43 protein-coding genes (1 of these 43 only partly in view) are annotated in these 57,671 nt (G+C 51.3%); 5 read left to right on the top strand and 38 right to left on the bottom strand.

Annotation, left to right across the window (positions count from 1 at the left end; genetic code table 11):
* Nucleotides 1-134: 134 nt before the first annotated feature.
* The 24 genes from ACQ4MZ_RS05655 to ACQ4MZ_RS05540 all read right to left on the bottom strand — a co-directional run bounded on the left by ACQ4MZ_RS05655 (nt 135) and on the right by ACQ4MZ_RS05540 (nt 33,012).
* Nucleotides 135-665: a hypothetical protein gene (locus tag ACQ4MZ_RS05655; RefSeq protein ID WP_430843605.1), complete on the bottom strand. Its 531-nt coding sequence runs from the start codon at nt 663-665 to the stop codon at nt 135-137.
* Between the two features lie 200 nt (nt 666-865).
* Entirely contained in the window at nt 866-1,465 is a 600-nt protein-coding gene (locus ACQ4MZ_RS05650) for a hypothetical protein (protein WP_430843604.1), read from the bottom strand.
* A 134-nt stretch (nt 1,466-1,599) separates the two neighbouring features.
* On the bottom strand, nt 1,600-2,130 hold the full coding sequence (locus ACQ4MZ_RS05645; protein ID WP_430843603.1) for a hypothetical protein: 531 nt from the start codon (nt 2,128-2,130) through the stop codon (nt 1,600-1,602).
* A gap of 65 nt (nt 2,131-2,195) precedes the next feature.
* Nucleotides 2,196-4,064, bottom strand: coding sequence for a T9SS type A sorting domain-containing protein (locus ACQ4MZ_RS05640; RefSeq protein WP_430843602.1), 1,869 nt, complete (start codon nt 4,062-4,064; stop codon nt 2,196-2,198).
* A gap of 286 nt (nt 4,065-4,350) precedes the next feature.
* Nucleotides 4,351-5,610 (bottom strand): ankyrin repeat domain-containing protein, encoded by a 1,260-nt coding sequence (locus ACQ4MZ_RS05635; RefSeq protein ID WP_430843601.1) that lies wholly within the window; start codon nt 5,608-5,610, stop codon nt 4,351-4,353.
* A 204-nt stretch (nt 5,611-5,814) separates the two neighbouring features.
* Nucleotides 5,815-7,743, bottom strand: coding sequence for a CotH kinase family protein (locus ACQ4MZ_RS05630; protein ID WP_430843600.1), 1,929 nt, complete (start codon nt 7,741-7,743; stop codon nt 5,815-5,817).
* Nucleotides 7,744-7,919: 176 nt separating this feature from the next.
* Entirely contained in the window at nt 7,920-10,886 is a 2,967-nt protein-coding gene (locus tag ACQ4MZ_RS05625) for a glycosyltransferase family 117 protein (protein ID WP_430843599.1), read from the bottom strand.
* A 463-nt stretch (nt 10,887-11,349) separates the two neighbouring features.
* Nucleotides 11,350-12,000 (bottom strand): response regulator, encoded by a 651-nt coding sequence (locus tag ACQ4MZ_RS05620; protein WP_223404999.1) that lies wholly within the window; start codon nt 11,998-12,000, stop codon nt 11,350-11,352.
* An 82-nt stretch (nt 12,001-12,082) separates the two neighbouring features.
* The gene (locus tag ACQ4MZ_RS05615; RefSeq protein ID WP_430843598.1) at nt 12,083-13,396 is read right to left on the bottom strand and encodes a sensor histidine kinase; all 1,314 of its coding nucleotides are present in this window, start codon (nt 13,394-13,396) and stop codon (nt 12,083-12,085) included.
* Nucleotides 13,397-13,776: 380 nt separating this feature from the next.
* The gene (locus tag ACQ4MZ_RS05610) at nt 13,777-13,983 is read right to left on the bottom strand and encodes a hypothetical protein (protein ID WP_430843597.1); all 207 of its coding nucleotides are present in this window, start codon (nt 13,981-13,983) and stop codon (nt 13,777-13,779) included.
* Between the two features lie 381 nt (nt 13,984-14,364).
* Complete coding sequence (locus ACQ4MZ_RS05605) at nt 14,365-16,902, bottom strand: zinc-dependent metalloprotease (protein WP_430843596.1); 2,538 nt, start codon at nt 16,900-16,902, stop codon at nt 14,365-14,367.
* 32 nt (nt 16,903-16,934) lie between these two features.
* Nucleotides 16,935-17,381: a hypothetical protein gene (locus ACQ4MZ_RS05600; protein WP_430843595.1), complete on the bottom strand. Its 447-nt coding sequence runs from the start codon at nt 17,379-17,381 to the stop codon at nt 16,935-16,937.
* Between the two features lies 1 nt (nt 17,382).
* Entirely contained in the window at nt 17,383-18,546 is a 1,164-nt protein-coding gene (locus ACQ4MZ_RS05595; protein WP_430843594.1) for an ABC transporter permease, read from the bottom strand.
* A complete protein-coding gene (locus ACQ4MZ_RS05590) occupies nt 18,512-19,180 on the bottom strand; it encodes an ABC transporter ATP-binding protein (protein WP_430843593.1) in 669 nt (222 codons plus the stop codon). Before ACQ4MZ_RS05590 ends, ACQ4MZ_RS05595 begins: the two co-directional genes overlap by 35 nt.
* 99 nt (nt 19,181-19,279) lie before the next feature.
* Nucleotides 19,280-20,872: an amidohydrolase gene (locus ACQ4MZ_RS05585; RefSeq protein WP_430843808.1), complete on the bottom strand. Its 1,593-nt coding sequence runs from the start codon at nt 20,870-20,872 to the stop codon at nt 19,280-19,282.
* Between the two features lie 93 nt (nt 20,873-20,965).
* Nucleotides 20,966-22,627: an amidohydrolase gene (locus ACQ4MZ_RS05580; protein WP_430843592.1), complete on the bottom strand. Its 1,662-nt coding sequence runs from the start codon at nt 22,625-22,627 to the stop codon at nt 20,966-20,968.
* 85 nt (nt 22,628-22,712) lie between these two features.
* Nucleotides 22,713-24,191 (bottom strand): RagB/SusD family nutrient uptake outer membrane protein, encoded by a 1,479-nt coding sequence (locus ACQ4MZ_RS05575; protein WP_430843591.1) that lies wholly within the window; start codon nt 24,189-24,191, stop codon nt 22,713-22,715.
* Nucleotides 24,192-24,193: 2 nt separating this feature from the next.
* The gene (locus tag ACQ4MZ_RS05570) at nt 24,194-27,721 is read right to left on the bottom strand and encodes a SusC/RagA family TonB-linked outer membrane protein (protein WP_430843590.1); all 3,528 of its coding nucleotides are present in this window, start codon (nt 27,719-27,721) and stop codon (nt 24,194-24,196) included.
* A 172-nt stretch (nt 27,722-27,893) separates the two neighbouring features.
* A complete protein-coding gene (locus ACQ4MZ_RS05565) occupies nt 27,894-28,850 on the bottom strand; it encodes a FecR family protein (protein WP_430843589.1) in 957 nt (318 codons plus the stop codon).
* Between the two features lie 302 nt (nt 28,851-29,152).
* Nucleotides 29,153-29,743, bottom strand: coding sequence for an RNA polymerase sigma factor (locus ACQ4MZ_RS05560; RefSeq protein ID WP_430843588.1), 591 nt, complete (start codon nt 29,741-29,743; stop codon nt 29,153-29,155).
* Between the two features lie 345 nt (nt 29,744-30,088).
* Nucleotides 30,089-30,787: a hypothetical protein gene (locus tag ACQ4MZ_RS05555; RefSeq protein WP_430843587.1), complete on the bottom strand. Its 699-nt coding sequence runs from the start codon at nt 30,785-30,787 to the stop codon at nt 30,089-30,091.
* Nucleotides 30,788-30,810: 23 nt separating this feature from the next.
* A complete protein-coding gene (locus ACQ4MZ_RS05550; RefSeq protein ID WP_430843586.1) occupies nt 30,811-31,599 on the bottom strand; it encodes a DUF4097 family beta strand repeat-containing protein in 789 nt (262 codons plus the stop codon).
* Nucleotides 31,600-31,736: 137 nt separating this feature from the next.
* A complete protein-coding gene (locus tag ACQ4MZ_RS05545) occupies nt 31,737-32,510 on the bottom strand; it encodes a HEAT repeat domain-containing protein (RefSeq protein WP_430843585.1) in 774 nt (257 codons plus the stop codon).
* The gene (locus tag ACQ4MZ_RS05540) at nt 32,494-33,012 is read right to left on the bottom strand and encodes an RNA polymerase sigma factor (RefSeq protein ID WP_309990810.1); all 519 of its coding nucleotides are present in this window, start codon (nt 33,010-33,012) and stop codon (nt 32,494-32,496) included. The genes ACQ4MZ_RS05545 and ACQ4MZ_RS05540 overlap by 17 nt, the downstream gene beginning before the upstream one ends.
* A gap of 193 nt (nt 33,013-33,205) precedes the next feature.
* Between ACQ4MZ_RS05540 and ACQ4MZ_RS05535 the strand changes: the two genes are divergently transcribed.
* Both ACQ4MZ_RS05535 and ACQ4MZ_RS05530 read left to right on the top strand, forming a co-directional pair.
* On the top strand, nt 33,206-33,550 hold the full coding sequence (locus ACQ4MZ_RS05535; protein ID WP_430843584.1) for a PadR family transcriptional regulator: 345 nt from the start codon (nt 33,206-33,208) through the stop codon (nt 33,548-33,550).
* A gap of 1 nt (nt 33,551) precedes the next feature.
* The gene (locus ACQ4MZ_RS05530; RefSeq protein ID WP_430843583.1) at nt 33,552-36,185 is read left to right on the top strand and encodes an ABC transporter permease; all 2,634 of its coding nucleotides are present in this window, start codon (nt 33,552-33,554) and stop codon (nt 36,183-36,185) included.
* Between the two features lie 78 nt (nt 36,186-36,263).
* On the opposite strand, the gene ACQ4MZ_RS05525 is transcribed toward ACQ4MZ_RS05530, so the two are convergent.
* The 13 genes from ACQ4MZ_RS05525 to ACQ4MZ_RS05465 all read right to left on the bottom strand — a co-directional run bounded on the left by ACQ4MZ_RS05525 (nt 36,264) and on the right by ACQ4MZ_RS05465 (nt 53,232).
* The gene (locus tag ACQ4MZ_RS05525) at nt 36,264-37,898 is read right to left on the bottom strand and encodes a hypothetical protein (protein ID WP_430843582.1); all 1,635 of its coding nucleotides are present in this window, start codon (nt 37,896-37,898) and stop codon (nt 36,264-36,266) included.
* Nucleotides 37,899-37,924: 26 nt separating this feature from the next.
* On the bottom strand, nt 37,925-40,153 hold the full coding sequence (locus ACQ4MZ_RS05520; protein ID WP_430843581.1) for a hypothetical protein: 2,229 nt from the start codon (nt 40,151-40,153) through the stop codon (nt 37,925-37,927).
* Nucleotides 40,146-41,264 carry a BatA domain-containing protein gene (locus tag ACQ4MZ_RS05515; protein ID WP_430843580.1) on the bottom strand — a complete coding sequence of 373 codons (1,119 nt, stop codon included), beginning with the start codon at nt 41,262-41,264 and terminating at the stop codon, nt 40,146-40,148. Before ACQ4MZ_RS05515 ends, ACQ4MZ_RS05520 begins: the two co-directional genes overlap by 8 nt.
* A complete protein-coding gene (locus ACQ4MZ_RS05510; RefSeq protein WP_430843579.1) occupies nt 41,264-42,157 on the bottom strand; it encodes a DUF58 domain-containing protein in 894 nt (297 codons plus the stop codon). The genes ACQ4MZ_RS05515 and ACQ4MZ_RS05510 overlap by 1 nt, the downstream gene beginning before the upstream one ends.
* 285 nt (nt 42,158-42,442) lie before the next feature.
* Nucleotides 42,443-43,426, bottom strand: a complete 984-nt coding sequence (locus ACQ4MZ_RS05505; protein WP_430843578.1) for an AAA family ATPase — start codon at nt 43,424-43,426, stop codon at nt 42,443-42,445.
* 272 nt (nt 43,427-43,698) lie between these two features.
* Nucleotides 43,699-44,316: a DUF4159 domain-containing protein gene (locus tag ACQ4MZ_RS05500; RefSeq protein WP_430843577.1), complete on the bottom strand. Its 618-nt coding sequence runs from the start codon at nt 44,314-44,316 to the stop codon at nt 43,699-43,701.
* A gap of 2 nt (nt 44,317-44,318) precedes the next feature.
* Nucleotides 44,319-45,656, bottom strand: a complete 1,338-nt coding sequence (locus ACQ4MZ_RS05495) for a TldD/PmbA family protein (RefSeq protein WP_430843576.1) — start codon at nt 45,654-45,656, stop codon at nt 44,319-44,321.
* Between the two features lie 172 nt (nt 45,657-45,828).
* Complete coding sequence (locus ACQ4MZ_RS05490) at nt 45,829-47,466, bottom strand: TldD/PmbA family protein (RefSeq protein ID WP_430843575.1); 1,638 nt, start codon at nt 47,464-47,466, stop codon at nt 45,829-45,831.
* A 137-nt stretch (nt 47,467-47,603) separates the two neighbouring features.
* Complete coding sequence (locus ACQ4MZ_RS05485; protein WP_430843574.1) at nt 47,604-48,920, bottom strand: TldD/PmbA family protein; 1,317 nt, start codon at nt 48,918-48,920, stop codon at nt 47,604-47,606.
* Between the two features lie 191 nt (nt 48,921-49,111).
* Entirely contained in the window at nt 49,112-50,755 is a 1,644-nt protein-coding gene (locus ACQ4MZ_RS05480) for a TldD/PmbA family protein (protein WP_430843573.1), read from the bottom strand.
* Nucleotides 50,756-50,955: 200 nt separating this feature from the next.
* Entirely contained in the window at nt 50,956-51,309 is a 354-nt protein-coding gene (locus ACQ4MZ_RS05475; RefSeq protein WP_291193868.1) for a response regulator, read from the bottom strand.
* A 234-nt stretch (nt 51,310-51,543) separates the two neighbouring features.
* Nucleotides 51,544-52,356 (bottom strand): sugar phosphate isomerase/epimerase family protein, encoded by an 813-nt coding sequence (locus tag ACQ4MZ_RS05470; RefSeq protein ID WP_430843572.1) that lies wholly within the window; start codon nt 52,354-52,356, stop codon nt 51,544-51,546.
* Between the two features lie 24 nt (nt 52,357-52,380).
* Nucleotides 52,381-53,232, bottom strand: a complete 852-nt coding sequence (locus tag ACQ4MZ_RS05465) for a phytanoyl-CoA dioxygenase family protein (protein WP_430843571.1) — start codon at nt 53,230-53,232, stop codon at nt 52,381-52,383.
* 136 nt (nt 53,233-53,368) lie between these two features.
* Here ACQ4MZ_RS05465 and ACQ4MZ_RS05460 point away from each other — a divergent pair, with 136 nt between their 5' ends.
* Complete coding sequence (locus tag ACQ4MZ_RS05460; RefSeq protein WP_430843570.1) at nt 53,369-54,265, top strand: AraC family transcriptional regulator; 897 nt, start codon at nt 53,369-53,371, stop codon at nt 54,263-54,265.
* Between the two features lie 59 nt (nt 54,266-54,324).
* Nucleotides 54,325-54,837 (top strand): heme-binding domain-containing protein, encoded by a 513-nt coding sequence (locus ACQ4MZ_RS05455; RefSeq protein ID WP_430843569.1) that lies wholly within the window; start codon nt 54,325-54,327, stop codon nt 54,835-54,837.
* A 56-nt stretch (nt 54,838-54,893) separates the two neighbouring features.
* Here the strand turns inward: ACQ4MZ_RS05455 and ACQ4MZ_RS05450 are convergent, their stop codons facing one another.
* Complete coding sequence (locus ACQ4MZ_RS05450) at nt 54,894-57,305, bottom strand: glycoside hydrolase family 9 protein (RefSeq protein WP_430843568.1); 2,412 nt, start codon at nt 57,303-57,305, stop codon at nt 54,894-54,896.
* A 286-nt stretch (nt 57,306-57,591) separates the two neighbouring features.
* Between ACQ4MZ_RS05450 and ACQ4MZ_RS05445 the strand changes: the two genes are divergently transcribed.
* Nucleotides 57,592-57,671, top strand: partial view of a homogentisate 1,2-dioxygenase gene (locus ACQ4MZ_RS05445; protein ID WP_430843567.1) — the 5' end (the start) only. It continues 1,081 nt past the right edge of the window; 80 of the gene's 1,161 nt are visible here — the first part of the coding sequence; the start codon lies at nt 57,592-57,594; the stop codon falls past the right edge of the window.

The raw sequence follows: 57,671 nt of genomic DNA, 5'->3' as shown, positions 1-57,671 counted from the left end.
TAAAACCAAAGGCAGGTGCCGATTTTTTAAAGGCATAGCCGTTAAGCAAGTACGATTTGAATTATGATGTTGTGAGCGCATAAGTAACCGCCGCGCAGAAGCGCCCGCGCGGCGATTATTGTGGCGACTGGATGCTACCGGGGTTCCGTGAAAACTTCCTGCACGTACATGTTCGAGACGATGAACTTGCCATTGGTGTAGGCGATCGTGTCCACCGCTTCTTTCGCGCGCTGGTGTTTGTTGATCCGCACAAATTTTGCGGCAAATTGTCCCTGAATCTCGTTCTTCTTCGGGTCGTAGTACAAAATTCTGAAGTAATTCCACGGACCTTCGAGGAGCCGGTAATTGTCCGTCGTTATATCGTCTTGTGGAAACAACTTAAAGTATGAACTGATATTAATTGAATCCAACGAGCATACAGCATTTCTCTGATGGATGACAAGAGAATCGGTTGGCACATAGTTGCCCGGCTTGGCATGGAAATAATTCAAAATGATTGTCTGATATTCGTCTTCACTGATTTTCCGGACCAGGCTCATCGCTACCACGATTTTATCGCACCAATCTTTTTTCACAAACGCGCCCATTTCTACCGTGATTGCCGACTTAAAAGGTACGCCGTTTACTTCGCCAGTGATAAGCTGGTTTGTCTTTCTTGGATCCATAGATGGCTGCTTATCGCAAGACAACAAGCCGAAAAGCAATAGTATAAGTATATAGCTGTGTTGTTTCATGATTTCAGCGGCTGTTTCTATCCGGCTTGCCGTTTAAGGCTTTGCGGTCGGATTTGATTTATGATATTTCGAGAACATAAGTAACCGCCGCGCAGAAGCGCCCGCGCGGCGATTATTGTGGCGACTGGATGCTACCGGGGTTCCGTGAAAACTTCCTGCACGTACATGTTCGAGACGATGAACTTGCCATTGGTGTAGGCGATCGTGTCCATCGCTTCTTTCGCGCGCTGGTGTTTGTTGATCCGCACAAATTTTGCCGCAAATTGCCCCTGGATCTCGTTCCTTTCAGGGTCATAGTACAAAATTTTGAAGTAGTTCCACGGACCTTCGAGGAGCCGGTAACTATCCATGGAGTCATCATTTCCGGGGAAGGTAGTAAAACGCGAGTGAGCACTAATCGAATCCAAGGTGCATAAGGTATTTTTACGGTGGCTAACCGCACTATCAGTCAGCGTATAATCACCCGGCTCGGCGTGAAAAAAATTCAGATATACAATCTGATATTCATCTTCCTCAATTTTTCTGACCAAACCCATACCTATTACATCACTCTTGCAAAGAGTCTTGCTCACTATAGCTCCATTCCAAACCGTCATCCCGGATTTGAACGGTACGCCATTTACCTCACCCATAAGCACCTGATTTACCATATGTGGATTCACAGGTGGTTGTTTTTCACAGGACAGCAGGCCAGAAAGCAATAGTATAACTATATAGCTGTATCGTTTCATAGTTTAATAGGGTTACTTACGCGCAGCTGTCGATTTATGACCTTGCTGCCGAATTGGATTTACAATGTTTTGAAAAATGGAATTAACAGTCGCCCCAAACAAAACAGGCGACTGCTGACTTTCAAACAAATAGGTTACCGCGGCTCGGTGAAAACTTCCTGTACATAGACGTTCGAGACGATGAACTTGCCATTGGTATAAGTGATCGTATCCCCCGCTTCTTTCGCCAGCTGGTGTTTATTAATCCGCACAAATTTTGCCGCGAATTGCCCCTGGATCTCGTTCTTCTCAGGGTCGTAGTACAAAATCTTAAAGTGGTTCCACGGACCTTCTAATAAGCGATAACTGTCCATTTTCATATCGTTTCCTGGAAAGGACTTAAAATATGAACTGATATTGATTGAATCCTGAAAGCACATTGAATTTTGCCGATGTAAAACAACACTGTCGGTAGGTGCAAATTCCCCCTGTTTAGCATGGAAATAATTCAGTATTACCATCTGATATTCCTTCTCGCTGATCTTTCTAACCAGGCTCATTGCGACCACTATTTTGTCGCACCAATCCTTTTTTACAACGGCCCCCATTTCTACCGTGATGGCCGACTTAAAAGGCACGCCATTTATATCGCCAGTGATAAGCTGGTTTGTCATTCTTGGATCCATGGGCGGCTGCTTATTGCAGGACATCAGGCCCGAGAATAATAATATGAATATGTGGCTGTATCGTTTCATGGTTTTAATGCGGGCTGGTAGATGATTTTTTTCCGTATAACCTGATTCCCACCGCGTGCGATTAGGATGTACGTTCCCGGCGCCAGCCCCTTTCCTGCCAAATCAAACGCAATCACGTTTCGACCGGCGGAGCATTTAAAAACCTGCCTTTGAATGTGCACCCGTCCATTAAGGTCTATCAGGCCAATTCCGACCTCCATAGCCTTTTCAGCACTGAAAACGAGTTCCACACGACCGGAAGTCGGATTGGGCTGCAAAACGGCTTCCCCGCCTTCAATTTGAAGTGAATCGCCATCCTTCTGTCCCTTTCGATATCCACCATTAGGGTCGTCATCCACCCATATCTGCATCCAATACTCGATCATCTGCCCGTCCCCGGACGTGATCTTCAATTTCAGGTAAAACAGATGATTGCCGTTATGGTACAGTCCAACATTGTAAAACTCCCCGGTGCCGTTACCTGAATAGTTTATTCCGTCCGAAGACTCCTTCCACTGGTAAGTATAAGGCGGGCTCCCACATTTGGCGATGGCCTCATAAGTGTAAACCTGATATGCATATCCGCTGGTCGGTCCGGAAATCACGCCGCTCAAAACATTAGGTTCAGGGCGAAACGCCTTCACGATCGGCGATTTATCGGTCATCACTTTGGCATTGTTGTGCGTGGCGTCACCCATCGGCGATCCGGCAAAGGTTTTGTTCGGATTAGAATAATAGAAGATTTTACTGCCCGGCGCATTTCCATTCGCTACAAGTGTATTGAAACCCAGGAATATATATCCTTGTGCGTATGGTATTCCGAAGTTTTCATTCTCATGGTTACATCCGAACAAATGACTTAGCTCATGCGCACCAACAACCGGAACAATGGGGTAGTTTAAATCTACAATTGCGAAACTCCGGCTGCTATTAGGATGCTTATAAATTGGTGGGTCCGGAACTCCGCCCGCGGCATCATGACCGTCCCAGGAAAACAACAGTACAAGGTCTGCCTTATTCTGATTGCATAGATTTTGAACAGACGCTGTATTACTCAAAGCAAGTGCATCTTCTTTGATATAATGGCTCTTTTTTGTAAAAGTCGTCTGCACTACCCCCGCCATTTGTACATAGGCAGTATTTGCCACCCCGCTATTCGTTACCGTCTGATTGAAAATGTCCAGGGTATTATATGCATGGTTAGTCGCAGAAGCCGGGTTTACATTATTTCCGTACAAGAACAGCACTCTAATACTACTAGTACACGGCTCAATCTTCGCATTGTCCCCCGGCTTTCTTCCGGTTTTGTCAGTGTCCGGCTTGGGCTGGATTTTTTGCATCGCCGAACCAATCCCCGAGGCGCAGAAACGCTCTTTCCCGGCATCGTTCCCGTGCCCCAGCAAAAGCTGGCCATCTTCGCCCAGGTCGCAGATTTCGTATGATCGCTCCGGTCCCTGGATGATTCCGCCCTTCATGCCATTGCGGGAGGTGAGCAGCACCGACAGCAGACTTTCCCCTACCGTTCCATAGAGTTTGTAATTACGATCATCCGAGTACTCGATGGTTTTGATGTGTACGTCATACGCTTCGGCACGGCCCGGAATCGTGATTTGCAAGCGATTGTTGGTCAATACTTCGGCAATGGGCCGCATCCGCACAATGACCGTTTCGCCGTGGTACTGGCCGTTGTTGGTCAGGCCGTCAAATAAATGCTTACCGTTTTCAGAAAGACTCGCGTAATCCGGCGTATCCGGCAAAAGAAGATCTTCGCGTGCTCCTTGCGCGTGGGCGCGTGTGAATGAAGTGCCCGCAATGGCCAGGCAGGCCAGGCAAACCGCAAAAAAGCGGGAACGCAATACACTACCATTAATCCGAAAAAAGTCCATAGGCATACCTGTTTAAGTTCCTGAAAAAACTGATCGAAATGGACCCGCGGCAAGCCACGGAAGGAACGGAGTAGGTAGGTGCCCGGCCAGGGGTGCCCGGCCAGGGGTGCCCGGCTAGGGGCGACCGGCTAGGGGCGACCGGCTAGGGGCGACCGGCTAGGGGCGACCGGCTGTACGCCGGCCATGGTGTTTCGAATTAAATGGATATTTTTTTCAAATCAATTGGGAAGAGGCTACCGATGATCAAGTAACCGGGATGAATTACCAACCAACGGTTTTCCGCGTTTTATAACACTTTCTCCTGCAAAATCTTCACCACGCTTTCCTGTAACGGCGGGTGTAAATCGGCCAACAACCACCAGGTGTGTATTTTGGCTCCGGCGTCAACAAGCCTTCGGACTACTTCGAGATGGTGTTCTCGCACACCCTCGTGCGCAGTGGCCCAAAGCGTCTGATCAAGCACAGTGCCGCCGAATTCATTGCGAGCCTCGAGCGGGGCTTTACGCGAGAGCAGCAGGTCTACCACTTCGGGATAACCGAAATAGCCGGCCCAATGTAATGCAGTCCAGTCGCGGTGGTCTTTTGAAGCAGGGCTTATGCCCTTTTCGAGCAGGAAACGGACTGTTTCCACCCGGTTGAGCATAGCAGCCCATACAAATGCAAGTGCCAGATTGGCCTCGGGCGTCGGGGCAATTTTGAGCCACTCTATGCGCGCCAGCGGCGCGTCGGCTTTCAGTTTACCGTCGTCTCCGAGATAACCTGCGAGTTGGGCCGTTTTCCCCATCGCGGCCGCAGTCACCACGTTATCGACCCTGGCGCCTCTCTCTACCAGTACCTCTGCCGATTGGGGATAATGAAAATAGATGGCCGTGACCAGCGGCCCGCAGTCGTCGCGGACACCGTTGATCGCCGCACCATAGTCAAGCAGTTTTTCCGCCAGCGCCGTTTGCAGACCGGCCCGCGATGGATGCACGCTCGACACCAGCAATTCCAGTGTCGTACCCCATTTGGTATCATAAGTATCCGCCAGAGCGTCGGGCGCGGCGCCTGCTGCAAGTAGCGTTTCAGCAACTTCGAGCCCATTCTGCGGGGTTACCTGCCTGAAATTCTCGGTCCCGTTGGCGGCAATATAATGCAGTAATGTTGCCCTATGCCCGCGCGACGAGCGCTCATGCACGATGCCGGGATTTTCCTCCAAAAGGGATCTCAACGTCGGCAAATCGCCCTGCACAACAGCGTCCACCGCCTGTTCGAATTTCGCAACCTGCGATCCGGGCTCTTTCAGATCGGCCATGTGCTGCAGAAATGCCGGCCAATCCACAAAACCGTGCTCCCTGGCTATCACGACGCGGGCATCGTCCAGACTGAAATTGGTATCCGGGCGGTTCAGCTGCGTAAGGCGCCCGGGTTCAGGGTGGTATTTCCGAACGTATTTAACCGAATCCTTATGGACAGACCGGCAGGCGTCTGCCAGTGCGGCAGCTTGTTTTTCGTAATAGTCCGGGGCCGGATCGGTAGTGAGAGGGATGATATCGGTCGTGTTCATAGGTTCGGTTTGGTAGCGGCTGAAACATAAGACAATTAGTATGTTTTTGAATGAAATACAAAATCAGGTTATTGACCGTATCCGCATTTCTTCCAGGTATCCGAAATCAGAAAAGGCACCGGTCTCTTAAATTAACCAGTACCTTTTCGTATTGTCTTTGTCACTGCCTGATTCCCGAATCACCGACGACCATTTGGGTGCGGCTTACCGGTCCACAGTGAGGTGTTTTTGTATCTCAACTTTCCCGTCAGGACCAGTGACGGTGAGCACATAATTGCCGAGCGGCAACGCATTCGTCGCCACTTCCACCTGCTTCCCGGTTGCGGTGCTGCGCTTTATAGTTCGTCCGCTATTGTCCCGGATCAGGATAATCGCGCCGGGCTGAATGTTTTTAAGTACGACGCGCTCACGTGCCGGGTTAGGAAATACAATGGCAGCCTCGTTCCCCGCTCTCGTGATGGACTTCATGGACGAAAAACTGACCGTACCGTCGGTGTCTACCTGGCGGATCCGGTAATAGGAAATCCCCGGAAGCGGAGCAGTATCCAGGAAGTCGTAGTGCTGTTCGACAGATGTATCGCCTTTTCCTTTCACCTTGCCCAGCGCTCTGAAATGACGTGCGTCGGCGCTCCGTTCGATTTCAAAATAATCGTTCCGTACCTCCTCAGAAGTGGCCCAGCCCACGCGGACTGCGGATTGCTCCACCTCTTTCAATTCCAGTTCTTTGAACGTCACGGGAAGTACCGCACAATCTTCCGTTGAAATGGAGGTAATGTTGGCGTCCATCCAGGCCAAATGGTCGAGCAGCCAGGTTTTCAGGTATTGGACCTCCTTGGCGTAGGTGTTGCCGGGCAATGTGTAATGCTCGTTGAACATCACCGCCGTTTCGAGGATATTCCACTTCGAAAAATTGCGTTGCATGGCATTCTGCGCCGTCAATTCTGCCTGTTTCTGGTCGATGAAGGCTGAGATCGACGCATCACTCCACTGTGTCTGCCGAAGGTACTGATAACGCCCCATCAACTTACCCTTGAAATAACAATCGGTAAGCAGCCGCGCCGGCCAGAAAATAGTCATCGGCGGACGGTCCGGGCAATAGATATTGAACTCCCACGCCCATGAGCCGGTCGGAAGCACCGAAAGCTCGTAGCACCACTGTTGGTTCCCCATCGACTTGTCAAAATCCCAGGGAGCCCCCATGACGATCTGACCGCCCTCGTCGTCCCGTTGTTTGTACAGGAACGTACTCGCCCGCCAGTTGTCGGAATTCTTCGTAATTTCCTGCAACAGCAGGTAGTCGATGGCCGCATCTTCATCGAGTAGCGGACGGTAACCGGATACGGCATCCTTGTAATTCGGGCCTGCCAGGATCTGCTCGAAATTGTCAATATGGTTTTTGATGTAATTGAACTGCAAATCCCGGTTGGCAATATTGGTATAATTGTGCAGCTTGGGATATTCGACATGGAAAATAGGATGCGGCTGCGCAGGCGCGTTATTGCCCGCGAAACCGGACGTCCATTTCATATCCTCATCCTCTGCAACCTGCAAGAGGTAACCGCCATTGATTTTCGCAGGATCGGTGTCTGTTTCCGAAAGCTTTTTAATGCTGATACGGTTGGAATTCCGTTTGATCTTCTCCATCAGGATATACACTCCGTGGTAAGACATACCGCCGATTTCGTTCTTGAACACCTCCACATAACGCGTCCTTGGCGAATATCGGCCCGTACGCGTGTACATTTCATGTGCAAACACGTCCCGGATGAACGACTTGTCGCCATAGCAGGCATTCAACACCCAGTCCGACTCCGCCGGCATGCCCAGCAGCGAAGCGTCTACGCTGTTGCCGCCGATGTCCCTGATTTCGACGCTGTAAGATTTCTTATCCCAAAAAATAGACGTGTTCCCGCGGATCTCAATGCCGATATTACTTTCAAACTGGAACACATTCGAGCCGGAGTTAATGTCGTACGAATGAATTCCGCTGCCGTTCGGTGCGGTGATCTTGAATGACGCAGTAATCTTATTGTCGTTCTCGATAACCGCACCATTCGTATTGATCACCACAATGGGCAAGTTAGACGTGATAGAGGTTTGGGCAAGGCTGGTGACACCGTAAAGTATCAGCATTAAACAACCGGTGCAGCAAATCCGGAGGGAGTGTAGAATTGAGGCCATAAACGAACGTTGATTAACTTTATAATTTATTAATATATAAATATAAAAAGTTAATAACCGCTTCACATTGAGGCAGTAAAGTTTCTACTAAGCGGTCACTTCGAACACCAGGCCTTGCCCAAAGAAATTCATCCTCCGTAAATATTAAACGCGATCAGGTGCTTCTTGAAAATCGCCTCGAGGCGGTCGGCCTCCTTGTCCTGCTTTGCCCTCCTGCATTCGCGGACGATTGTTTGCAGGATAAAAAGATCGGTATTCACATCGCGGCCGCGGTTATCCTTCTCCTTGATCCACGAAAGGTTTTCGTCCGAACGAATCGCCATCGCGCGCGCGGAATCCAGTGCCTTTTCGTTCTCACCCACATCGAATAGCGCCCCGACGAAACCCGCTGAAATCTGATCGTACGGAATGGTATCGTCGGGCATGACGGCCATGCCCTTGTCCACGACTTTGCGCGCCTTGTCGATCCTGTTTTCCGCGATAAGCTGCTGCGCTAACCGCAGGAACGAAAGCCTCGCCGTAATCACCGGCGCCCCGCGGTAGGTATCGTCGTAATACACCTGGGGGTTGTTCGTTTCCCGCCATTGCATTTTGTTCATCATGTTGTCGTACATGATGTCGGAATTAACGTAACCGTCTGTCGCGCCGGGAACCCGCACCGGCAGCAGGCGGTAAGCATAACCTTCTAGTTGAAGGTATTCCTGCAAACCCAGATTGTGGGACGCCCCCATCGTGGACGAGAAATACACCGGCCGTTTCCAGTTATTGGTCGAAATTATGTCGAGCATTACCAGATCACCTTTCAGCAGGTCGGTTTCCCCGATTTTCCAGCTCATGGAATCACTAAGATAAGGCGTCAGGTCGCTTTTGATGATATTCATCTTCATGACTTCCTCCGTATCCACTGGCAGGAACAGCGTCGCCGATGGCAGGATCGAGGTCATATCGCCGCTGGTAAGCGGTACCTGGATCGCCTTGTTATCCTGGCGGATCAGATCGAGGTATTCTTTCAGGTTAATGCCTTCTTTCACAGATGGAATCTCGTAAAAAGGCAGGTATTCATTTTTGCCCAACTGGTAATTCCCCGAATCCAGCGACAGCGGCAGTGCATCGGACTGGTTGATCTTCCGCTTCAATTGTTCGATGTACCAGTCCGCACCCAGGAACGTCTGCACACATACGCGCACGTCGGTCCGGAATCCCTCCACTTCCTGCACGTACCACAACGGGAAAGTGTCGTTATCCCCACCGGTGAACAAGATCGCATTCGGTGCGCAGGAATTGAGCAGGTTACGGGCAAAATCCACCGAATGGTACCGGTCGGCCCGGTCGTGGTTGTCCCAGCCTCGCGTCACCATGATCGCCGGTACCAAAAAGCAGGCCAGCCCCGCGATTCCGGCACGCAATACCGGCTTCTGAACGACCTTTTCGAGCAACTTCGCCGCTGCCATCACGCCGAAGCCAATCCACATGCAGAAAACATAGAACGAACCCACGTAAATGTAGTCACGCTCGCGAGGCTCGCTGGGCGGTGAATTGAGGTAAATCACCAGTGCGACCCCCGTAAGAATGAACAAAAAGCCCAGAACCAGCAGGTCCTTCCGCCGGTAATAGTACATATATACGATACCCGTAATGCCCAGCAAAAACGGCAGCATAAGAAAGTTGTTATGCCCGCGGTTCTGCCTGATGCTTTTTGGAAACGATTGGCTGGTTTGCCAGGGCATTAAAATACCTGCCCCCTCCCGATCGCTTTCGCGCCCGACGAAATTCCAGAGGAAGTAACGCCAGTACATATGCCCGAGCTGGTGCGAAAACAGGTATGAGAGGTTGTGCAGCATCGTGGGTTTCTGTCCCTCAGCCACACCCGTCATTTGTTGATACAGCTGCGGATGTCCCGGGTTGGAGCTATACATCCTCGGCAACAGCATTTTGCTGCCCGGCTCGTATTCGTACTCGGGCTTATAGTCGATCAAGACATATTTACCGTCCTTTTTTGCATAAACAGGCGCCCCACGCTTTTGGCTGACCGGCCTGGAAACGAATGAAGGTCCGTATAGTAACGGTCGGCTTTCGTACTGTTCCCTTTTGAGATAATACACAAACCGGAGGAGATCGCTGGGATTGTTCTCATTAATAGGCGTATTGTAGCCCGATCGCACCAGTACCAGCGAATAGGAAGCATAACCTATGAGGATAAACGCAAGCGAAAGCAGGCCGGTGTTCAGTAACGCACGCTGGGTACGGTGCGAATACCGTATCCCCCAAACGAGCCCGCCCAGAAAGAGCGTTGTAAAAAATGCAATGCCCGTGTTGTAAGGCAGCCCCAGCGAGTTGACAAAGAAGATCTCGAATTTCCCAGCCAGCCCGGGTAGCCCCGGAATGATGCCGGCATTGATAATACCCAGAATTAAAAGACCAGACAGAACAGCAATTGACGCACCCGGAAAGCCGGGTTTCGGGTACTTTTTGAAATAATATACCAATGCCAATGCCGGTATGGTCACAAGGTTCAGCAAATGAACACCGATAGAAAGGCCTACCAGATAGGCGGTCAGGATCAACCAGCGATTTCCTGCGGCGGGGTCCCCGATCGACTCCCATTTAAACACCGCCCAGACCACAATGGCGGTAAAAAACGACGACAAGCCATAAACCTCGGCTTCCACCGCCGAGAACCAGAACGAATCCGACCACGCATACGCAAGCGAACCCACAACTGCCGCGCCTGTCACGAGTAATACGTCCGCTTTGCTGCCGTTCTCTGGATTCTTTCCTACCAGTTTCCATGCAATCAAACTAATGGTTTTGAAGAGGAAAAAGATGGTAAATGCGCTGCTCAGCACGGAGACCATATTAACCCAATAGGCCACTTTCATAACATCGCCGAGGGCCAGCAAAGCAAATAACCGTCCGATAAGCAGGAAAAGTGGTGCGCCCGGCGGATGTGGCACCTGCAATTTGAATGCGCACGCGATGAACTCCCCGCAGTCCCAGAAACTGGCGGTCCGCTCCATCGTCAGGACGTAGGTGATCAGGCTTACGGCCAACACGGCCCACCCCGCCAGATCGTTCCATTTCTTGAAGGATATCATGTTTGAAGGTGTTTTGGATGAAGGACCAAAACTATTCAACACGATACGCTGGCACTACACCGCCGCTCTTAAAAAAAGTTAATAAAACCAGCTGATAATGAAGCCTTAACTTTATTTAACACCACATACGGTTCACCAGCCGGTTTCCATCAGAAAAGCAGGGAAATGCAATAAATAAGAGAGCTCCAGAGTAGCGAACCCGCGGTAATGGTAATGACAACACCACACAGAAACGGCAATTCAGCTGATTTTGAAAGGTTTACCGATCTTTCCATTCTAAAATAACAACTTTTTATGATAGAGGTCTAAGCCCTGCAACATACCCGTTGCAGTTTCATCAGTAAAAGTAAATATTCAAAATGAAATAGTAAGTAGCCCGACTTTAATTGTAGTTTACTAATATATCGACAGCATTTAGTAGCACTTCTACACTTTTATAGTACAACTTCAATTAACCAATTTATCAGTTGAACCCCGTCTTACGTCGCTTATAGATTTCAACCTTCTTGAACAACTCCAGAATGTTCGTCACTTCGAGTTTTTCGAAGATCCTCGCTTTATAGGTCGAAACCGTGCTCTCCTTGATATTAAGGTCGATCGCAATGTCTTTCGTCCACTTGCCCGTGAGCAGCATGTCCATGATTTCCAGCTCGCGATTCGAGAGGATTTCGAGCGGGCTTTCTTTGCTTTCGCGTTCAAGGAGCGTGTTATTGACGAGCTGGTCCTGGATTACATTACTGATATAAGTTCCGCCTGCGAGCACCGAAGTAATTGCTTTTTCCAGTTCTTCGTTGGAGGTATCTTTGGGCAGATAACCGTTCGCACCAGCCTTTACGTAGTGAATGGCGTACAATTCTTCATCCTGCGACGAAAATATCAGGATTTTCACCTTGCTTTGAATGTCGCGGATTTTCCCGATCATATTAAATGCTTCGCCGCCCGGAATTTTGATATCCAGGATCACAAGATCAAAGAATCTTGATTGCAGAAGTTTGAGTGTTTCACTAAAAGTAGCCGCCTCGATAACCGTTACCGAGGGTAAAAAATCTTCAATCAGCATTTTAACGCCCATTCGCACAATGGAATGGTCTTCTACCAGCAAAACTGTTTTCATTAATAATACCTTTACTTCAAATCAGTTTTAAAAGTAGTTTAATATAAATGAAATTTTATGTAGAAAATCGACTACACTTAAATTATTTCGAAAAAATAATGTGAACAGAAGTCCCGATGGGCCGGTTAGGCTTCACCTCCAGACGGGCGCGAATGAGGGTACTGATTTCTTTGACGATCAGTAGCCCCATTCCGAAGTTCTGGGATGCGTTTTCGTTAGCAGGAAGCTGCTTGGCTTCGCTGTTGATCCAGTCGCGCACTGTGCTTTCCATACCCGGCCCGGTATCATTCACAATCAGGTGCAATTCTTCCCGGAAATCCTGATAAGTAACGCTGATCGTGCCGCCATTGGTTGCTTTGTTCGCATTGTCGATCAGGTTGTGCAGGATAATGCTCACCAACTGCGCGTTGTTTTTGATGATCACACCCGGCGTAACCCCGTTCACAAACCGGTTGGCATTCACCTCCGCATCCTGCATAAAAATGGCGAACTTCTGTTCAACCATTTCATTCATATCGAGATACGTAAAATGCACGTTGGTATTTTTATAACGGAACTCCGTGTATTCCAGCAGGTTTTTCATGAAATGATACAATCGGTAGCTCGACTGGCTGATCGCCCGCACGGTCGCCAAATCGGGGTGATTGCGGGCCAGGCGACCGGTGGTTGTCATCAGAAAGCGCAGCGGGCTTTTGATATCGTGGGATATACTCGCAATAAGATGCTTCTGATGGGAATATTCCCTTTCAAGCTTCATGCGGGAATCTTCGAGGTATTCGAGGCTTGACCGCAGCTCGACCGTCTTGGCGTCAAGGTCGCTGATCGTATCGTAGAATGAACTGAAAAAGAAGTAGTTGATTAGTACGATCAGTGTAAAATTCTGCAACAGCTGTATCACAATCGTGATCCTTCCCGAGCCCTGTGGCCCCCAGGAGATATATTCCCCAAAATGATGCCCCAATAACACATACGCAATGAACGGTATCACGGCCATTGTCGAATAAATAACGCCCCAGCGGTTGCCGAGACCATAGAAGGCAGCCACAGTGACCACGACAAGGTATTGCAGCGTCACCAGGTCGAACCCTTTCTGAAAGTAATACAAGTTAGTCCATATAATGACCATGAAGATCAGCATCGCAGCGTGTGCGGCTTTGCGCCATTGAAAGCCGTTCGCCACTGCGATATAATAGATCACCACAATACCCAGCAAAACGGCGGCCCGTATCGCCTGCAAACGGTAATGCTCTAACTGGTAGAAAATCAGCAGCAGCGTGGTGGTAACAATTTTCAGATTAAGTGCGTAAGAAAGTACTTTGATGCGCGCCCGGTTAAGGATACTCGTTTCAGCTTCTAACTGTTTTCGGACAGGCCATTCCAGAATCGATCGGATCATGTATTCACGTTTTCTAAACCGCCGTTCGTCTTCGGGGTCGGACGATGCGATAAGATCCAAATCTACCTAAAATACGCAACAGATAATGTAGAGAAATTGCCACAAGTAAAACAATAGCAATCTACAATGGCTATTTAAGGCTGATGCTACATTTGTAAAATCCTGCAAATGACTGGCTGCGGAACTGTATGCAGGCCCTTGGGACTCGAACGTATGAAGTACGTTAATAAACGTTGAGTATAACTTACACCTTCCGGTCCTGCCGAGAAGGTGTTTTGTTTATCAATGTTTTAATGGGGTATTCTGGCTGGCCAATGGCCTGAATGATGACGAAAAGAGGAACGTGGTAAATAACGATTTGTGAGTGCGTGTACCTGGCTTTACTTACCCGGTTTGTCCTGCGTTTGCTTTTTGGATTTCTTCACTTCACCCGGTGTAAACTCCCCGTTAATCCATCTTACAAAATTTTTAGATTGTACCTGATAGACCTGGGCTGACAGAGGTTTCAAATCTGAATTTTCGATTTCGAGAAGATAATCAGCCAGAAGCCTGTTGATCTCTTCCAAATATTTACTTTGCGTCTTCATAAGAGGATTTTGTGTTTTACAAATAAAGAACTATTCTGATACTCAATCAAGTGCGCGATTTTCGTATCACTGTGCAAACATAATCCTTTCCCTCTATTCTGTTTGGGGTTTTGGGGTGAGAACGCTGAATTCTAGGGTGTAACAAGCCCTCGGTGGGGGGACGAAAGGGGACTATCAAATCCCTTCAGTGGCCACTAAATTTTTACTACAAAGCCCTACCCAAGGCCCGCTACCAAAAGCTTATAGCATTTACGATACCGGCTTGTAGCTGAGTTAAGGCACGCCAATTTGGCCGTCAGAAAGTGGTCCGGAAGGGTCGGTGAAGATTCAAAAAGGTGGTCAGTCGGGCAATACAACCAGCATTGCCCGACTACCAATTTTTCACTCCAGAAGATCCCCGGAATGCGTCTGCGAGCAACCCATGAAATCCATATGTCCCATAATCGGCGCGCCCGGAGGCATGTCCAGCACGGAGCCTGGTTCGAACTTGATCGGGTTCTTGCCAAACTCGTCGATCTGTGCCAATGCGAACAGCATATTGGCCTTCCGCTTGGGGGCGGCGCCAGCGAGTTGTCCTTTCAGCCAGTCGCTCAGTTCCCCCACTTTCAGCAATGCCTCGCCACGCACATTTTCGGGGGCTTTTGAATCCGCGGCGAGCATGAGCAGGTATTTCAGTGAAAGATTATTGACCAGTGTTTGCAATTCGCCCTTGTAGCCATCCAGCGGGGACGATTTCCAGGTTTTTTCAAATAGCCTGTCGATCACCGGCATGAGTCCGGGTTGCTTCGCGTCGCGTGCATTGTACTCGATCAGGCGTGCGGCACGCTCGGGATTGAGCAGGTACGAAATCGTGGTACCGGCGGCGGTTTCGGCAGCTGCAATGGGATCGAATGTCGGGCCCGTGTGGCCGGTGAACGTCTCAAGGCTGGCCGGATAGCCGCTCGGGCGCGGTGGGATTTTGCTGATCAGCGCCTCCGGCAGTGCCAGGGCTTCCGGCGTAATCGTGCCCAGCAGCGACTCCAATGCGCGCCATTGCTCCCCGGGCTCTACCATCCTCGTTGTCACCTGGCCGTCGTTTTTTACGGCGTGGGTAAAATACAACCCGCCTACCGACTTTGCCACGGCTTCGATCTGATAACGGTGCAGGAGATAGATTGGCACAAGCACTTCTTCGATGGTCGCCATTGGCTCCCCTTTCTGAATCGCCTTTTCAGAGAAGTTATCCAGAACCTTTCTGCGGACCTTCATGATGTTCGCCATCTGGTCGATCGGGTTGGCGCCGTCGTCCCACTGGTGCGAGGTCGGGTGGGCATTGCCGCCGATATCCGGGATGTACAAAAAGCCTTGTCTCAGTGTTTCCTGCATGATTTTTTCGAGTCCTGCCTCTTCATCAGCACCTTTGGCGAACTCGGTGTACCCCCACATCACAGCGCGCTTATCCCAGGCACCGATACCTTTTGCGTAAGAGTCCGAGATATCGACAGTGCCGTCCGCTTTGAGGGAAAATCTCGGGAATGGGTAGTCCATCACCGAGCCCCGGTCTTTCGGACTAGCGGCAAAATTATGGTTAAAACCGAGCGTATGCCCTATTTCGTGGGCCGAAAGCTGCCTTACGCGCGCCAGGGCAAGCTCCTGCATGGCATTGGTCGTTTTCTTCCCATCTTCGTAGGGTTGCAAAAGGCCTTCGGCGATGAGATAGTCCTGACGATGGCGATCCGACCCGAGCGTCACCACACCTTTGATGATTTCACCCGTCCGGGGGTCGATATACGAGGCGCCGGACGAAAACCCGCGCGGCGCACCGGTGCGGTTGATCCAGTTCACCACATTATACCGGATATCCATCGGATCGGCGCCCGCCGGCAATTCCTTCACTTGAAACGCATTTTTGAAACCGGCCGCTTCGAATGCCTCGTTCCAGTAAGCCCCGCCCTCTATTAACGCGGTTTTCACCGGCTCCGGCGCACCGCGATCAATGTAATACACGATCGGCTCGACTGCCTCGCTGGGTGCATTACCAGGGTTTTTCTTCTCCAAACGGTGCCTGCGGATGAACCGCTTTACGATCGGCTCGGTCATAGGCGCAGAGAAGTCCATGTAGCTGAACATCCCGAATGCAGAGCGCGGATCGAAACGCCGGGGCTTGTAGTTGCCGTCGGGCAACTCCACAAACGACTGGTGCATGTTGATCGTCACCGCGCCAGGATCCGGTGCTAGACTGCTACCACCGCCGCCAAACCGGTTCACGTTGGGTGAACCTCCTGTGAACGTCACCATCGCTTCGAATTCGGTGTTCTTGGGAAAGTTCTTCGTGTTTTCGAGATATACCACCGAGCGGGATTCGTCGAGCCGGTAGGTACCGCCTCCGCCGCTGCTCGGCTGCGGAACGCTCACGGGCCCGCTCACGCGACGTACGCCCAGGCGTGCCGCGATGTTCTGGCTGTCGCGGATAATGAACGGCGTAAGGTCCACAAGTACTTTCTCGCCTTCCATCGCTACCGGCGCAAAGCCCCAGATCACCGATTTGGCAAATGCATTATCCACCGCTTTTTGCTCATCGGCGTTCTGCGTAATGGCCCGGTAGTTGGTTACGGGTTCCACGAGCAGGACCTTCGGGCCCACTTTGATGAATTTCGCCAACGCCGATGACGCCTGTCCGCGTTCGGGGCCACCATTTCCAACTCCTTCCGAAAGCGATGCGAAATAGAGGAACTCCTTGTCGAGCTTATCCACTTCGAGCAGCACCTTCCCTGTTTTTTCATCATAATAAAAATTGAAAAAGCCCTCGTACTTCTTCATGCCCTGCGTGGCGGAAGCAATGGTGGCAGCCGTTCGCTGACCTGTTCCGCCCTGATTTTGCGCAAAACTGAGGGTACCGGCTGCCAGTAAAACAGCCAATGCATAGAATCTCAACTTCATAGGAATCGGGTTATGGATGAATGATTTAAATACTATTTCACCTGCTCCGCTTGAAGCAGGAACACTTCCGACCGGTAATCGCCCGTTTTGTTCAGCATCAGCTTACCCCTGATCTTCACCGGCTTGTCGGTATAGCCGAGTTCTTTCACCATTTTGACCTCCACCATTGAAGGAATATCCCCCTGGCCGCAATAGGGGCATTGGTCCATCGGTACCACCGCGAGCATAAACTCCTTATGGTTCAGGTCGGCATTGATCGGGATCATGTAGCCGGGCAGTTCGACAGCCTTGTTCTGCAACGCTTCCAGTCGGGCCGGAAACGCAGGGACCATCTTAAAATCGGCGTTCTTCTTGTAGGTACGTTGCGCGATAAGCTTCCAGGTATCGTTCATCAGCGGAATATGCGTCGGCGGCTGGGCCATACCGGCATAGCCCGCCAGCAGTAAAATCAGCAAAAGCCATTTTTGGGTAAACATCATTTTAAATTTTCGACATGGTTTCAGAAATATCGGTCCGGTAGGCTTGGATGGCCGGCAACAATGCAGCCACCAACCCAATGAGCAGGCCCATAGCAAACAGCCAGCCTTCTTCCGGCAAGAACGTGAGGCCATCCATCCGCGCCTGCGGCGACCCTTGCCAATAGCCAATCGCATGCAATGCACCGTGGCCCAGTAATATCCCTACAAGCGAGCCAAGGGTCGTCAGCAGCGTCCCTTCCAGTATAATCATGGTAAAAATCACCTCTCGCGACGCGCCCATGACCCGCATGACTGCCAGATCATACACGCGCTCGCGCAGGGAGTTGTATAGGCTCACAAAAACGCTCACACCCGCCAGCAGCATCAATGCCACGGCGAACCAGCGTACCGCATCCACACCCACGCCAATCAATGCAAACAGCCGCGCACTTTCCTTGGCCGGAGAGGCTGCCTGCATGGCCGTTGAACGGTTGATCGTCGCCGGTAATGTCACCATCGCCATCCTTGACCGGTATTGCAGAAGCATCGACGTGATTTCGCGTGTTCCGTCCGTACCGTGCATTTCCCAGATGCTTTCGAGACTGGTAAGCACCAGATTGTCCGCTACATTTCCTCTCTTTTTCAATACCCCGGTAATCACGTAAGAATGATCGTCGTGCAGATCCTCCTCCGATGTCAACCCGTGCGAACCGTAAATGCGGTCGCCGGCTTTCAGTCCCTGTGCATGCGCTACATTCGCTCCGATTACAATTTCAAATGGTTTCGCCCAGAAACGCCCCGCTGCCAGTTGCAGTCCATAGAGGCTCACATAGCCCGTATCAGTCCCGACAATGCGAAAACCCGCGTAGTTATCGCCCAATGCAAGTGGTACTGCCTTTTTCACCATCGGATGCGCGGCCAACGAATGCGCGTTTTCCTCGCTGATATTGCCGGTGGGAAAATCAATAAAATAAATACTGCTCAGTATCAGCTGTAACGGACTGCCCTTCGCCCCTGCTACGAGATCCACGCCCCGGGCATTATTACGCAGCCGCTCTCCTACCTGGTTCATTCCCAGCAAGAGCATCGCCAGCATACCCGTACCAAATGCAATCAGCAGCAGGTTCAACGCGAGCGTCAGCCGGTTGGCTTTAAGATTTTTCCAACTGATCAGAAATGCGTTCATGGCGGAGTTCAAATACAAAATCCTTGAAAAAAGACTCTTTCACCCGATCGTCGTGCGTGGAAATAATGAGCGTGGAGCCTTGCGATGTGGCCAGATCCGACAGCAGGCGGACCACGGCGTCGGCGTTCCGGTTGTCGAGGCTACTCGTGGGTTCATCCGCCAACAGCAATGCCGGCCGGTTCACGAGCGCCCTCGCAATGCCTGCGCGCTGCGCCTGCCCCTGGCTAAGCTCCTGCGGATAGGCATGTCGCTTGTGCTCCATTTCCAATGCATGGAGCACCTCCCTGATCCTGAAAACGTCTCTTCCGATTCCCGCAAAACTTTGGGCGAGAAGCAAATTCTCCTCCACCGTCATGCTGCGGATCAAATGCGGCTGCTGGAAAACGATGCCGATATGTTGCCCGCGGAAGCGGTCGAGGGCACGTGCGGGAAGGGTATACAAATCAGCTCCATTCACTACTACTCGCCCCGATGAAGGTCGTAACAATCCGCCGAACATATGCAACAGCGTTGTTTTCCCGCTGCCCGATTCTCCGAGTAGCAGCCATTGCTCACCACGTCCGACTTTCCAGTCGGGGAAGTGTAGCGAAGTGCCATTGGGAAAGGTTTTCGTCAAAAGGGATGTTCGCAGCATGGGTAAGTTTAGTCAGGTGTGGTCATTTATTGTCTCGCGCTGTCTGCTCCGGGAAATTCTCAGGAGGCCAGGGAATCACAACACCTGACAACACCTAACCTACTTCCCAGCCCCCGCGCTCTCCCGTACGGTGGGATATTTAATCCCCAGTTGTTCAAGATACGTCGGGTACTTCGCCGGATCATAATAGTACTTCTTCATTTCCGGACGGAATTCGGACATAATCTTTTCGTTCAGGTGGATCGCCGGTTTGTCGGTGTCGGAAATGAGGGCTTTGTATTTGACGTCTTTGGTCTGGACATTATTGAAATAATCCCAGGCATAGCGCAGCACTTCGGGTTTCACGAGCAGATCCAGCAAGGTCATGGCCTCCACTTTGGCACCGGCGGTAACTCCCTTGTGTGCAATGGGCGTCGCCATGGCAATCGCATTCGCCCAGTGGTGGCCCGGCAGGCCGGGGATATTGGCTGGATAGCGCAATACCACCGTCGGCAGGTTCCAGGAAATGTCGGCGATGTCGTCTGAGCCGCCGCCGCCGCTGTTAGGCGTCGCCGATGGCTTGGAAAGCTGGCTCAATGTGGTCGCCAGCCCATTGGTTTCGAGCGCGCCGCCTTCCGGGTTTTGCATTTCCTTCTGGGCCGCCCTCGCGAGTATCTGGTCATCTTCCGACCATTTCGGCAAGCCCACGCGCTTGATGTTCTCATACATCGTTTCGGCAATGGCCTGGTTGAAATGCCCCGGCCAGGCGCTGCCCAGTACCTCGTAGGTCATTTTGGTCTCGGTCATTTGCGCCGCGCCCTCCGCAATCCGGATCCCATCCTTAAACATCTGCGTGATCTTCGGGTAAGTGCGTTCGCGGAAATAATACCATACCGACGCTTTGGAGGGCACCACATTCGGCTGGTCGCCGCCATCCTTAATCACGTAATGCGATCGCTGGGTAGTTTCCATATGCTCGCGGTGGAAATTCCAGCCGATATTCATCAGCTCCACCGCATCGAGCGCGCTCTTTCCGCGCCAGGGCGCCGCGCCCGCGTGGGAGGCCTGCCCTTCGAAGTTGAACTGCACCGATACCATTCCGTTATTGCCCCCATCGCCGTACGAAACCGAGAGGTTATTCGCCACGTGAGTGAAAATACAGGCATCCACGCCTTTGAAAAAACCGTCGCGGACGTAATAGGCCTTGGTTCCCAGCTGCTCCTCGGCCACACCTGGCCAGAGCATAATCGTACCGGGTATCTTCTCCCGTTCCATGATTTTTTTCAATGCCAGCACAGCGGTAATATTCAGCGGCTGGCCCGAGTTGTGCCCCTCGCCGTGGCCCGGCGCACCTTCGATGATCGGGTCGTGGTAAGCGACACCGGGCTTCTGGGAAGCTTTGGGAATACAATCAATATCGCTACCGACAGCAATAAGCGGCTTTCCGGAGCCCCATTTGGCCGTCCAGGCGGTTGGGATACCGGCGATGCCCTGCTCGATGGTAAAGCCATTTTTCTTCAAAATATCCGTCAGGTATCTCGAAGTCTCGATCTCCTGAAAGCCCAGCTCGCCGAAGCTGAACACCATGTCCACCATTTCCTGCGTGAACTTCGCCTGGCTGTCGATCTCTTTGGCCATTTCTGTTTTCAGCGCGTCGATTTTGGCGGGGCTCATTTTCACTTGCGCCGTTGTTTTCAACGGCAAAGCCAGCATCGTACCTGCCGCACAGCCTATTCCCCAATGCCGCATTCTCCGGAACAAACCATTTGTTTTTAAAAGCATTTTTAAAACCGTTTAAATATTGACCTATTTCCCTGAACCTGAACTCTTTTCCTCGCCTGGCGCCACAGCGCGGACAGTAGGATACTTAATACCCAACTGTTCGAGGTAGGTCGGATATTTGGCAGGATCGTAATAATACTTCTTCATTTCCGGCCGGAACTCCTCCATGATCTTCTTATTTAGATGAATAGCCGGCTTGTCGGTTTTGGAAATCAAGGCCGTGTACTTGGTGTCCTTGGTTTGTACCTCATTGAAATACTTCCATGCATTGGTCAGGATTTCAGGCTTTACAAAAAGGTCGAGCAATGTCATAGCCTCGGCTTTAGCGCCTGCGGTAACCCCCTTGTGCGCGATGGGTGTGGCCATGGCAATAGCATTGGCCCAGTGGTGACCGGGTAATCCCGGAATGTTGGCCGGATACCCGAGGACAATTGTCGGCAAATTCCAGGAAATATCGGCAATATCATCCGATCCTCCCCCGCCCGACGACGCTGTTGCCATCGGTTTTCTCAACTGGCTGAGCGAAGTACTCAAACCATCGTTCGCCCGCTCGCCGCCGAAACCGACAGCAGGACTTCCCACTTCTTTTTGTAATGCACGGGCGAGTTTCTGGTCCTCTTCGCTCCATTGCGGCAAGCCTACGCTTTTGATATTCTCATACATCGCCTCGGCAATAGGCTGGTTCATATGCCCCGGCCATGCGCTTCCGAGCACTTCGTAGGTCATTTTGGTTTCGGTCATTTTCGCCGCCGCCTCGGCAATGCGGATACCGTCCTTGTACATCTGCGTGATTTTCGGATAGCTCCGCTCGCGGAAATAGTACCATACCGATGCCTTGGAAGGCACCACATTGGGTTGGTCGCCGCCGTCGGTGATCACATAGTGCGATCGCTGGGTGGTTTCCATGTGCTCGCGGTGGTAGTTCCAGCCGATATTCATGAGTTCCACGGCATCCAATGCGCTTTTCCCGCGCCAGGGTGCGCCGCCTGCGTGTGAGGCCTGCCCTTCGAAATCGAAGCGGACCGAGATCATGCCATTGCCGCCGCCATCGCCATATGAGGTGCCCAAGTTGCTGCTCACGTGCGTGAAAATGCATGCATCGACATCTTTGAAATAACCGTCACGGACAAAATACGCCTTGGTAGCCAACTGTTCCTCGGCCACGCCCGGCCAGAGCATAATGGTACCGGGGATTTTCTCACGTTCCATGATCTTTTTCAATGCCAATACAGCTGTCACGTTCAGCGGCTGACCGGAGTTATGCCCCTCGCCATGGCCGGGTGCTCCTTCAATGATCGGGTCGTGATAGGCCACGCCGGGTTTCTGTGACGCCTTGGGGATACAATCGATATCGCTGCCGACAGCGATCACCGGTTTCCCCGATCCCCATTTGGCCGTCCAGGCAGTCGGAATACCCGAAATGCCCTGCTCGATTGTAAATCCATTCTTTTGAAGAATATCCGTCAGGTATTTAGAAGTTTCCACCTCCTGAAAACCCAGCTCGCCGAAGCTGAAAATCATGTCCACCATCTCCTGGGTGAACTTTTTCCGGCCGTCGATGTCTTTGGCGAGTTCAGTTTTGAGCGCGTCGATTTTAGCGGCGGTAAGTTTTACCTGAGCGCTCGCGAGGCCGGGTAGCAAGGTAAAAGCTGCTACCGAATTGAGTATGTACTTGAGTGTTTTCATGGGATCTTCGGTTTAGGTACCGTGCTTCGACTGCGCTCAGCATGACTTAAAGCATTGTCGTCCTGAGCAGAGTCGAAGGACAGCACTAGATTAGTTTATTCGTTGACAATTCCGCATTCGGGATCGGGAAAATGTACTCGGGCTGAGAAGGAGCAATGGACGGTGCCGAAAGTCCGCCGCTGCCTTTGGCCGGGATCGTAAGCAGGTTGCGCAGCAGGTCATTGGAACGCAGGCCTTCTCCGAGAAACTCGATACGGCGTTCGAGCCATATCGTTTTCACCAACGCATCGGCCGTGGCAATGTCGGCAGCAGGAAATGCGTAGGCAGCATCCGAGCGCGTACGGACTGCTTTCAGCAACTCCACCGACTTGGCGAGGTCGCCGGTTTTGGCAAGCGCCTCGGCGTAATTCAGCAATACTTCCGAATAGCGGAGCAAGGGCACGTAATCGATCGTCGGGTTGGTCTGATTGTATTTTTTCAAATAGGTCAATCCGCCTGCAACACGTGTGAATGCGGTTTTCCGGACATCGGTATTTGGCCAGGTTGGTTCGCCCAGGATGCCGGTCGGATTCAGGTTGTATTCCAGATTGAGATTGTACTCGTAGGCCAGCGAATTCTGGCCACTCACGAGGTTCAGAGCCGTCATAGGCATTGAGAAAATCGATTCCGTAGTCGTGTAATCCGTAAAAAACACCGTGGTAATGTTCGATTGCAGCTGGTGTTTCACGCCCGAAGGAGCCACGAATGGCGCTGCATCTGACACGATTTTCTTCGCTTCGGTGATTGTTTTGGCATAATCACCCATGGTCAGATACACCCTTGTTTTCAAGGCAATGGCCGTGTTTTTATGGGCGCGGGTGGTATTCAACAGGGCCGTTGAGTAGCTGGCAGGCAACCCCGCTTCCGCCTCTTCCAGATCTTTCAGGATTTGTGCATACACTTCGGCTACCGTGCTCCGGGCCAGATCGTTATTGGCAGGGGTACTCTCGCCTTTCAGCCGTAAAGGAATCCCCGGCGAGGCACCTTTGTCCTTCACATACGGCTGCGCATAGCGGGTGATCAATCCAAAATAGCAGAATGCCCGCACAAACCTGGCCTCGGCGAGGTACTGGGTGGCAGTAGCAGCGTCCACCACATCGGGGTGCAGCGGCAAGCCATCGATCAGCAGGTTGGCCGAGTTAATGGCCGTGTAGGAAGTGCCCCAAGCGGAAGAGGCGTCGTTCGAACCGGAGGTAACGGTGTGGCTCCACGCGTCGTAGCCGGTAAACACGTTCTGGGTTCGGTTGATAAACTCCTCGCCACGGATATCCGCCAGCATGAGATAGCGCCCGCCATACAAGCTGCCGTTTTTCATCGCACCATACAAGCCATTCACCTGCCCCAGCACACGGGCCGGCGTATCGAAAATGTAAGCATCCTGCAAAGCAATGTTGGGCACCGGGTTCAGCAGTTCCTTTTCATCGCACGAGGTCATGAGCGGTGTCAGCGGCAATGCCATGCAGGCCACCCGGAACATCAGGTTATTCACAGGCATCATAGGAGTGTTTTTAAATATCTTTTTCATAATCAGAAACCGAGGTTTAAACCAAATGTGAATGTGCGGCCTTGCGGAATGGAATTCTTCTCCACACCAGGGGTCGTGTTGGAATTACCATTGACCGAAATCTCGGGATCGGTACCGGTGTATTTCGTGAGAATGAATGCATTGAAAACCTGTGCATACAACCGCACCGAACTCAACCCCAGCTTGCTCAGAACCGGCCCCGGCACGCGGTACCCTAGCGAAACCGACTGCAACCGCAGGAAATCGCCCTTTTCAGCATTCTCAGAGATGGGCCACGACGAGCCGTTTGAAAGCAGATCGCCATATACGACGCGCGGTATCTTGGTTACCTGCCCCGGCGTAGTCCACCGGTCGAGCACCTCCGTGGTGTTGTTCCAGAAGCGCTGGTCGCGCCAGGTAGCCTTGGTACCGTTCATCACCAGATTGCCCCCCGAATACGTGAAATTCACGCCCAGATCCCATTGCCCATATTTGACATTATTGATAAAACCGCCGTAATACGTCGGCAGCGCATTGCCGAGCAGGTAGTAGTCGTCCACCGCGATTGCAGGAGCGGGAGTGCCGTCCAGATAAGTCCAGCGGCTGCCTCCCGCAGGTACCACGTGGCTGTACTGCACACGTTCGCCCGCTTTGTTGATGAAGATGCGCTGGCCGTTTTCGGGGTTCACCCCATCCGTTTTCGCCCCATACAAGCTGCCTACCGAATAGCCGACGCGCGTGATGTTGGTCGCCTCCGCGGCCGTGGAAGTGGTTCCCACCAGCTCGGTTCCCTGCCCGTACAGCTCGGTGACCTTATTTTTATTATGGGTAAAATTGAGACTCGCATTCCAGCTCAGCTTGCCTTTACGGATAAGGTTGGCATTCACGCCCAGCTCGATACCATGATTGTACATCGCACCAATATTCATGAATATGGCATCGCCCGGAATACCTTTGGAAGGCGACTGCGGCACATTGAGGATCAACCCGTTGACGCTGTTGGCGTAGTAAGTAGCTTCGAGGGTAATGCGGTCGTTCAGGAAGCTCACGTCGGCTCCCACGTTGGTCTGGTTGCTCGTCTCCCAGCCCAGATCGGGGTTACCGCCCTGACTGAAATTCCAGGTAGGTACGGCGGCATACAGGTTTGATTCATACAATGCGAGCGAGCCGTACGCGCTTACGCCCGAGTTACCCACGCGCCCCCAGCTTGCGCGGAGTTTCACGCTGCTCATGATGTCGGCCAGCTTGGAATGTTTGTAAAAATCCTCCTCCGAAATGCTCCATCCGGCCGATACGCCGCCGAAATTTCCGTATTTCTTACCGCTTCCGAGCGCAGAATTGCCGTCGCGGCGGTAATTGAGGGTGAAGAAGTATTTCTTGCTAAAATCATAGGTAAACCGGGAGAACACCGAAACCAATGCACTCTCCGTCAGCACGTTCGCAGCCGGCGAGATTTGCCCGTAGCTGCCCTGGAACTCGTCGAAGAACGGATCTGAAAGCTGGGTCCGGGTCGCCCCCCAACTCGATGTTCCGAATTTCTGCACATCATAACCGGCCAGCAGGGAAATGTTGTGATTAGTGGCAATGGTGGTCTGGTAGTTTAATGTATTGGTCCAGTTCCAGTTGCTGATCAACCTGCTGCTATTGGTAGCGCTGCCGTTGGATGAGTTTCCCGGGCCGTGCACGGGGCTGTTGAAGCTCACATTCTCGACTTTCAAGCGATCCATCGCATAGCTCATTTTATACTGCAAGCCTTTGAAAATCTTGACGGTAGTCCCAAAATTGGCAATAATGCGATCGTTTTCAGAGGTATATTTATTCAAATCCAGCAAAGGAACCGGGTTGTAAAAGTTGCTCGCTACCTTGTTATTTCCCATACCCAGCGTATTGGACGAACTGAGGTTGTAAGAGCCATCGGGATTCACGGCGTACACGTTCGGCGCCGAAAGCCAGGCGAGGCGGGCAGATCCCACCAATCCAAACGCATTACCGCTCAGCGACCCGGTATTGGGCGAGGCATTCAGGCTGGTATTGTAGTTGATATTCCCTGAAAACGATAACCAGGAGTTCAGCTTGTGATCGATATTGAAGCGGGCCGCTTTCCGCGTAAACTGGTTGGTTTTCAGAATACCTTTCTGGTTGCTGTAATTCGTGGAAAAGTAATATTTCGTCGATTCCGAACCGCCGGAAACACTGATGCTGTGGTTTTGCGAAACGCCGGTCTGATATACTTTGTCGTACCAATTGGTATTCACGATGGAGCCGTCCTCCTGAATGATCGGAAAGAACAGCGCCGACGCCACGGCATCGTTATTCGCATTGCCGCCGAGGATTTTGGCATTCATCACGCCTTCATTTTTAATATCCATAAACTGCTGCGCATTCAGCATCGTGGGCAAGCGGGTCGCTTTGGTCATACCTGTCCAGCCTTCGTAAGTCACTTTTGCCTTGCCGGTTTTACCGCTTTTGGTCGTGATCAGGAGCACGCCCGCCGCCGCACGCGACCCGTAAATGGATGTCGAGGCGGCATCTTTCAGCACGTCAATCGACTCGATGTCCGCAGGATTAATATCACCCAGCGGGTTGTTAGCCACGGTAGAGTTGGCCGAAACGTCGCCGGTATTAATAGGGATACCATCCACCACGACCAGCGGAAAAGAGCTAAGCGAAATGGAGTTGATCCCGCGGATACGGATTACCGGCGGGTTATTCAGCACGCCGTTCGGCTGGCCGATGCTCACACCGGTAGCCCGGCCGGCCAGCCCCTGGTCGAAACTTTGCACCGGCATATCCTTCAATTTATCCCCGGAAACCCGCGCCGCGGATCCTGTAAATTCCTCCTTCGATTGCGTGCCGTACCCCACGACCATCAGTTCATTCAACTGCTTTGTGCTGCTCGCCAGCTTGATATCGATCGCCGACTGCCCTCCTACGGCCACTTCCTGTGCCACGTACCCCACGTACGAGAACACAAGCACCGGCGCGCCGGAGTCCGACACCTTGATGAGGTACTTGCCGTTCATGTCGGTAATCGTGCCCGTGGAAGTGCCTTTCACAAGCACCGCCACCCCCGGTAATGCCTCGCCATTGTCGTTGTCGGTCACCACGCCCGCTATCTCGCGATCGGCAGGGCGAACGAGCGACGCCAGCAGGATTTCCGTTTTCTGGATCTGGCCGGTTGTCTTCGCTTCTTTTTCCACAATCACCACCGTGCCTCTTTGCTCGCGATAATCGAGGCGTGTCGGGCCGAGCAGTTCGTCGAGTACCTCGTCCACCGGCTTATGGCTCACCGCAATATTGACGCGGTACGGTGCCACGAGCTCTTCATTGTACACAAATTTGAAACCGGTTTTTTTCTTGATCAGATTGAACGCCTCTTTAAGGCTCCGGTCGCGGAGCGTAAGGTCGATCGTCACTTCCTGAAGACTCTGCCTGGCATCCACTCCCGCCCCGACGGAGGGAAATCCTATCAGCAGCGCGAAAAGTAAGAAGAACGTGGTCAGGCGTGTCCATTTGTGTATGGACAGTAAACTTCTGGTACAATTTTTCATACCTTTGAATGAGTTGGGGTTAATCGTAAAACATTAATTCCAGCTTCCGGATAGCAAGATCAGTCAGTGATTGGCGTTACGTTCTGATTTTCACTATCACTCGGTCCGGCAGGCTCAAGCTTGCCGGATTTTTTGCATTGAAGGGCAATCGTTCATTCCATAGGCGCGGGGTTCAAATGGGTCTTCTTTTTTTGCTGAGTGTTATCTGATTGTCTTCCAGGCGGTATTCCAGATTGTTGGCAAGCGATAGTAGATCGAGTATGTGAGGGAGGGAGTCGGTTGAGGCAAATTCGGCAGACATGTGGTATTCCCGTATCGATTCCTCTGCCTGGATCTTTACATCGAATTTATTTTCCAAAATGGCGATCACGTTGGCAAAGCTCTCATTATCGAACAGTAGCCTGCCTTCCTTCCAAGCCACCGCATTGGCGCTGTTTACATTCACTTTTTTGATCTCACGGGTCGTCATATCGTAGGACACCTGTTCATTCGGCAGCAATAGCTTCCGTTCCGGCCCGGCCGTGCCGCCCGCCCGTTCCACTTCCACCTTTCCGCGAGTAACGGTAACCAATATACTTTTCAGAAAATGGTAGGACCGGATATTGAATGCTGTCCCCAAAACGCGGGTCGTGGTACCGGAAGCCACCACAAAGAAGGGCTTCGACTCATCCCGTTTGATATCAAAGTATGCTTCGCCGTCGAGCAGCACCACCTTCCGCTGGTGTTCCGCGAAATGCCGGGGATATTTCATTTTGCTCGATTCGTTGAGCCAGACCGTCGAGCCATCCGGCAGCTTTATTTCCTTGCGCTCGCCTTTGCCAGTAGCTACTGAAATCGTATTTCCAAAGAGCTGAAAGGCATTATGTTTCCAAACAAAGAACGACAGCGTGAGTACCAGCAATACCGATGCCGCGACACGGAATGTCCGGGAAACAATTATCCATGGTCCTTCTCGCAATGGCCTGGTAATTTCCGGTTCCGGTGCGGCCTTCTCGTCAAGTTGCCTGTCAAGCGGTTCGTCGAGTTGGCCTTCGGCCAGCAAACGGAAGAAAATATCCAGTTCGTCCCTGCTCAACGCATTGGCAACGTAACGTTTGACGAGTTCTTCCAGGAATCTCTTGTCCTCCATTTTTCCGGCTATTTATAGTGAAGACGGGCGATACGGGTTCTAGGGTACCCCCTCGGTCAAAAATTTTTTGTCATTTTGGTCAGGTGCTGTCATTTGTTGCCCGTTTCGTGTAAATCTCTTGATTTGCACACACTATTCGCAGGCCTCCGGCCGGCCCATACGGCAAGGGCAACCATGCGATATCAATCAGCCAGAGGCCTGCGAATAAAGAGTCACGAAGGGAACCTTCGCACCATTTCGCCACTCATGACTAAACATGACCACACCTGACTATACATGACTATACATGACCATACCAACGTTCACCAAACCACCATAACGCAAATTACCAGCGAGTTGAACGACAACCCAAAGCTCTTGTACGCGGAATATTTAATGAATTTGATGACTTTGACCATGTGTTTTTTGATCGCATTGCGCGAAACACCCAGTACTTCGGCGGCTTCGTCGTAGGAATGCTCCATTTCCCGGCAAAGGCGGAACACCTCCTGGTCGCGCGGGGAAAGCTGATGAAGTATTTTTTGCAGATAATGCTGATATTCTTCCGATTGCAATGCCTCTTCCACAAGGCTGGCATGTTGCAGCGATGCTCGGATCACCTCCTCCCGCACCGATCGCTCGGTAGCCGCGTGGCGCAGGAAATCAAGGACACGGTTTTTGGAAACCGTAAAAATATAGGCTCTGAATGATTGCAGATTGGCGAGCGTCTCCCGCTTTTCCCACACTTTCAGGAAAATCTCCTGACACAAGTCTTCGGTATGCTCGGAGGATTTGACAAATTTGAAAACATAACGGCTGATTTCCCCCTTATAATGACGATACACCTCGTGGAAAGCCTTGCTGTCTCCCGAAGCGAGGTCTTTCAGCAAAACAGTTTCGTCGAACGCGTTCATCGTTGAGGTTGTATTTTATACCGCCAAATATCGTTTCCCTAATTTAGGTACATAATCACTAAAATTTCAAGGTTTTAAAATTTGATACACTATTAATTTCGCTATTTTATCAAATAGATTAGTATAATTATGATTTTTATAAAATAGTTGAAATAATATATCGAACACAAAATGACAGTGCGAGACTAAACATGACCACACATGACAAAACCTGACCACACGGACTAAACATGACAACGCCTGACCACTCCTGACAAAACCCGACTACTCTTGACAACACCTGACCACAAAAAAGAGACGCCCCCGGAATCCGGCGACGCCCCTTTACTGCAAAAAGACTCCTGATTAGTCCTTCTTGCGCAGGTACACATTATTACTGATCGATTCCAGCTTCACATCCGGCCCGCCACCCTTGAATTTCCCTTCGAGCAAATAGCCTACGATCGGGTTTTTCTCTTTTTTGTTTCCGAAATCAATATCCAGATCTGAGTACACTTCGCCCGTAACAGTTTTCACCGCTACATTGGCACCTTTGGATTTCGGCCAGCTCATATCCACGAATCCACTGATCGTTTTGGCGGCCACGGCCGCAGTAGCTCCCTGAATATCGATGTTCCCGTTGATGGTTTCGAGTTTCAGCTTGGCCTGGCGCGGCAGGGTTACCTGATAGTTGATCTCGCTGCAAACGTAATAGCGGTTCTTGCCATCGTCGCTGCTCCACGTGCTTTTCTCTCCCGGGCAATCCTCGCCTTTGCCTTCCTTTATCTTTTCCTTGTCGATGTCGGTTTTCAGAATAATTTCGTCGGCAGTAGTCATGTCGGTGACCCGAAATGCGTCATTCAGTTTGTTCTGATTGATTTTGACGGACATATGCACCGAAACTTCCTGCTTATCCCAGTAGCGCACGCGAATACTGTCACCGAAGCGCAAATTGAGGTTTACTGTCTTGCCTGATTGGTACGGCAGGCTTTTATCGATGATTTTCTGGGCAAATGCGGACGCGCATACCACGCCCAGAATGGCTGATAACAAAATCTTTTTCATGGTAACAGATGCAGGTTTAGGTGTTATTTCTGCTTGCGGATATAAATGTTGCTGCTAATGGTGTTGAGGGTCATTTCTACGCCTCCGCCGTTGATCGCGCCGTCGACGTTGGCCATACCGCCGACTTTCGACATGCCATCTTTGGTACTTTTCACGCCGAGATCGAAATCCGTGTACATTTCGCCATTGATCGACCGCAATTTCAGGTTCGATTTTGCCGTCGCGGGCAAAGTAATGTCCACATCCCCGCTGATTGACGAAATGGCCGTCGGCTTACCTTGCGCGAGTGTCGAGAAGGTCGCCGTTACCTCGCCGCTGGTGGTATTGGCTACCACGGGCCCGGTAATATTATTGAGGATAATGTTGGTGTTGTTCGTTTTAATTTCCAGGTCGCCGTCCATATTCGAGATCGACAAGCCTGATCCTCCCTGCCAGTTGGTTTCCACGAACTTCACCGCTACCTGCCGGGGCAGTTTGATCGTGTACTTGATCGACTTGCGCGTCGCTTTCTCGATTTTCAGTCCCGAAGCGTCGGGAGTTACCGATAAGCCTATACCAGAGTTATCGACGGCCGTATAATACAACGGTTTCAGTCCTTTCGCGCGATCGGGCGGCGCCTCGAAGCCGGACGATGCCTGGATAATGACCTCGTCGCCATTATACCCTTCGATCTTCACCGTGCTGGCCGAAAGTTCGAACACGACTTTTTTATCCTTCGAATTGGCTAGTTTGGTCTTGTATTCGGGCGTTTGGGCACACGCAATGCCGAGGCTCCAAAGGAAGCCCGCACTGATTAACAGTACTTTTTTCATGGTTGTTTATTATTAGGATTTATTTGCTTGTTTGGTCCAGGGGTTGAAACCCCTGGTTAAAATATCGCTTTTGCACAGTGGGCCAGAGGCCCGGCCCATATCCGGCCAGGGAATTTATTCCCTGGTAAAAGGCATTGTCAGACGTCAGTGTTGAGACGGTTCATGCCTTCGGTTGCTTTCAACCGTACCACGTCGAGTACCTCCTGGTTGCGCGCAAGTTGCTGAAACTGATCCACCGCCCGTTTTTCCTTGATCGCCACCAACGTTTCGATGAGCGAAATCTGGATGTTAGGGTCCGTCTGGATTGCCAGCGACTGGATCAGCGCTTCCTTTACCTCCGCTTCATCGGCAAAGTGCGTTAATGCCTGGCAGGCCGCCAGCCGTACATTCACATTCGGATCGAAATTGAGCGTGTTGATCAGCAGCTGCGTAATGTCGCGGTCGGCATCGGTGATTTCATAGCTATGGTTCACCGCCTGAATACGTTCGCTCGCCGACGTATTGTTCATTTGTTCGAATGCGAGAACTTTTTTCATTTCCGCCACTTCCGTAGCTTCCTGCCCTCCGAGAACAGCCAGCGCCCCCTTCTCCGACTTCGACTGAAACATCCAGCCTGCTCCAAAACCGACGATCAGCAACGTCAGTCCCGCCGCAATGCGGATCAGCCAGCTTCCCAGCCGCCGCATTGGCCCCTGCCTGGGCGGATCGAGCATCAGCGCCAGCTCATGATGGAAAGTCAGCGAAGGCTGCTCCTTGCGTGCATTCGCAAAATAGCCGAATTGCACCGCATGGCTCTGCAAATGCTCCGGCACCTCGCCATGCTGAAAAAACTGCTTCAAGGCACGTTCCTCTTCCAGCGACGTTTCACCGTCGTAATATTTTTCTAATAACTTCTCAATATCCAGTGCCATAATTCTCCGCTTTTAAATAATTCTCACGCAACTTCTGCCTTGCCCGCGAAAGGATCGTACGGATATTCGCATTGCTCAGCCCGGTTACCTCCTCGATCTCCTCCAAAGTATACTCCTCCACGTCGCGGAGGTGCAGTACCAGTTTCTGTTGCTCGGGCAGCTCGCCGATGAGGCGGTGCATCAGACCGGCGCTGTCGCTGTTCTCGACTTGCCGATAAGGCGATACGTCCGCGGCCTGCATGGCTACCATATCCGTTTCGTTGCTCGTTTTCTGTTTATGATGCGATTTCAGCCGATCCAGACAAAGATTTTTCGTCATCTGCACCGCCAGCGCCTCCACGCTCTGGTAACTTTCCAGCTGCTGCCGGTTCGTCCAAAGCCTCAGGAACACGTCCTGAATGGCATCCTCTGCCTCCTCGCGGTTGCGAAGAAACATCTGCGCCAGTCGGAACAGGCGACCCTGGACGGGAAGAATGCGTTGGTTGAAGGCTTGTAAATCCATATTCAATGGCATAGACGACCGGCTTCCGGAAACGTTACAGGATTTACGAAAAAATTTTTATTTCCGAACATTGCTGTCCGGTATCGGACAGGGGTGGCCGGGTTGAAACCCGGCGCAATAGCCTAAAAAGCCATTTTTAAGCGCTGGCAAAGTATTTGTTTTGCATTATTATAACTAATAAGCTGCGCGGGTTATGAAAAGAACTTTTCTTGGAGAATTTGAAGAAATCGTCCTGCTGGTAGTGGCTGGCTGCACCGAAGAAGCGTACGGCGTCACCATCTGGGAACGCGTCCAGGAATACACAGGCCGGTCGGTTTCGCTGAGCGCGATACATGCAACTTTATACCGTCTGGAAGAAAAAGGCTTCCTTACTTCTGAAATGGGCGGTGCCACATCAGAGCGCGGCGGTCGGCGGAAGCGTTTTTTCAGCATTACCAATTATGGTAACCGCGCATTGCAGGAAATCAACGAGATCCGCCGGCAGCTATGGCAGGCTATTCCGGCAGAGAAGCTGCAACCCAAACTCAGCTTTTCATGATATGGAAAAAGTCCCGAAACACCACAGCCCACCCCGCTGCGTCGACCGGCTGCTGACGATCGTTATCGCTCCGCATTTCCTGGAAGATATCCTGGGCGACCTGCACGAGGTATATGCGCTGTACGCGAGCCAGGGAAGCGCCCACACGGCGCGCCTGCGATACCTGCTCGCCTGCCTGCGCTACGTACGCCCGTATTTCATGAAACGCAAACCCCGCACTTATTCCCCCACTTATATTTTCAGTCCCGCCATGATCAGAAACTATCTCAAAATCTCGCTCCGAACATTAGGTAAAAACAAGGCTTACAGCTTCATTAACATCTCCGGACTGGCCATGGGTATGACCGTAGCCATCCTGATAGGCCTCTGGATCTACGACGAGGTATCGTTCGACCGGTATTTCGAAAACCACGACCGCATTGCCCAGGTCTGGCAGCACCAGACATTCAACGGGCAGGTCGGCACGCAGACTTCCCTCCCCTTCCCCATCGGTGATGAAATCAGGCGCAACTACGGGGCAGATTTCAAATATGTGGTCATGGCTTCCTGGAACAGCAAGCATATTCTGGCCGTCGGCGACCGGAAATTCAATAAAAACGGAACCTATATCGAACCCGACGCTCCCGAGATGCTGAGCCTGCGGATGATCCACGGCACGAGGGCAGGTCTGAAAGATCCCTACTCCATCATGCTTTCCGAATCGGTCGCGAAGGCGTACTTTGGTGATACCGACCCCCTCGACAAAACAATAAAGGTCGATAACAACCTGAATGTAAAGGTTACAGGTGTGTATGAAGATTTTCCTAATAATACCACTTTCCGCGAAGTCTCGTTCCTGATGCCCTGGCAACTGATGATCATCGCCAATCCATGGCTCAAAACCATGGAAGATCCGTGGCGCCCCAATTCCTACCATACCTTCGTACAGCTGATCGACAATGCTGACATTGACCAGGCTACTGCACGCATCAAAGACATTAAAAAGAGAAATATCAATAAGGAGCAATTGAAATACAAGCCCGATGTGTTCCTGAACCCGATGAGCAAATGGCACCTTTACTCGGAGTTCAAAGAGGGTCATCGCGTGGGCGGGCGAATCGAATTTGTGTGGCTGTTCGGTACCATCGGCGTATTCGTATTGCTACTCGCCTGCATCAATTTCATGAACCTCAGTACGGCTCGTTCCGAAAAACGTGCTAAGGAGGTAGGTATTCGCAAAGCCGTCGGTTCGGTGCGCAAACAGCTCATTACGCAGTTCTTTTCCGAATCATTTCTGGTGGTCGGCTGTGCATTTGTGCTTTCGATCGTGCTGGTAATACTGTGCCTGCCGTTCTTCAACGAGGTCGCCGACAAGAAAATCGCCATGCCCTGGTCCCAGCCTGAATTCTGGCTGGCGGGCATTGGTTTCAGCATCATTACGGCCATTATTGCGGGCAGCTATCCAGCATTGTACCTGTCTTCCTTCCAGCCTGTGAAAGTGCTGAAAGGAACTTTCCGGGCGGGCCGCTTCGCAGCGGTGCCGAGGAAAGTGCTGGTAGTAGTGCAGTTCGCGGTGTCGATCATTCTCATCATCGGAACTGCCGTGGTGTTCCGGCAGATCCAGCACGCCAAAAACCGGCCGGTGGGTTACAGCCGCGACGGACTGCTCTCCATTTTCATGGCCACGGGCGACATTCACAAACATTTTGAAGCAGTTCGTCAGGAACTGAAAAGCGATGGCGCCATTGCGGAAATGGCCGAGTCGGGCAGTCCTACTACCGAAACCTGGTCATCTACGAGCGGTTTTGAATGGAAAGGCAAGGACCCCGAGCAATCGGTTGATTTCTCATTCGACGAGGTTTCGCATGACTACGGCAAAACCGTCGGCTGGCAATTTGTGCAAGGCCGGGATTTCTCGCGCGAGTTTGCGACGGACTCGGTAGCGCTGGTCGTGAACGAAACAGCCGTGAAATTCATGGGCCTGCAACACCCCGTGGACGAGCCGATGACCTGGTTCAAAAAACCGTATAAAATCATCGGGGTGATCAGGGACATCGTCGTGAACTCGCCCTATGCTCCCGCCAGACCCCAATTTTTCTGCCTTTCGTCTGGCCAGGGTAATGTGATTAATATCCGGCTCAATCCTGCGATAGGCTCATCTGCTTCGCTCGAAAAAATCAAATCCGTTTTTGAGAAATACGATCCGGGCTCCCCTTTCGAATATGAATTCAACGACGTTGCATACGCCCGGAAATTCTTTGATGAGGTCCGCATCGGCAAGCTGACGACCTTCTTTTCTATACTGGCTGTACTGATCAGCTGTCTGGGGCTGTTTGGAGTAGCTTCATTCATCGCCGAACAGCGGACCAAGGAAATCGGCGTGCGGAAAGTGTTGGGCGCGACAGTGATCAATGTCTGGGGCTTGCTTTCCCGCGATTTTGTCATGCTAGTATGCATCGCGTTCCTGATTGCCACACCCGGCGCATACTATTTCCTGAATGGGTGGTTGCAAAAATACGAATACCACACAACGATCTCATGGTGGATATTCGCACTTACCGGTCTCGGCACGCTGCTGATTACCTTGCTGACAGTAAGCTTCCAGGCCATCAAAGCGGCCACGATGAACCCTATCCGCAGTCTGCGGTCTGAATAATGCGTAGTTAGCCATGATATGATTTCAAAAAACCGGGTTTCTGGCGCTCGTCGCAGTCGCTATCGCGGAATAGCATTTTCATAGTTTCGGTTCAATCCAAAGTGCAGCCAGGCAGAGTATCAGCCAGGTAAACCAGGCCCAGCCGGGAAGTTTCCGGGTCGATATTTCGTTGCCCTTTATATCGGTTGCTGTATTTAGTTCTTGCGTAGATCGAATAAAATGCTGCATACGCGAAGCATATCGCAACGGGGAATAATCCTGCACATAAAGCTCGGTTTGCAAAGAATCATGCACGGGTGACCAACCGGCTTTATCCGGCAAAAAACGAGCAGCAGCCGACCGGTCATTCATTGCGGAGGTAATGGTTGAAACAGTATCCTTACCGACCGTCAAAAACTGCGGAACGGGCTGAAAATTATTCAAATGCATCATAACTGGCACATTTTGAAAAACCGGGGCGTCCCATTCAATCACGGGCGCCACCACAGGACGCACGTATGCGAGGATTTCGTTCCAAATCTTGCCATAAGCAATGCTATCTCCCGACAGCTGCATCGGAAACGTCTCATTCAATAAACTTACCGCAATTTTCCCGGTCGTTTTTTCGATTGCCACAGGGTAATGCGATACCCGTACCTGAAAATCATTCGGTTCGAAGCGGAAAGGTAATGCAGTCAGTGAAGCGGATACGGTAATCGATTCCCCATTGGAAATTTTCACTGATTGAAAACGCGTACCCAGTGCATTATTGATTGCCCGGAGGTCGGTAACCGGATCGCCCAATTGAAGGAAGAGTACACTTCTGCCTGTATTCACAGCCTTTCTTACAGCTGCGGTGGCAGCATTTGAAACACTCGTCACAATCAGTTCCGGCTCAGCGGCACGGTTGATATTCAACTTGCTCCGGATATCCCTCGACAATAACGATTCATACGACACGGAATGTCCCTGCTTTCCGAGCCAGGTCGCCAGGGTGCGTGTTTCAAAATCGGGGTTATCGAGTAGAAAACGGACGGTCAGTTTTTGCTCTGGCCGGGTGAAAAAGCGGAGCGTATCGATGGTTTGCCCGTCGAGGTCAAGGGTCGTGGTAGTACGACCCTCAGAAAATGTGGGAAATGCCAGTCTGAACCGGTTTTTACCGACATTCAGCATGACGCTGTCGAGCGTTCTGCCGGCGTACCGCACCTGTAATATCTTTTTATCGGACAACTCAATACTGCCTTCAATCCGTTGCATTTCGCCTTTGCACAATATTCCCTTCCATTGGAGATCGCGGAGTGCGTCCGGGGCAAACCAGGGCTTCCAACGCAAATGGGGCATATTCTTCCACTGCCTTATAGAGGCAAAAAGGCTTTTTTCGAACTCCTGGCCCACTATTACCAGTGTGTCTACCGCGCCGTCGGCAGTTTCATCCACACGTATCGGTTCCGCGCCCGCCAGACTATCCCGAATGCGCCCGGCAACCCCGGAAGGGACATTTGCGGCAATCAGCAGCCCGGTTTTCGACCTGGCATTAGATTGAAAATAGGGATCGAACAGCCACGCCACCAAACTCACCCAAAACAAAGCATTCAAAATCAACCTGATGCCTACCCTTCCCGAATGACGATGGCGCGTATAAAGCAAACCGCATTGCAATACGAGCAGCGCCAATGCCGCCGTAAGCAGGGTTACGTTTAAAGGTTCGGTCCAGTTGAAATCGGTACGGATCATTCAGGTGTTTTATTCTTGCTAAAATCTCAAAGAGGCTGGCGCAATGCCTTCCGGAACGCCGCCTCCAACTTTTTGTCTCCCGACCATGATGACCGGCTTTGCAATGCAGCATTCGTTCGCCGGTACAAATCGCGCTTCAAGCTAGTTGTTTCGGTGTTGCTCAATATCCTGCCCGCCGCGAGTTTCTGCAATGCAGCGAGCATATTCCAGTTTTGCAAACCGCCATTGAATGGTCCGCTTTCCGCCAACCGCTCCGCCATTTCCGAGCTTAATGCTGCCCGTTTGGCTTGCTCGTTTTGGGGTAACCTATCCTTTTCCAGGTAGCCCAGCAATGCGGCGGCAAGCGTAGCTGTTTGTTTCTGGTTAAACTCCTTTTCAAACTCCCATTTCGTCGAAAGGTCTTTAAGCTCCCCGGTAAGCCGCTTCTCCTTTTCCTTGATAGGCGGCGGGTCGTAGCCGCTTTTCTTCACGTACGTTCGCGCTTTTTGCTGGGCAGTTTTGAGATATTCCAGTGCCTTATGCTCGAATGGAAGTGCTTTTTCGGGCTCATAAGTGCGCAAATGCAGCTCCGATTGCCACATTTGTTCCAAAGCCATTTTCAAAAGGCTGCGTGTGGATTGCTCGTAAAAACTATTAGTCTCGGCATCGTCGTGCGCATGTGTGTATTGTTCCATGAGCGCGGCAAGCGGATCTTTCTCTCCCGCAGGTTCATGTTCATGCGCGTGTTCATGTACAGGCTCGCCCGTGCGCGCCTCCGCTCCCTCGCCCTGTCCGTCAGAATGGTGTGTGAATGCGTCGATGATATTGCCATTATCCGCCGCGGGATTGTCAATGCCATGGGCTTCTCCGCCAGGGGGCGCCCCGCCAATGGTCGTTTCAAATTCCTCGCCCAAATATTGCCCGTAACGCAACCTGAGCACTTTCTGATCGAAACCTATCTCGTTAGATGTCGCATTAAAATCTCGGGTATTAAGCCTTTTGCGTTTCGCAATCAGCTTCTCGGTATCGATGATAATTTGCCGTTGGCTACGGAAATATTCGGGCATAATGTTCACCGCCATGGTCGCAAGCTCTGCCTCTTCAATTTTCGCAGTATCCTTATACACAATAAAATAAGTATCCGACTTGCTGAAATTCGCTTCCGGCTGACGGTTGTCGACCGCTGCCCAATAGTAGTAAAGCTCATCGCCCGGTGTGAAATTCAAGGCATTCAGGTCAATCGTTTTTTGAATATTTGCTTCTTTAAAATCGGATGGACTGAGCGGCATGCGCACCTCACGGAACTTGACATTTTCGCCCGAGCCACGCGCCACGGTAGCCACAATGAATGCCTGCTTCACCCGGAAATCGTCCGATATTTTGGCCGACACCCTGATACTTTTCGGGTCTTTGAGGAAATGGTAGCGGTACAACTCTTTCGAACCAGGTTCAATGCGCGGCGCGAGATCAGGCAATGCTTCAAGCTTGTAAAAATCGGACTGGTATATCAGCGAATCCTTCCAGTAACCTTTAATTGAATACAAACCCGAACCCGTAAGGCGGTCCTGATGCACAAACACGCCATTGACTTCACGCAAACTCACTTCGTCACCACGACTGTTGGCAAGGCGGACGGATAACTGCTCCGCACGATCAAACCACACCGACCATTCAATCACCGAGCCGACGATCGCGCTGATGCTCAGGTCGCCCGATTTCCTTTGCGGCAAGCCCGTATAGCCGGGAGGCACTATTTTCACCGCCGAAGATTCGAACTTTGGAATAATCTCCTTAGCAACGCTTGTAGCTGCCCTCGCCGCCGACACAGGCTTGTCCTGTTCACCCTTCCGCTCACGGACATTCAACACACCGTGGTAAATGAACGTCGCCAAAATCACCGCTGCGAAATATTTCCAGATGCCGTGGTACAATATGTGCCTTGGAAGGGTGATGTTCCGCGCTGCAACGCGTTCGAGCTGCATTTGTTCGGCGATGTTCAGGTCAGTCCGATCAAAGAGGTCGAGGCTGTATTCCGAACCCTGGTCATAACTGTGAATCAATGAAATAGCAACCTTTCGCTTATCCGTAAATGCCCTGGTTCTCCATATCCCAATCAACGAGCCGATAGACCCCAGCGACGAACTCAGCCATGGGCTATCTTCCAAAAAAGTATCCGCCAGCACATGCGTAGCCAGGCCCAGCAGAAAGCACTTCAAAATCGCAATCCATTGCAAATGCGTATTTACCGATTTGACCAGTTTTCTCACATCAGCCATGATTTCTTATCGTTTTGCGCAGCGCCAACCAACGTTCCGCGGCCATTAACAATATCAAAACCAACATCAACCAGGGACGCAGTGCCGCCTGCTCCTGTACACGCGACGCAGTTACCTTTTTAAACAATGCGTTCAGCTGGCTTTTGCTCGAAGGCGCAGTATGGGTTTGTAGACCCAGCTGCTTCACCAGCAAATCGCCCAGCCATTCGGGCAGCCTGCCGCTCTCGACCAATTCCGAGTCGGCCATCCGCAGCGTGTCGCGCAGCTGAATTACCTGAGCGGGGGCATTCCATTGCGGCGCATTGCCTGAAATCACATAGATTGTCCCGGGCTGCGGATTAGCCCACAGGTGATCGGCAAAAACCCAGTCATACCGGCTTGCAGGGCTCATTTCCTGTTGTATTTCAAATGAAAAACCATAAACTTCGGTCAGCGCGGCAAGCGCGGCCCGGACGGTTTGTAATTCCGCCGCATTCTGGTAATCCAGCAATACTCTGATAGCACCCTTATACACCGGCTTGTTTTTCAAAAGATCGATCTGCTTTGTTTTCGACGAATCAGTGGCAGGGAAAAGCCGGTATGCCCCCGGCACATACACCCGGGATTTAAGACTGCCATCATTCAGAAAATACAACCTGAAATCCAATGCATTACCATCTGCTAATACATTGATATTCTGCTGCAAATACGCTACGGAAGAAGCACTTCTCTTTATGTCGACGAGATTAACGACCTTTTCCGGCGAACTACCGAGCCAGTAAACGGGTTCTCCGTCCCGCAGGGCATTTTCGAGCTCGAAGCGGTAAGTCTCCGTGACAAACCGGTCGGCCTGAACCAAATGGACCACCTTCGGTTTGCCCTCATTAGCAAACCAGTTGGCGACGGGTTTGCTCAATATTAATGCAAGAAGTATAACCAAAAGGCACCGAAGGATCATCAGCCACACCTCATTCAGCCGAAGGCCGCGGTGTGGCAGCGTGGTTTGCTCGCCAAGCCAGCGCATGGCTGCCCATTCAATGGTTTTGCCCCGTTTTTGATACCAGAAATGAATCGCTACCGGTACCGCCACGGCCAGCATTCCCCAAAGCATATATGGTTGCAAGAATGCCATCAGCCTTTTCTTCTCGTTAAAAATGCTTTCAATACCATCCCGACAGGCTCGCTCATGCGCGCCCTTATGAGACGCACGTGCGGGATTTGCAACGCGGTTTTTAAATCGGTCAGGTAAGTTTGCATCGATGCCCTGAACTGCGTACCCACGGCTTCCGCATCCAGCTCCATTTCCCTGCTGCTTTCCAGGTCTTTGAACCTGTAAAACCCTTTCAAATCAAATTCCATTTCCTGGTTACCGAGTATCTGGAAAATCGCAATTTCGCGGTAAGGCCCCGCCAGTGATCGTATCCACGACAGCCATTCATCGTTCGTTTGCAGCAAATCGCTCACAAAAATGAGCTGCTCTTTCTTTTTCGACTGAAATTCTGAATGCCGCAGCCCCGAAAGTCCCCATGCTCCCGCTGCGGTAGCTTTCTCCAAGCCTACCAATATCTTCTGGAAAGCCTGCCGCGCCGATGACACCGAGCCCGTGCCGCTGATCGTTTCCACGCGTCCTTCCGTCAATCCATACAAACTCATCTGGTCGTTCTGGATGTAGCACAGGTAGGCCAGCGAAGCCAGCAGAATTTGCGCATATTGCAGCCGGCTGACGCCGTTTTCGGTATAATTCATCGATCCCGACAAATCCAGTACAAACCTGATTTGCCGGTCACTTTCTGTCGACGACTCACGCACGAGGTGTTTGTCGGTTCGCGCGAATAGTTTCCAGTCGATCCGTTTCGGGTCATCGCCGGGTTCATAATGCCGGTATTGCTCAAATTCAATGCCTATCCCCGACCGCTTACTGGAATGGATACCCAGCATCAGCTCCTCGCTCACCAGTTTTCCGGTCAGTTGCAGGTTTTTGAGCTTGATCAGGCTGGACGCCAAGAGGCCGGTTGTTTTTTGCATTGTCTGTTAGGGTTGTTTCTGACGAAAGTTCGCCATTGTTTTGTTGTTACATGCCTGACGGCATTAGTCAACTAATATGAGCAACGTCCTGGCATACGATCGTCGACATTCAGGCGACTCTTCCGGAGTCTCTCCCGAAATGCTTCCATTTTGCTGCTACCAGAAGGCAGCCACTCCGTGGCTTGCGATACAAATCGCGTTAGCGATGTAATATTGGTAGTAATAACCATGACAACCGGCTCCCAAATCCCGTCAGGGATGTAACAACAAATCCGTTGCCGAACATTATAACCCATTCAATAACTCCTGAATCGCGTGGTCGCTGGTAATGCCTTCGGCTTCCGCCCGGAAATTCATGGCCATGCGATGGCGCAACACCGGAAAGGCTAATGCGCGGATATCCTCCGGCACGACAGAAAATCGCTCATGCAACACTGCGCGCGCCTTCGCACACAACACGAGCGCCTGTCCCGCGCGAGGGCCAGCGCCCCAGTCACACCATTCCTTCACGAAGTCGGAAGTAGTCGTCTCGGGCCTCGTAGAGCGCACCAATGCATTGATTCTCACTAATAATTCATCCGCAATATGCACCTGACGCGTGAGCTTTTGCAGATCGGCCATTTCCATATCCGACAATATTCGCCCGATTTCCGGCCTTGCTGTACCAGTCGTAGTACGCAAAACATCCAGCTCCTCCTGCTCGCTGGGATAACTCAGTTTGATATACAACAAAAACCGGTCGAGCTGCGCTTCTGGCAGCGGGTAAGTACCCGCCTGTTCGATCGGGTTCTGTGTGGCGATGATCAGGAACGGGTTGGGCAACGGATAGTTCTCGCCGCCGTAGGTTACACTTTTTTCTTGCATGGCTTCCAGCAATGCAGCCTGCGTTTTCGGCGGTGTCCGGTTGATCTCGTCGGCCAATACCACATTGGCAAATAGCGGCCCTCGATTAAATTTGAAAAACTTCTTGCCGGTTTCGTGGTCCTCCTCCAATATCTCGGTGCCCACAATATCGCCCGGCATTAAATCGGGCGTGAACTGGATCCGCCGGAAGCTCATATGCAATGCTTCGGACATTGTTTTGACCATCAGTGTTTTCGCCAGGCCCGGAACACCTTCGAGCAGGCAATGTCCCGATGCCAGCAAAGCAATCAATATTTCTTCAATAGCATCCTGCTGCCCGACGATCACTTTCGCAATCTCAGCTTTAAGTAATGGCAGTTTCGCTACCAACGCCCGGTAATGGGAGGTTGTCGTCGAGTTTTCCAAGTTTTGATAATTAAATAGTTACCATATCTAACAAATAGGTCCGGAGGACCGTCCTGTTTATAGTACAACCGATCACAATCATTTCCCTGGCCCCGGCGGGGCCTCCTTTTCGTAAAACCGTCGTTCATACAAGGCGACTGCTCCAGAGTCCATCGGAAAATGGTTCCGTCGGGTTTCTATAAACAGGGAGCCACTCGGTGGCTATTTCTTCGGTTTCTACCTTCCATTCACTCCCTCTCTCCCTTTCTCCCATTCTCCCCTTCCTCCTTTCCCTACCCCGTCAACGCATACACTACAATATTCACCCCAAACCGCGTATTGTCAACCGCCAGGAACCGTTTGTTCCGAAAATCGTAATCCCATTCGCAACCATAGTCCTTGTTGCTGTACAGGACGCCGATCCTGCCGTTGATTGTGATCGCTTTGAGGTAATCGTGCACGAGGTCGTCGCCCCAGCCGTTCAGCTCGAAGGAGGTGGTCGGCGGGCCGTCGTCGAATTTGAAAAAACTGTGGTAGATAGGATGGTTGTTCGGGATTTTCTGCAAGGCTTTCGGGCCGAACGTCCGGGCCATTTCCTGCTCGAACGATTTGGCAAAAAGTCCGTCGATATCGTGGTTGCAGTCATCGACGAATACGAACCCGCCATTCTGCACGTACCGTTTGAAATAGTCGCGCTCTTGCGTTGAAAATTCAACCAGCTTATGCCCGCTCAGGTAACAGAATGGGCTTTTGAATATCTCGTTACTGCTCAATGGCACTACTTTTTCCTTCTCGTCGACCGGTATGGTGGTGTACTCAACCAGCGAATGCAGCAAATTGGACGGCATTCGCTGGTCGGTATCCCAGTTACCGGAAGTGTATTGGATTCTGGTGAAGAAAAAAGGTTTCAATACTAAACTGCGTCGGATAACGATGAGAATGTGAATTCCCGGATTTTCATCGGCGGGATCAGGTAATTGCTATTGCTTTCGGTGCTCACCACGCGTTCGGGCTTGCCTAGCGCTTCGAGGTTATTGAGCATAATCACCGGACTTTCGTTAAAACGGAAGTTTTTGATCGGATGTTTGATCACCCCGTTTTCGATGTAAAAAGTACCGTCGCGCGTAAGACCCGTAAGCAGGAGCGTTTGCGGATCCACCTCACGGATATACCAGAGCTTGGTAACCAATATCCCGCGCTGCGTGGATTTGATCAACTCCTCCATACTCGCCGTCCCTCCCGCCATAATCACGTTCGTCGGGAATGGCACTGGCTTCATATTGTTCTTTTGTGCCCAATAACGCGAATAGACGAGGTTTTTAACGACCCCGTTCTCGATCCAGCTGATCTTGTTGGCCGCTTGCCCGTCCCCTGCCCAGGGCGAGGCTGGTAAGTCCGGGTGCGTCGGATCCGAGTAAATATGAACCCGCTCATCGACGATCTTTTCGTTCAACTTGCTCTTACCTCCCGCTTTGCTCAGGAACGAACGGCCTTCGTCGGCGCTCCGGGCATCGAGATTGAAAAATATATTTTCCAAAAGCACGGCGGCGGCGGTCGGTTCGAGGATCACCGTGTATTTGCCGGGTTCCAGTGCTTTGGCATCGACAGAACCTTTGGACTTTTGAATGGCAACCTTCGTGGCAGCGGCCGTATCCAGTTTGGTTACATCGCTATAACCCTTAGCCACATAGCCCGAGCCCTTGCCGTCCGGCGTGCGTACGGTAAGCGAGAAATTCACGCTCGTACTTGGGTAGTAGGCAAAAAGCCCTTTGGAATTCATCATGGCCGAATAGCCCTTCTGATTTTCCAGAAAACCGGCTGCGGTCATATTTTGTGTACGCGTCAAGTCGAGGCTTTTGGCGACGGCGTCAGCGCGATAAGCAGGGTTAATGCCTGCCGTGGATTCGAAGAAACCGTTGGATTTCAGATAGGTCTGCGGTTCCACCACGCCAACATACTCAGGGTTTTCCGGCGCCAGCCGGGCCAACTCTTCCGATCTTCTGACGACTTTTTCAATCGACTCGTCGCTGAATTCGTCGATCGTGGCAACGCCTACTTTCTTGCCGAATGCGGATTGCACCTGCAAATTCTGGTTGATAAGCGACCCGCTCGTCGACACTTCGTTGCGGGCATAGCGCAGGTTGCCGCGCTCCTCGCCCAATATATTCACCTCGCATTCATCTGCTTTGGAATAGCTCAGCACTTTTTGCAACAGCGCCTTTGCTTCTGTTTCTGTTAGTATGATGGCCATGTTAATTTTGAATGATTGAATGATTGACCGGGTCGCCGGAGCTGTAACCGAATGAGTGAATAGAAAGTCAAGTGTGATCAAGAGTGGTCAAGGGTTGAATTTTTGACAATTTCATGACCACACCTGACTCAATGACGATTATTTAATCATCCATAATTCACTCATTGACTCACTATATCTTCCGTGCGGTATTGATGACGTTCACCCCGTTAAACCGTGCCGTCGAACTGCCGTGTGATACGGCGCTGGATTGCATGGGTTGCCCCTTGCCGTCGAAGAACGATCCGCCCAGGCGGTAGTCACGCTCGTCGCATACCTGCACGCACGAGTTCCAGAATTCCTGGGTGTTCGACTGGTAAGCCACATCTTTCAGCATACCGGCAATCTTTCCATCTTTGATTTCGTAGTACAGCTGTCCCCCGAACTGGAAGTTATACCGCTGCTGGTCGATTGAGAATGAGCCGTCGCCGATAATATAAATACCTTTTTTAACATCCTTGATCATCTCCTCCACCGACAATGGCGTTTTGCCCGCCGCCAGCGACACGTTCGGCATGCGCTGAAACTGCACTGAGCTCCAACTGTCGGCATAGCAGCAGCCATGCGATTCCTTCGCGCCTATGATATGCGCCTGGTCACGGATGGCCTGGTAGTTCACCAGTATACCGTCCTTCACGAGGTCCCATTGTTTGGTATTAACCCCTTCATCGTCCCAGCCTACGGCGCCGAGCGAGCCAGGCTGCAGCTTGTCGGCCACGAGGGTCACCTGCTTGCTGCCGTACTGGAAGTTCTTGGACTGCCATTTATCGAGCGTCGCGAAAGATGTTCCCGCGAAATTGGCTTCATAACCCAGTACCCGGTCGAGTTCCAGGGGGTGACCGACCGACTCATGGATCGTGAGCCACAAATGCGAAGGGTCCAGCACGAGGTCATATTTTCCTGCCTCCACAGATTTGGCCGTCAGCTTTTCCCTTGCCTGTTTGGATGCGGCGACGGCATCTTCGAGCATATCATAACCTTTGTTGTAGCGGGTCGTTACGCCGGTCACTTTATCGGCCGGGTTCGACTGTAAATAGTCGTACCCCATGCCCATCGGTGCGCTCAAAGAACGGCGCGTTTCAAACTTACCTGTTTTGGGGTCAATGGCCGTGACATTGAAGAGCGGCCATATGCGGTGAATGTCCTGATCGATATAGGAGCCGTCGGTTGAAGCGAAATATTTCTGCTCATTCACCTGGAAAAGGATCGAGTTCACATAATTAGCTCCGTTTTTCATCGCTGCGTCGTTCACTGAGAGCAGCAGATCGACCTTTTCCTTAATGGGCACTTCAAACGCATTCTTTTTGAACGGCGCTTTCCAGCTCACTTCGCCAAAGCCTTTTTGCGGAGCAAGCTGCACAGGCTCTTTCATGAGTTTTGCATTGGCTTTGGCAATGGCGACCGCTTCTTCCGCCGCTTTCGCCAGTTGGGCTTCACTTTTGGCATCGACCACCGCAGCAAAACCCCAGCAGCCGTTGGCGATCACACGCACCCCGACGCCATAGGATTCGGTATTGACGATATTTTCGACCTTGTCTTCCCGGGTCGTCACATATTGGTTGAGGTACCGGCCAATGCGCACATCGGCATAGGAAGCTCCTTTCGATTTGGCCGCATTGAGGGCCGCGTCGGCCAGTCGTTTTTTAACGGCTACATCGTCGCCGGGTGCCAGAAATACCTCCGGCGACACGGGACGGCTCATTGCAAAGCCCGGCAACATAAACGCTCCCGTTCCGAGCCCGGCCATTTGAATAAAATCTCGTCGTTTCAAAGTGTAGATGTTTAGCGAATAGTGTTTGATTGGGTGAGTTAAAAAAGTGCAATTCATAAGTTAATGAATGGCCGTCCTTGTTTCAACTCACCTGTTATGGATGGCAGGATAGCGGTTTAAATGGATTACGTTTGCCGCTAGACCGCGTCTGAAAGGCTTGTGAACGTAAAATCACGGATTTTCAGCGGCGGAATCAGGCTGCCGTTGGTGCGCACCGGTTTCCCGATCGCCTCCACGTTGTTGAGCATGATCACCGGGCTTTCATTGAACCGGAAGTTCTTGACCGGATATTTGATCTGCCCGTTTTCAATGTAAAAAGTACCGTCGCGCGTAAGGCCCGTGTAGAGCAGCGTTTGCGGATCAACGGTGCGGATGTACCAGAAGCGTGTTACAAGAATACCTTTTTCAGTGCCTTTGATCAGGTCTGCAAGCGATTCGTTACCGCCTTGAAAAATAATGCCATCCGGTGATGGAACCGCCTTCACGCCCTTTTTATCCGCCCAGAAACGCGAATAGTACATGTTTTTCACGACACCTTTTTCAAACCAGGTTACTTTCTCCTGCGGGCGGCCATCGGCGGCAAATGGCGAACCAGGGATTTCGGTATTCGTGGGGTCGGAATAAATGGTAACGCGCTCATCCAGAAGCTTCTCGCCCAGACGCGTTTGTCCGCCTTTCTTCCCGAGAAAACTCCGGCCTTCGTCCGCGCTGCGTCCGTCCATATTCCGCATCATATTGAGAATGAGGTCATGCGCGGCGGTAGGTTCCAGGATAACCGTGTATTTGCCCGGCTCCAAAGCCTTTGCATTCACCGATGCCATTGCCTTTTGCATCGCGATTTCCGTCGCGGTTTGGGTATTCAACTTGGAAACATCGTTGTAATCGCGCTGTACAAAGCCAGAGCCCGTACCATCCGCAGTTCTTACAGTTACGGAAAAATCCACAGAGGTAGATTTGTTATAACCAAAAAGGCCCTTGTTGTTGCCCAATGCCGTAAAACCGCTTGTGTCTTCCATATAGCCAGCGGCGGTCAGGTTCTTCTTGGAACAAGGTTCAATGCTGCCGAAAGCTGCCTTTGCCCGATGTTCAGGGTTAATGCCTGCGGTGCTGTCTACAAATGCATTAGTGTTCACATATGGCTGGGCCCCGAGCATGGGCATGTATTCAGGATTGTCGGGTGCGAGCTTCGCGATTTCCTCCGCACGGCGCACGGTCTTTTCGAGTGACGCATCGTCGAATTCGTTGATCGTAGCCGTTCCCGATTTCTTACCAAAAACAGCTGTGACAGAAAGCGACAGGTCGGTGGTTTCTCCGCTGGTCGACACCGAATTGCGCGCATAGCGGATATTACCTGTCCGGTTCCCCGAAAGTGACGCGCTGATCTCATCTGCCTTCGAAAACGCCAGTACTTTATCTATGATTTTTTTAGCTTCTTCTTTTGTTAAAATAGCCATGTTGTTAAGAGTTTGGAGGTGGCAGGAAGATTTAATTTTGAATGATTGAATAAGTAAATAGTCATGTGTAGTTATTGATAGTCAGGAATAGTCATTGATGTATCCAAACAATCAAAACAATACCTGACAAAATCTGACAACTCTGGACTAACCTGACCCTTCGGTCATCGCTCCGGCGACCCGGTCACTCATTAAATCTTCCTCCCTGTATTAATAACATTCACCCCGTTAAACCGCGTGGTCGAGCTGCCATGAGAAACGGCGCTGATCTGGGAGGGCTGCCCCTTTCCGTCGAAAAACGAGCCGAATGTCCGGTAATCGTCCTGGTCGCAAAGCTGCACACACGAATTCCAGAACTCCTGGGTGTTCGACTGATAGGCGACGTCATCGAGCATGCCGGTGATTTCGCCATTTTTGATCTCATAGAAAACCTGGCCCCCAAACTGGAAGTTATAGCGCTGCTGGTCGATCGAATAAGAACCTCTTCCGATAATATAAATACCTTTTTCAACACCTTTGATCATATCCATCACGCTCCGTTTCTCGGTTCCGGGTTTGAGGCTGATGTTTGGCATACGCTGAAACTGAACGGAACTCCAATCATCGGCATAGCAGCAGCCGTGTGACTCTTTTTCGCCCAAAATCTGCACCTGATCGCGAATGGCCTGGTAATTGACCAGGATACCGTCCTTAATAATATCCCATTCCTTGCAAGGTACGCCTTCATCGTCGTAGCCCACCGCGCCGAGCGTATGCGGCTGCGTTTTGTCCGCCACTATATTGACAAGCTTGCTGCCATAGTTGAAGTTCCTGGACTTCCACTTATCCAGCGTCGCAAAGCTGGTACCGGCATAGTTGGCCTCATAACCCAGCACACGGTCGAGCTCCGTGGGATGCCCTACCGACTCGTGAATGGTGAGTCCCAAATGGTTGGGGTCCAAAACAAGATCATATTTACCCGGCTCCACGGATTTGGCTGTTACCTTTTCTTTTGCCTGCCTGGCGGCCACAATGGCATCCTCCACCATATCGTACGAATTGCGGTACCCCACCAGGCCATTCGGGCCGGCGATTTTCTCGCTGGCCAGGCCGTCGAGATACTCGTATCCCATGCCCATTGGGGAACTGATCGCGTCGCGCGTTTTGAATTTACCTGAAGCCTTGTCGGTTACCGTGACCGTGAATGTCGGCCAAATCCTGTGGACATCCTGATCAATGAAGGAGCCGTCAGTGGAGGCGAAATATTTCTGCTCGTTGATGAAAAATAGGTTCGAGGTTACAAAGTTGGCCCCATTATCCATTGCGGCGCTATTGACCTTCATCATGAGGTCGATCTTTTCCTTCACCGGTATTTCAAAAGCATTTTTGATGATCGGCGTTTTCCAGGTCTTGTCGCCAACGCCTTTCTGTGCCGCAAGCACCACCGGCTCCTTCTGAAATTTCGAATTGGCCTTGGCAATTGCCACGGCCGTGGCGGCGCATTGGGCAATGCCATCCGGCGTGACATCGCTCGTAGCCGAAAAGCCCCAGGTACCATTGGCGATCACCCGGATACCGATGCCGTAAGATTCGGCATTGACGATATTCTGCACCTGCTTTTCCCGTGTAAACAAGTATTGCTGCAAATAGCGGCCGATGCGGACGTCAGTGTAAGTTGCCCCCTTGTCGCGGGCGGCATTCAGCGCGGTTTCCGCGAGTTGTTTCTTGGTAGCGGCATCGAGCCACGGACTGAGCAGTTGCGCTTCGGCCACGGGACTCCCGACGACCGGGACCTCGGAGAGCATCATAGCGCCCAAGCCAAGGCCCGACATCTGCATGAAGTGTCTTCTTTTCATTTGGTTAAAAGGTCGGATATTGAATCTCCAATGTAATCAATATATCCTCAACAAATATTCGTGTGGCAATTTTTTTTGTACCAAACAAAAAGCGCCGGAAGTTATTGAAACTTCGGCGCTCTTCTGGTGCGGCCGGCCGCCGCAGTACTTTCGACGCTAGTAAAACACTACGCCCTGCATGGTATTTTGATAATCTTAACCTAATACAAACGCGATATCATCAGCGTCCGCAGCTGTTGTTCATCCCAGGGTTTGTTGACATAGCTGTGAAAATATCCCTTTCCGGCGGCCCAGCGAAATTCATCCGTATAGGCATTGCCCGTGAGCAACACGCGCATACTGGAAGGATACTGATTGGAAGCCAGTTTGAGAAATTCGAGGCCAGTCATTTCGGGCATCTGGTGGTCAGCGAAAATGACGTCGATTTTGTGCTCGCCTAGGATTTTCAGCGCTTCTTCCGTTGAGTTGGCCAGATAAATCTGGGCGTCTCTCCGGAAGGTCGCTTTAAAGGAATTCAGATTATTAATTTCATGGTCAACATAAAGGATGCTCATAGTTATTAGATCGATCGGGGGTTACTACAAAGCAAATTTATGAATTAACTCATTATCCGGAACAAAATCCCGGACCGCATAAAACAACCGAAGGCTCTGTCAAATTCCCAAAGATATCACATTTCGCACCCTGGTAATGAAAACCAGCTCATTGTCAGCATTTTAATGGTAAAAAATTTATTTAACGGTAAAATTTATTTCAATTAAAATGTTAGAAAAAATTAGCGCTGCCGCTCAAATCCGTTGGTAACGATCTTTGAGAAGGTTCATCATGTGTACGTTCACATCCCATTGGCTAACGAGCGGCATTTGCGTGTAGGGCATCGCCGGCATGTAAGGCGCGGGACCAAACTCGGTGGTGACGGTGAGCGTAGTACCGTTTTGCGCGTGAAGCGCCGCCACGCGGTCCCACCAGCCGAGGTGTGCATCCAGCACCTCCTCCCACTCGGGCGCGCGCGGATCGTTCACTTGCGGGCCCTCGGGATGGCCCACCCGGCTGTGGATGTGATCGGTACGTGAGATAGCGAGTGCCACCTCGTCGGGGAGGTCGGCCAGCAGCGATTCGTGGACGGTGCACCAGTGCGAGATATCGAGCGCAATGCGGAGGCCGGGATCGGATTGCAGGTAGCCCATCGTGATATGGGCAGCAAAGAGACTTTTACCACGGTGCGTTTCGTGAATAATAGGAATGCCGGATTCGGTCGAAAGCCTGGCTGCCAACGCAAAAAGCCTCTGATTTTGTGCTGTATTGAAGTAGTCCTTGCCGGTTTGACAGTTAATCAGCACAGGCCGGGCTTCAATCAAGTTGAGGAGGTACTTTTCGTAATTCGCGGCATGCTCGTCGATATCTTTTTCAAAGGATTGCCAGTACTGGCCGATCAGCCGGAGGTCATAAGCTGCCAGCGTGTCCAGAACAGTCCGCTTTTCATTCGGATTGAAAGGCAATGCCATTTCAACGCCATCATAACCGGCAGTTTTTACATTTTGGCAAAAAGTATCAAACGGAAGGGTATTTCCCCACTCCGGCGCGTAAAATTGAATGGTCATGGGATGGGTAATCAACTTTTAAATCTATTTTAATGAAACGTCTGCTTCCTTACTCAGAAAATCAGCCTCTGACTCCGTGAGACCAGCGGCGTCCCAGGTAAGCAACGCTTCATCCGGGACGATATCGATGGGTGTAATGCTCGACGCCGATGAGGACGACTCGTGATAACCTATATTCGTCAACCGGTTGTAGCATGAAATCAGCGACCAGCGCGGATGATCCGACAGGTTAGCCTCGGAGCGGTGCAGGATATTGCTGTGAAAGAAAAGAGCATCACCCGCATCGAGCTCCACAAACACATGCTCCATTGTTTTCAGCGCCAAATCCACATAACGCTGCGACGCACCTACCTGCTCACCGGAGAAACCATGCTCTACCCGGCCCATTTTGTGGGAACCTTTGATCACTTGCAGGCAGCCGTTTTCAACATTGGCATCCGTTATGGCAATCATGACCGACATAAGCTGTTCAGGAAAGAGAAATTCGTTTTTATACCAATATCCATAATCCTGGTGCCATTCCCAAGCTCCGCCTACAAGGGGTTCTTTTTGCATGAGTTTAGAATGGTAATGACAAACCGAATGGCCCTCGTCGCCGGGCCGGCGATCCAACAGCTGATCCACCGACCCCACGAGTGTTTTGCCCCTCGTCAGCAACCCGTACACATCATCGCCCGGCTTGTACCACAGCGAAAGCTTGCTCCGCTTACCGGTACTGTCGTTGACATTGATGGCATGCTTACTGATCATCGCATCGTCGAGCGCAATGCGGTAAAGTTTCGAAACCTCCTCGTTATCATAAAACCCGCGGACGATCAGGTAGCCGTCCGTATGATACTGCTCGATTTGTGCGTGGGTCAAAAGTTGCTTAGCCATGAGAATGGGATTAGGAATAGTACTTTAACATTTCAAAATTCAGCTATTCCATGAAATAAACGAATGAACGATTTTGTCCAAAACATGGATTATTCTACCTTTATCATATCCGTTATTGCTCTTTAAAACACACATTATGCGCAAAAGCAGAGGCTTCGAAGGCGAGCTTATCATCGAAATACCCAAAGTGGCCACATCCCACTGCGAACAGCTGCCACTGATCAGCCAGTTGTTCATCTCCCGAATGGGTTATTATCCCAAGGCATTGCACCACTACTACCAGCGCCCTAATGGCATTTCTCAGGCTATTCTGCTGTATTGTACTGACGGTCAGGGATGGATCGAACTGAATGGGAACACGTCGCGGATGCATGCGGGCGAGGTGTTTATCCTTCCCGTCGACGTACCGCATTCATATGGGGCTGATCCGCAAAATCCCTGGAGCATTTACTGGATTCATATCCATGGTACCCATTGCGGCGCGGTTACTACGACGGTCATGGAACGCGACGGCCAGCCGTTCAAAGCTATTCAGGTGGGGTTTTCGGACGAGCGTAACGCACTCTTCACCCACATTGCCCGCACCCTGCTGAAAGGATACAGCGCTTCCAACTTGCTGCAAGCCAATCTCGCGCTGCCGTATTACCTCTCGTCGTTCATCGGTCCCGAGCATTTCGGCTCGCAGAAACCGTCGGCATCGGATGCAAGTCCTACCGAAAAGGCGATCCTATATATGCAGGACAACCTGTCAAATTCCCTTTCACTGGATAATATTGCCCGTTCGGTAAATTTATCGGTCTCTTTCTTTTCCCGGAAATTCAAAAAGGATACAGGCTACGCGCCGATCGAGTACTTCAATTACCTACGCATCCAGAGGGCCTGCCAACTGCTGCATTTCAGCTCGTGGCGGATCAATGAGGTAGCCTCCGCCATCGGGATCGACGACCCGTTCTATTTTTCGAGGCTCTTCAAACAGCAAATGGGCCTGTCGCCGGCCCATTACCGAAAAAATAAGGGTATAGAGCGGCAGTAAAAAGTGGTCATATCGGAATTATTGTACATATTAAGACCTAATCTAAATCACCACCGGACATGTTAAAAAAAATCCTGCTTGCCCTCCTGGCCGTTTTTATCATCATTCAATTTATCCGCCCCGAAAAAAACCTCTCTGACGACCAGTCCATGAACATCGCGACGAAATATGACGTCCCTGCCGATGTGAAGAACATCCTGGAAGTGGCTTGTAACGACTGCCACAGCAATAAAACCGTTTATCCATGGTATTCCAATATCCAGCCTTTGGCATGGTGGATGAACGAGCATGTCGAGGACGGCAAACGGCACCTGAACTTCTCGACGTTCACAAGCCTGTCCATCGCCCGGCAGAACCACAAGCTGGAAGAGACGGTGGAAATGGTAGAAGACGACGCCATGCCCCTCAAATCATACACCGCATTGGGTATGCACCCGGAAGCCAAGCTCAGCACCGCTCAGCGCGAGCGCCTTATTCAATGGGCAAAGGCCCAAATGGATACGCTGAAAGCGAAATACCCGGCCGACAGTCTGATCATGCCGAAAAGAAAGCCCGAACCAGGACAGCACTGATCCCATTCAAAAGCAACGGGCAGCTACGCATTCGTTTGCCGCTGCCCGTTACCGGTTTAATTTTTGAAAATCCTCTGTGTAAAAAGCCTTTCATTTCCCTGCTCCACATGCAGGAGATAAATCCCCCTGGCTACGTCAGGTATCCGCATACGGCCACTGCCGTCCATATCGCGGCGCATTACCTCCACCCCGGCCATATTGATGAGCCTCACCGTGGTCTTACCAGTGCGAGGCGGCATTTGCAAATCCACGTAATCACTCAACGGATTCGGGCCGATGCGGAATGCGACATCGCCGTTGCGATATAATGCGATGATTTTGGAATACTCGAACTTTCCATCGAAATCGACCTGTTTCAATCGGTAATAGGTCGTAACCGCCGGTGCCTCGGTGTCGGTAAATGTATAATAATGTGTCGTAGCGGTGGTGTTTTGCCCCTTTAACTCCCCTATCATCCGGAAATCGACACCGTCCGTGGAACGCTCGATCTCGAAATGCTCATTGTCTGTTTCCGAAACAGTTTTCCAGTAAAGCTGCACCTGGCTTTTTCCTATGTCGTTCAAGTGAAAATCAGCGAGCTCCACAGGCAGCGGGTCCTCCACGGGCAGCGTCGAGTGAGCAAGTAAGCGAATGTAGGCGGCCTGGTAATAAATAGCCGGCTCGGTGATTTCCCAACTGTTGGTCGGCCAACCGGTATTGAAATCCAGGTAACTTTTCTGGCGCGGCTGACCAAACGGCGGCGACTGGCCGCTGATCGTATAGTCGGCATTTGGGCCGCCCACCACATAACCCGGCGCCGGACCGTTCGGCGACGTCAGCGCATTGTCGTAAACAGTGCCGTCGTTGAACCACGTGTGGTAAATTTCATTGGCACAACGGTCGCCGCCCACCCCGTACATATTCGACAAATACACCATCCCTTGCGGGTTAACGCCGTGAAAATAGTGGATTTGTTCCGCAGCCTTGCGCGTGAGGCTGGCCGCATTGCCCAGCCCGGCTTTAAGCATGCTGCGGTTCACATTGGCATAATCGGCCTTGGGCATATTACTACCCCAGTGGTACGACCAGTCGGGCATGAATGCACGGTAGAGATCGGCCGTCGTCCAGCCGAAGAAATCGTTCCAGTTACCATCCACAGCTGTTCCCGCCGAGTTCAGGATTGCCGAGGCGACAGTCGGGTTGGCGCCGGGAAGCTTCGCATAGCGCAGCAATGCATCCTGCAATTCGGTAGCATCTACACCCCAGTAACCGGAGCTCATGACGTCAGTACCCGCGTAATTATTAACCACAAACTGATTGTAAACCGCATTGCCGGTCCGCTCGAAAAGGTAAATCGCGGCAATCACCATCATGCTCCGCTGCGGTCCTACACCCACATCGGCATCACCCGAAACAATACTGCCGTCATCGCAATTGGTTTGGAGGGTATTGGCATTAAAAAACGGCAGGACATAGTTGAAGCAGCTCGCCGCTTTGGCTTCCAGCTGGCCCGCGTAGGCCGTGAGCGCCGGGATACCTGCGTACACAAGGGCCGCGTGCGAGAACACCGAAGCAATGGTGGCCGACGCCGAGGTACAAACAGGGCCATAGTAGCGCCCATCCACATTCACGCTCGGAGGTGAAGAAATGTTCTCGCTGTAATTCCGGCTGCCCATTTTGTTGTGCGTGCTGCCATCAGCATTCGTCATTTTGAAAAGCCAGTCGAGCTCCCATTTCACTTCGTCGAGCAGATCGGGAATGCCGTTTTTACTTTCGGGAATATTGAAATTGTCTGTAAAAACAGTCGGATTTTCCTCGTAGGCGTAAAGTAGGTCGTGCAAAGGACTATGCGTGAACGACACATATTTATTATAGTCACCGGCATCGAACCAGCCGCCTGTCAGGTTCTTTTCCAGCGCCGCATTGCCCTGGTCATACACGTAGCGACATTGCTGGTCCTGCAATGCATGCATGAAATTATCCCCGTCGGTCCACTTGCTTTGCGCGTACGGAGCCGTTTTCGCCATGTTGCAGCGGTTGTAATAGAACATTTTCACAGCCGCCAGCATCACATTGCCGTAAGGATTGGGCGAAATTTCAAAAACCGCCGAGCGCTGGTTACCGACCGGATCAAACACATAATAGCTGCCCGTGGCCGTCAGTGCCGAAAAATCGAACCACCAGCCCTGGTCACCCGAATTGGCCTGGGTACTGCCGCTATTCCAAACGGTAACCGGACCGCTGAACGCCACCGCATTGGTGACACTGTTGCGCACTTCCATTGTACCCGGCGGTGTGTAACTCAATGCGGCATTGTATCCCACGATCGGGTTGCTGAGTACCGCCACCTTTTCGGCCGCCGGCGCGTAACCGAACTGGTCGACGTGAATAAACTGGCTGATCTGCGCGACTCCCCGCACCGACAGCGTCAGGCATAGTAAAAATGCAAGAATACCCTTCCCAGGTAAATGGAGGTAATGTTTCCTCATGGCTGAATGGTTTGATTTGAATGAAAATACTGCGTCAGGAACAACAACAGAAGCGGCAAATGCCTTTTTCAACTAGGATGGGAGTCGTTTTCAGTCCTTTGGAGGATTGAAATGCATTCAAATTTATTCTTAATATTTTATAGAACAAATAAGTATATACCATAGAAATTATTAACCGGGAGTACTTTTTGCTATTTTAAAATAATACAAAAATTTATTTAAATATTGATTTGTTTTTCCTATAATTGCATAAACAACTATTGGCTAACTTACAATCGCGAAGCACATGCCGATCTATCAACAACTTGGAACCATCCCGCCCAAACGGCACACGCAGTTTCGCAAAACTGACGGCGGGCTTTACTA

Source organism: Dyadobacter sp. BHUBP1, from assembly GCF_050587785.1.
Classification (GTDB): Bacteria; Bacteroidota; Bacteroidia; order Cytophagales; family Spirosomataceae; genus Dyadobacter.
Note: the sequence above shows the minus strand (reverse complement) of the source record. Positions and strands in the feature narration are given on the sequence as shown.

Coding starts and splice junctions, on each gene's coding strand:
- ACQ4MZ_RS05550 (WP_430843586.1), bottom strand. CDS start 31,599: ATGAAAAAAGTACTGTTAATCAGTGCGGGCTTCCTTTGGAGCCTCGGC.
- ACQ4MZ_RS05455 (WP_430843569.1), top strand. CDS start 54,325: ATGTTAAAAAAAATCCTGCTTGCCCTCCTGGCCGTTTTTATCATCATT.
- ACQ4MZ_RS05510 (WP_430843579.1), bottom strand. CDS start 42,157: ATGCAAAAAACAACCGGCCTCTTGGCGTCCAGCCTGATCAAGCTCAAA.
- ACQ4MZ_RS05625 (WP_430843599.1), bottom strand. CDS start 10,886: ATGATATCCTTCAAGAAATGGAACGATCTGGCGGGGTGGGCCGTGTTG.
- ACQ4MZ_RS05465 (WP_430843571.1), bottom strand. CDS start 53,232: ATGGCTAAGCAACTTTTGACCCACGCACAAATCGAGCAGTATCATACG.
- ACQ4MZ_RS05620 (WP_223404999.1), bottom strand. CDS start 12,000: ATGAAAACAGTTTTGCTGGTAGAAGACCATTCCATTGTGCGAATGGGC.
- ACQ4MZ_RS05450 (WP_430843568.1), bottom strand. CDS start 57,305: ATGAGGAAACATTACCTCCATTTACCTGGGAAGGGTATTCTTGCATTT.
- ACQ4MZ_RS05565 (WP_430843589.1), bottom strand. CDS start 28,850: ATGGAGGACAAGAGATTCCTGGAAGAACTCGTCAAACGTTACGTTGCC.
- ACQ4MZ_RS05610 (WP_430843597.1), bottom strand. CDS start 13,983: ATGAAGACGCAAAGTAAATATTTGGAAGAGATCAACAGGCTTCTGGCT.
- ACQ4MZ_RS05560 (WP_430843588.1), bottom strand. CDS start 29,743: ATGAACGCGTTCGACGAAACTGTTTTGCTGAAAGACCTCGCTTCGGGA.
- ACQ4MZ_RS05475 (WP_291193868.1), bottom strand. CDS start 51,309: ATGAGCATCCTTTATGTTGACCATGAAATTAATAATCTGAATTCCTTT.
- ACQ4MZ_RS05590 (WP_430843593.1), bottom strand. CDS start 19,180: ATGCTGCGAACATCCCTTTTGACGAAAACCTTTCCCAATGGCACTTCG.
- ACQ4MZ_RS05495 (WP_430843576.1), bottom strand. CDS start 45,656: ATGGCCATCATACTAACAGAAACAGAAGCAAAGGCGCTGTTGCAAAAA.
- ACQ4MZ_RS05640 (WP_430843602.1), bottom strand. CDS start 4,064: ATGGACTTTTTTCGGATTAATGGTAGTGTATTGCGTTCCCGCTTTTTT.
- ACQ4MZ_RS05570 (WP_430843590.1), bottom strand. CDS start 27,721: ATGAAAAATTGTACCAGAAGTTTACTGTCCATACACAAATGGACACGC.
- ACQ4MZ_RS05540 (WP_309990810.1), bottom strand. CDS start 33,012: ATGGATTTACAAGCCTTCAACCAACGCATTCTTCCCGTCCAGGGTCGC.
- ACQ4MZ_RS05545 (WP_430843585.1), bottom strand. CDS start 32,510: ATGGCACTGGATATTGAGAAGTTATTAGAAAAATATTACGACGGTGAA.
- ACQ4MZ_RS05655 (WP_430843605.1), bottom strand. CDS start 665: ATGGATCCAAGAAAGACAAACCAGCTTATCACTGGCGAAGTAAACGGC.
- ACQ4MZ_RS05520 (WP_430843581.1), bottom strand. CDS start 40,153: ATGGCTGATGTGAGAAAACTGGTCAAATCGGTAAATACGCATTTGCAA.
- ACQ4MZ_RS05515 (WP_430843580.1), bottom strand. CDS start 41,264: ATGGCATTCTTGCAACCATATATGCTTTGGGGAATGCTGGCCGTGGCG.
- ACQ4MZ_RS05480 (WP_430843573.1), bottom strand. CDS start 50,755: ATGAAAAGAAGACACTTCATGCAGATGTCGGGCCTTGGCTTGGGCGCT.
- ACQ4MZ_RS05580 (WP_430843592.1), bottom strand. CDS start 22,627: ATGAAAACACTCAAGTACATACTCAATTCGGTAGCAGCTTTTACCTTG.
- ACQ4MZ_RS05645 (WP_430843603.1), bottom strand. CDS start 2,130: ATGGATCCAAGAATGACAAACCAGCTTATCACTGGCGATATAAATGGC.
- ACQ4MZ_RS05600 (WP_430843595.1), bottom strand. CDS start 17,381: ATGATGTTTACCCAAAAATGGCTTTTGCTGATTTTACTGCTGGCGGGC.
- ACQ4MZ_RS05555 (WP_430843587.1), bottom strand. CDS start 30,787: ATGAAAAAGATTTTGTTATCAGCCATTCTGGGCGTGGTATGCGCGTCC.
- ACQ4MZ_RS05530 (WP_430843583.1), top strand. CDS start 33,552: ATGGAAAAAGTCCCGAAACACCACAGCCCACCCCGCTGCGTCGACCGG.
- ACQ4MZ_RS05485 (WP_430843574.1), bottom strand. CDS start 48,920: ATGGCTATTTTAACAAAAGAAGAAGCTAAAAAAATCATAGATAAAGTA.
- ACQ4MZ_RS05460 (WP_430843570.1), top strand. CDS start 53,369: ATGCGCAAAAGCAGAGGCTTCGAAGGCGAGCTTATCATCGAAATACCC.
- ACQ4MZ_RS05630 (WP_430843600.1), bottom strand. CDS start 7,743: ATGCTGATACTTTACGGTGTCACCAGCCTTGCCCAAACCTCTATCACG.
- ACQ4MZ_RS05615 (WP_430843598.1), bottom strand. CDS start 13,396: ATGATCCGATCGATTCTGGAATGGCCTGTCCGAAAACAGTTAGAAGCT.
- ACQ4MZ_RS05585 (WP_430843808.1), bottom strand. CDS start 20,872: ATGCTGGCTTTGCCGTTGAAAACAACGGCGCAAGTGAAAATGAGCCCC.
- ACQ4MZ_RS05605 (WP_430843596.1), bottom strand. CDS start 16,902: ATGAAGTTGAGATTCTATGCATTGGCTGTTTTACTGGCAGCCGGTACC.
- ACQ4MZ_RS05470 (WP_430843572.1), bottom strand. CDS start 52,356: ATGACCATTCAATTTTACGCGCCGGAGTGGGGAAATACCCTTCCGTTT.
- ACQ4MZ_RS05575 (WP_430843591.1), bottom strand. CDS start 24,191: ATGAAAAAGATATTTAAAAACACTCCTATGATGCCTGTGAATAACCTG.
- ACQ4MZ_RS05525 (WP_430843582.1), bottom strand. CDS start 37,898: ATGATCCGTACCGATTTCAACTGGACCGAACCTTTAAACGTAACCCTG.
- ACQ4MZ_RS05635 (WP_430843601.1), bottom strand. CDS start 5,610: ATGAACACGACCGATATCATCCCTCTCACTACCGATCCGGCCCCGGAC.
- ACQ4MZ_RS05535 (WP_430843584.1), top strand. CDS start 33,206: ATGAAAAGAACTTTTCTTGGAGAATTTGAAGAAATCGTCCTGCTGGTA.
- ACQ4MZ_RS05650 (WP_430843604.1), bottom strand. CDS start 1,465: ATGAAACGATACAGCTATATAGTTATACTATTGCTTTCTGGCCTGCTG.
- ACQ4MZ_RS05595 (WP_430843594.1), bottom strand. CDS start 18,546: ATGAACGCATTTCTGATCAGTTGGAAAAATCTTAAAGCCAACCGGCTG.